Source organism: Sphingobium sp. DEHP117, from assembly GCF_030867385.1.
In the GTDB taxonomy this organism is placed as follows: domain Bacteria; phylum Pseudomonadota; class Alphaproteobacteria; order Sphingomonadales; family Sphingomonadaceae; genus Sphingobium.
In genome coordinates, this window is sequence record NZ_JAPFBJ010000002.1 from 673,138 (window position 1) to 730,808 (window position 57,671).

A 57,671-nucleotide genomic window follows, 5' to 3' on the forward strand; every position below is an offset into this window, starting at 1 on the left:
CGCACTGGCAGGTTCTGGATCGCGACATCGTGCACGATCTGGTCATAGGCGCGTTGCAGGAAGGTGGAGTAGATCGCGCAGAACGGGCGCATGCCCTCTGCCGCCAGCCCCGCCGCGAAGGTGACGGCGTGCTGCTCCGCTATGCCGACATCGAAGCAGCGGTCGGGATAGGCATCGGCAAACTTGTCCAGCCCCGTGCCAGACGGCATGGCGGCGGTGATGGCGCAGACCTTGTCGTCGCGCGCGGCCTCGGCGATCAGCGCCTTGGCGAAGACGGAGGTGTAGCTCGGCGGGCCGGGCGGGGCCTTCACCTGCGCTCCGGTGACGACATCGAACTTCTGCACGCCGTGATATTTGTCGTCCGCCGCCTCGGCGGGGGCATAGCCCTTGCCCTTCTGCGTGACGACATGGACGAGGCACGGCCCATCCGCCATATCGCGCACATTTTCGAGCACGGGGATCAGCTGGTCGAGATTATGCCCGTCGATCGGGCCGACATAGTAGAAGCCCAGCTCCTCGAACAAGGTGCCGCCCATCGCCATACCGCGCGCAAATTCGTCCGTCTTCTTCGCGGCGTTGTGCAGCCTGCGCGGCAGGTGCCGAACGACCTTTTTCGCGAGATCGCGCAGGCTCATGAACTCGCGGGAGGAAACGAGCCGCGCGAGATAGGCGGAAAGCCCGCCCACCGGCGGCGCGATCGACATGTCGTTGTCGTTGAGGATCACGACGAGGCGGTTGCCCGCATCGCGCGCGTTGTTCATCGCCTCATAGGCCATGCCGGCGGACATAGCGCCGTCGCCGATCACCGCGATGCCCTTGCCGGGCCGATCCTGCATCTTGTTGGCGATCGCAAAGCCCAAAGCCGCGCTGATGCTGGTGGAGCTGTGCGCCGCGCCAAACGGATCATATTCGCTCTCAGCGCGCTTGGTGAAGCCGGAAAGGCCGCCGCCCTGCCTCAGCGTGCGGATGCGGTCTCGCCTGCCGGTCAGTATCTTGTGCGGATAGCATTGATGGCCGACATCCCAGATCAGCTTGTCACGCGGGGTATCGAACACATAGTGGATCGCCGTCGTCAGCTCCACCACGCCAAGGCCGGAGCCCAGATGGCCGCCGGTCACGCCGACCGCGCTGATCGTCTCCGCGCGCAGTTCGTCGGCCAGCTGACGGAGTTGCTCGGGCTTCAGCGCGCGCAGCTCGGCGGGATCGTTAACCTGATCGAGCAGCGGAGTAGAGGGGCGATCATTCATATGAAAACGGACACTCCATGCCCAAGCATAGACCTTGCCATGCGGACTGTCGAACCCATTGCGTCAGATTGAAACATGTATCAAGGGGCAGTTTCGCACGCCTCGCACCGCCCCTGCACCTCGATCACGGCGCGCTTGGGCGAAAAACTCTGGCGCTCCGCCTGTGTGCGCAGATGGGCGGTGAGGCTATCGTCATCGACATGAATTGCCTTGCCGCATTCGGTGCAGACCAGGAAAATGCAGTCATGCTGGCAACCGGGATGCGCGTTGACCAGATAGGCGTTGGCGCTTTCCACCCGCATTGCGAGGTTGGAGGCTACGAACAGGTCGAGGATGCGATAGATGCTGTTGGGCGCGACCCGCTTGCCGCGCGCGGTGCTCACCGCGTCGGCAATATCATAGGCAGAACGCGGGCGGGGCTGGCTGGCGAGCGTGTCGAAGATTGTCTCGCGCATCGCCGTCCATTGCTCGCCCTGAGCTTCCAGCGCGGCGCGCGCGGCAGAGCGCAGGCGCTCTCCCTCCAGATTGTGATGATGCTGATGCCCTGCCATTTGCCCCAATTTAGGCGGGCTTGGCGGCTGAGACAAGAGCAGGCTTCAGAAGCTCTCTTCCGCATAGACGCGGGAAAGATCCCCTGCCCAGGCACCGTTAAACCGCGCGAGCAGCGATTCGGCGGGCGTCTCTCCCCGGGCCACCACGTCATGCAGCGTAGCGAGATAGCCGGTCTCGTTGTTGCCGCTCGCGTCCAGCCGCGCGCGCGCCGCCAGCCCCGCCTGCGCGATGTCGAGCACATGCCCGGCAATATCCTGCAAGGTTCGCCCGCCCGGCACTGGTGCCTTGAGGCCCAGGCGCGGCACCGCGTCGCGCAGCGTCTGGCGCGCGTCCATGCTCCAGTCCTTCACCAGATCCCATGCGGCGTCGAGCGCGCCTTGATCATAGAGCAGGCCCACCCACAAGGCGGGGAGGGCGCAGATGCGGCCCCACGGCCCGCCGTCCGCCCCGCGCATCTCGAGGAAGCTCTTGAGGCGGACTTCGGGGAAGGCGGTGGAAAGATGGTCGTTCCAGTCCGCAATCGTCGGCTTTTCGCCCGGCAAGGCTGGCAGGCGGCCGTCGAGAAAATCGCGGAAACTCTGGCCCGCCGCATCGATATATTTGCCGTCGCGATAGACGAAATACATCGGCACATCGAGCGCATAGTCGGCATAGCGCTCATAGCCGAAGCCGTCATCGAACACAAAGGGCAACATGCCGGTGCGCGCTGGATCGGTGTCGGACCAGATATGGCTGCGGTAGGACAGCATGCCGTTGGGCTTGCCTTCAGTGAAGGGCGAGTTGGCGAACAATGCGGTGGCGAGCGGCTGCAGCGCCAGCGACGTGCGGAATTTTTTCACCATATCTGCTTCGGACTGATAATCCAGATTGACCTGTATGGTGCAGGTACGCAGCATCATGTCGAGGCCCATCGTGCCCACGCGCGGCATATGGCGCAGCATGATGGCATAGCGGCCCTTGGGCATTACCGGCAGTTCGGCGCGTGTCTTGTCCGGCCACATGCCGAGGCCCAGAAAACCGAGGCCGAGCCTGTCTCCCACTGCCTTCACCTGGGTCAGATGTCGCCCGGTCTCGGCGCAGGTCTGATGCAGGGTCTCCAGCGGCGCCCCCGAAAGTTCGAGCTGTCCCGCAGGCTCAAGACTGATGGTGCCGTCGCTTCCGGACAGGGCGATGACATGCTCGCCCTCAATCACCGGCTCCCAGTCATAATCCGCCGCCAATCCGGCCAGCAGATCGCGGATGCCGCCCGGTTCGTCATAGGATGGCGCGCGATGATCGGCGGTGCGATAGACGAATTTCTCGTGCTCGGTGCCGATGCGCCAGCGCTCCGGCGGCTTTTCGCCGCGCGCGAATACAGAGATCAGCTGATCCCGCGTTTCGATGACGGGATCGTCCGCCGCTGTCTCCGTTCTGGTGCTCATTCGGTCAACCTGCCCCTGTTGTGTCGGGCAGATAGGGACTTGCGCTGCCGCAATCAATCGGGGGAGACGAGAAAGACTATTCCAGCAGCGCAATAATTCCGCTTCAGCTGCGCCATGATTTAGCCCGACCAGTCGCCATTCAGGCTCATCCAGCAGGCAGCAGCGGCAATGGCGGCGGTCTCGGCGCGCAAGATCCGTGGGCCGAGGGACAGGGGGACGGCCGCCGGATGGGCGCGGATCGCGTCGCGCTCCTGTGTCGTGAACCCGCCCTCCGGGCCGATGAGCAACGCACCGGGGCCGGGGTGCGCGGTATAGGCGTCGCGCATCGCTGCGCCACCCAGTTCATCTGCGAAGAACAAGGTCCGCCCTTGCGGCCAGTCGCGCAGCAGCGCCTCGAGCTTCACCATCTCTGCCAGCTCGGGCACCGCCGTGCGGCCGCATTGCTCCGCCGCCTCGATCATTTGCGCCCCAAGGCGATCCGCGTTGAGCTTGTCCACCACGCAGCGCGCCGTCAGCACCGGCAGGATCCGCGCCACGCCAAGCTCGGTCGCCTTCTCCATCACCAGGTCGATGCGCCCCTTCTTGATCGGTGCCGCGCACAGCCAGAAATCGGGCACGGTCTCCAGCGGCTTGGTCTGCTCCACGCATTCGAGCACAAGGTCGCGTTTGCGGATGCTCCCGGCCCGCGCCGCCCATTCGCCATCCCGCCCGTTGAACAACAGTACCGCGTCACCCTCGCCAATCCGCATGACCGACAGCAGATAGTGCGCGGCATTGCCCTCGACTGGCACATGAGCGCCCGCACCCAGATCCGCCTCGACATAAAGGCGCGGGGCACTGCGCGGTGGCCATGCGGGGGTTGCGGGCATGCGGGACTTCCTCCAAAGAAACGGCACCATGTCTCAAGACGCGCAAAAGGCCAATATGCAAGCCGTGATAGTGCCGGATAGCGAAGCGCGCGGCCTGATGGGCCTGCTGCCGCCGCGCCTGCGTGATCTTGCCTCGATGGCGCGGCTGGACCGGCCGATCGGCTGGTGGCTACTCTTCTGGCCGGGCGCGTGGGCGATCGCGCTGGCGGGCAACGGGCTGGCGAACTGGCGCATGATGCTCTGGTTCCTGTTGGGCAGCATCGCCATGCGCGGCGCAGGCTGCGTATGGAACGACATTGTCGACCGCGATCTAGACGCTCAGGTCGCGCGTACCGCCTCGCGCCCGGTGGCGAGCGGGCGGGTGAGCGTGATGCTGGCGGGGCTCTGGATGGGCGCGCTGTGTCTCGTCGGTCTTGTCGTGCTGCTGCAACTGCGCTGGCAGGCACAGCTCGTCGCGCTGTCCAGCCTCGCGCTCGTCGCCGCTTACCCGTTCATGAAGCGCATCACCTGGTGGCCGCAGGCCTGGCTCGGGCTGGTGTTCAGCTGGGCGGCGCTCGTCGGCTGGGTGGAGATGACAGCCAGCTTCAGCGTTGCGGGCGCGCTGCTCTATGCGGGCAGCATCTGCTGGGTGGTGGGCTATGACAGTATCTACGCGCTGCAGGACCGGGAAGATGACGCGCTCGTCGGCATCCGGTCCAGCGCGCTCGCCATGGGGCGGCATGTGCGGGCGGGGGTGGGCGGATTCTACACGGCGGCGGTGGCGTTGTGGGCGGCCGCTGTCTGGTGCGCCCGGCCCGATCCTCTGGCGCTCATCGCGCTGGTGCCGGTGGCGCTGCATCTGCTCTGGCAGGTCTCGACGCTGAAGGAAGACGGCGCCGATCCGTTGCAGAAATTCCGCTCCAACCGCTTCGCCGGGCTGCTGATGTTCGCCGCCTGCGTGGTGGTTGGCGCGAGTTAAATCCCCAGAACTTTCCGCAGCTCCGCGTTGATGCGGCTCTGCCAGCCCTTGCCGGTGGCGCGGAACTTCTCCACCACATCGGCATCAAGCCGCAAGGTCACCTGCCGCTTGGGATGCTCAAGACGCGGCCGCCCCGGCTTGGTGAGCGTGCCGCTCGCCGGGCGGATCAGCTTGTCGCCATGCCATATGGCGGCGTGACGAAAGAAATATTCGTCAAGCTCCGGCGCATCGTCCGGATCAATCCAGGGTTCTTTGGTAGTGGGCTCTCTCTCTGTCATTGGCGTATCTCACTGAAATAAGGCGCTTGCTGGATTCCCTATCCGTCCAGACCAGAATGACCGCACGACCATGCAGATATCCGAATGTGATCTAGCGATCCTCACCATAATCCCTTCTGTTGTCCGGGCCGGTAATTGTGATGCCGTCGAAAACCTTATCCGCGTCGCGAAAATCCAGCCCACGTTCCTTGAGTGTCTTCAGCCGCTTGGCTTCGTCGTAACTGATCCGCACTGACACCCCCACCCCGCACCAAGATAGCCTTGTGTTGCTGGGCAGCGTTTGTCCAGCCGTGCGCCGGGAGATGTCTCCGACATGGATTTATATACCTACAGAAACCCCGACGGTCAACAATTTTTGCATCTACAAAAATTACTCCGCCGCGAGCAGTTCCTCGGCGGCGCCGAGATCCACCGATACCAGCCGGGAGACGCCCTTCTCGATCATCGTCACGCCGAACAGGCGGTGCATGCGCGCCATGGTGACAGCGTTGTGGGTGACGATGAGATAGCGTGTGCGGGTGTCGCGCACCATCTGGTCGAGCAGGTCGCAAAATCGCTCGACATTCGCATCGTCGAGCGGCGCGTCGACCTCGTCGAGCACGCAGATGGGTGCCGGATTGGTCAGGAACAGCGCAAAAATGAGTGCAACCGCGGTCAATGCCTGCTCACCGCCAGACAAAAGCGTCAGCGTAGACAGCTTTTTACCCGGAGGCTGAGCAAGAATCTCCAGCCCCGCCTCCAGCGGATCGTCGCTGTCGATCAGCTCGAGCCGCGCCTGCCCGCCGTTAAACAAGGCAGTGAACAGGCGGCGGAAATGCTCGTCCACCGCCTCGAACGCTGCCGTGAGGCGGGCGCGCCCCTCACGATTGAGGCTGCCGATCGATCCGCGCAGCTGGTGGATGGCCTGGGCGATCTCCGCGCTTTCGACGCGGCTGGTTTCCTGTGCCGCTTCCAGCTCCTCCAGCTCCTGCGCCGCGATGAGGTTGACCGGGCCGATGCGCTCCCGCTCCTGGGTAAACCGTTCCAGCTCGCCTTGCTCGGCCTGAGCGGTGCGCACCTCCGCGCTCGCGAAGCCCGCACGCTCGGGCAGTACAGGCGGCGGGCATTCAAAGCGTTCGCCGCACAGCCGGTTGGTTTCCACGCGCTGGGCGACTGCCGCCTCCGCCCGCGCCACAGCGCCCGCCCGCGCCTCCCGCGCGTTCGCCAGTGCCTCACCCGCCTGGGCGAGCACGCCCTCGGCAGTACGCAAGGCAGCCTCGGCGGTGCGCTCCTCCGCCTGCGCAGCGCCTGCCTGCGCCGTCAGCCCAGCGCTCTCTTGCGTCAGCGCCGCCGCTTGCGCCCCGAGCAGCGCGGGCGCTCCCTCAAGCGCGGCGCGTTCCCCGGCAATCTCCTGCTCGCGCGCAGTCATGTCGGCCAGGCGCTTGCCCGCTTCGCCAGAGCGGCTCTTCCACCGCCTAATCTCCCCTTCCGCATCGGCCATGCGCGCCCGGTCCGCCGAGAGTGCGCGTTCGGCCAGTGCGCTGTCGGCCTGAAGTTGACTCACCTGACCATGCGCCGCCTCGCTGGCGCGCGACAGGCTGGCGACCAGCGCCCGCGTTTCCGCGCCGTCCGGCATGTCGGCCATCGCACCTTGAGCGGACTGATGCTCGGCAAGGGTGGCGGCCAGCTCCGCCTCCGCCTCGGCCGAGCGGGTGGAAATATCCTCGCGCCGTGCGGCCAACCGCTCGATCTGCGCGGCGGCGTCATCGCGGGCGCGCACCGTATCGGATAGTGTGCGCTCGGTCTGCGCCAGCTCGGCGCGCAGGCGGGTGATCGCGCCCTCGGCGGCAGAGGCGGCTTCCACCGCCTGCTTCAACGCGGCCTGTGCCTCGTTCACGGCGGCGGACGCATCGGGCATCAGCGCGGCGAGCGCCTCCAGCCGGTTCACGCGGATCAGCCGCTGCGCGGTGGCGGCACCCGCTGCGTCCTCACCCCCGCGCGCGACAAAGCCGTCCCAGCGGCGCAGCGCGCCATCTTTCGTCACAAGCCGCTGTCCGACGGCAAGCGCCTCGCCGCCATCCACCTCCACCACTGCGATCTGCGCGAGGCGGCGGGCCAACGCGGCGGGTGCGGTGACATAGGAGGAGAGCGGCTGCGTTCCTGCGGGCAGCGCGGGGTCGTCCGCGCGCGCCTCCGCCCCGCCCCAGCGGCGCGGCGCGGCATCGTCCAGCCCGACCTCCAGCTCATCTCCCAACGCAGCCGCCAGCGCATGCTCATAGCCCGGCGCCGCCTTCAGCATGTCGAGCAAACGGTCCTTGCTCGCGCCGCCGGAACCCAATGCGCGGGTGAGCGCTTGGTGCTCGCCTTCCAGCGCGGCGAGCGCAGCCTTGGCGGAAGACAGCGCCGACTCCGCCTGCGCCCGCGCCTGTGCCGCTTCGTCGCGCTCAGTGGCTGCGGTGGCCAGCGCACTCTCCAGCTCAGCCTCGCGCGCCTGCGCGCTCGCAAGGCTCAGTTCCGCCGCATCCCGTCGCTCGGCGAGCGGCCCGGCATCGGGCAGCGCCGCCAGCTCGCCCGCCAGCCGCCGCGCGTCGCGCTCTGCCCGTTCCAGCCGCCCCTGCGCGGCAACGAGCGCCGCCTGCGCCACCTTGAGCTCAGCCTGCTCGCCTGCCTGACGCGCCATCGCCTTAGCGAGGTCCAGCTCGGCGTCGCGCGCCTGCTCCTGCGCGGCGGCGATGCGGGCGGCAAAACCGGGCATTGCGCTTTCAGCCGTGGCGACGCGCTGCTTCAGGTCCGCCACCTCCTCGCCCAGCCGCGCGATCGCGTCCGCCGCATCATGCGCCAGCGCATCCTCGCGCGCGCGGTCCTCGGCCAAGCGGCGGGCCTGCGCGTCGAGATCGGCAAGGCGGCGCTCGGCCTCCTCCTGCCGCGCCTTGATCGCGGAAAGGCGGTGGCCGGCATCGTTCGCCGCATCGCGCGCCGCCTGCGCCGTGCTGCGCGCTTTTGCGAGCGCATCCGTCGCGGCGGTGGCATGGGCGGCGGCGGCGGCATGCGCCTCCTGGGCACCGCGTACCGCATCCTCGCGCACCGTCGCTTCGGATTGCGCGGCAGCAGCAGCAGCGTCCGCCTCCCTCCACCGCGCATAGAGCGCGCGTGCCTCGGCCAGCTTGATCTGCTCGGAGAGGCGGGTATAGCGCTCCGCCGCCTTCGCCTGCCGCCGTAACGCGTGCGCCCGCACGTCCATATCGGCGAGGATCTCATCGAGCCGGGCGAGATTGGCTTCGGCCGCGCGCAACTTCTGCTCGGCATCCTTGCGGCGCACATGCAGGCCCGCAATGCCCGCCGCTTCCTCCAGCATCGCCCGCCTCTCCTGCGGACGCGCGGCGATGACGGCGGCAATCTTGCCCTGGGAGACGAGCGCAGGGCTATGCGCCCCCGTCGCCGCATCGGCGAACAGCAGTGCCACGTCCTTGGCCCGCACATCCTTGCCGTTGGCGCGATAGGCGCTGCCCGCGCCCCGCTCGATCCGCCGCACGACCTCCAGCTCGCCATCGGCGCCCACATCGATCGCGGGGATCGCCTCGCCCGGCGCGACGCCCGCCATCAGCAGCACTTCGGCAAAATCGCGCTGCGGGCGGGTGGCGGTGCCTGCGAAGATCACGTCTTCCATGCCGCCGCCGCGCATCGAGCGGGCGGACGCCTCGCCCATCACCCAGCGGATCGCTTCGAGCAGGTTTGACTTGCCGCAGCCATTGGGGCCGACGATGCCGGTCAGCCCCGGTTCGATGCGCAGTTCGGTCGGTTCGACGAAGCTCTTGAAGCCGGAGAGTTTGAGGCGGCGGATTTCCATCGGCGCGTCAGTCCCGCGCCGAAAAAGTCAGGAGAGAGTGGCCCCCCGGCCGGATCAGAGACCCGCCTCCGTCAGTTTCGTGCGCAGCAGCTCCCAGCTTGCCGTGTCCTCCACCACCTTGCCGTTCAATACGAAGGTCGGCGTGCCGCTGATCTCGAACTGCTTGGCTCCCTCCTGCGCCTTGGCGACGAGGCCGTCTGCCATCTTGGAGTCGGCCAGGCACTGTTTCGCCTGCGCCTCGGGTATGCCGCGCTGCTTCACGAAATCGACGAGGCCGGTCATCCCCGCGAGCGTGACGAAACGCTGGTTCGGCGCCTGTTTGAGCGCGGCTTCGGCGGCCTTGGGGTCTAGCGCCTGCGCCTTGGTGAAGAAATTCTCCTGATTAGCGAACAACTGCTCGGTAAGCGGGAAGAATGGCTCCGCGCCGCCGCACTTCGCCAGCAGCGCCATTGTCAGGTCATAGGGATCGCGCAGGAACGAGCGGAATTCATAGCTCAGCCGCCCGCTGTTCACCATCTTGCGCAGCGGCTCGGCCGCCTGCGCGGTGAAATCGCGGCAGTGCGGGCATGTATATGAGGCATATTCCACCAGCTTGGCCGGAGCATTGGGGTTGCCCATCACCACGCCCATCTCCGGCGTGTCGGCAACGACATCGCTCCACTGCTTGCCCGCAGGCGGCGGAACGTCCTGCCCGGCGGCGATCTTTTCTCCTTCAGCGGCGGCGTCCTTCTTGTCGCCGCAAGCGGAGAGGCTGAGCGAGAGCAGGAGGGCGGCGCCAAGGGCGGCGAGAGGCTTGGTCACGGTCATGCTCCTATGCCTAGATCACTTTGCCAGCGTCGGCAACAAGGGGCGCAGGCCGGCCCAGTCATGCACCTCCGTCAGCTTGCCGTTGAGCAGGAAGGAGGGGGTGCCGGTGACCTGATCGTCCTGCGTCGCGCGGCTGGTCATTGCCAACACAGTCTGCATGGCTTTCCCGTCGGCGAGGCACACGCGGCTGCGCGCAGGCGGAACTCCGCGCTTTTCCATCAGGCCGATCAGGCCGATGCGGCGCGCGATATCCGTCATCATCGCCCCCTGGCTCATGTCGGGCGCGTAGGCGGGCGGGTCGCTTTCCAGCGCCATGGCCTTGGCCATCCAGTCCTGCTGCGCTGCAAACAGCGCCTCATGATGGCCGGGAAATGCCACGGGGCCGCCACAGCGGGCGAGCAGCGCGGCGAGCAGATCATAGCGATCGCGCACCAGATTGCGCACCTCGACCGCGACCAGCCCCTTGCTCACCCATCCGGCCTTGAGCGGCGCGGTTCCCTCCGCCACGAAATGCGCGCAGTGCGGGCAGGTATAGCTCACATATTCCACCAGCCGCGTTTTCGCGGCCGGATTACCGATGACGTGCGCACCCTCCCTGGTGAGCGTAACGGTGCGGGACCAGTCCTTCGCCGGCGCGGCCTGAGCGGCAACCGGGAAGAGCGAGAGAGCGAGAGCAAGCAACAGCGCGCGAATCAGGTGCACAACAGGGATCCCGACAAAGAAAACTCAGCTGATCTTGCCGATCGGCGGCCCGTTGCCAAGCCCCTGTGCCATAGCTTCCAGCACGGCGCGCAGCTCCGGGTCGCCGATGTCGCGCAGCGAATCGCCGAGGTCGGCAGGGATCGGGCGCAGATTGGCGGGCGGCGGGCGGCGTTCCGGCTCGCGGGCCTTCACCTCGCCTGGGCGGATCGCGACCTTCGCCACCGCCTCATAGCCGAAGAAGCGGTTCACCCGTTCGATGATGTCGGGCAGGATATGCTGGATGATCGGCTGGTGTCCGTTGGCGACGGTCAGCGCCAGGGTGCCGCCCGATTTCTTGCCCGTGGGAAAGCGGATCGATTCGGGTTCGCTGATCCGCGCGGTGCGCTCGCCCACGATTTCGGCCCAGCGCGTCACCACGCTCGATTGCACGAAGCCGAACCGGCGGAAGGCCGCGCCGCCGATGCGCGGCATCAGGTCCGCGATCGCGCGCGGCGCGCCGATGCGCTCGGGCGGCTCTGCGGCGGGCTTGCGCAGCTTTTTTGGTGGGTCAGGTTTCACCGGTTCCGTCATTAAGCGCACCATGCCATAGCGGGTGCATGCCCGTCGAGCACAACATCGGAGAAGAGGTCGCGCAGGCGTTGCTCGCTCATTATGATCGCCATGCGCGCAGCCTGCCGTGGCGCACACCGCCGGGCAGCCGCAATCTACCCGATCCCTATCGCGTCTGGCTGTCGGAGATCATGCTGCAACAGACGACGGTGGCGGCGGTGATCCCCTATTTCGACAGGTTCACCGCGCGCTGGCCCACGGTGCAGGCACTGGCTGCGGCGGACGAGGCCGAGGTGATGGCCGCATGGGCGGGGCTCGGCTATTATGCGCGGGCGCGCAACCTCATCGCCTGCGCGCGCGCCGTCACTGAGCAATATGGCGGCCGCTTTCCCGATACAGAGGAAGGCTTGCGCGCGCTGCCCGGCGTCGGCGCCTATACGGCGGCGGCGATCGCGGCGATCGCATTTCAAAGGCGCGCGGTGGTGGTCGATGCCAATGTCGAGCGGGTCGTCTCCCGCCTGTTCGCCATCGAAACGCCGCTGCCCGCCTCCCGCCCGCTGATCCGCGCGGCGGCTGACGCCATCACGCCTGAAACGCGCGCGGGCGATTTTGCGCAAGCAATGATGGATCTGGGATCGAGCCTGTGCGTGCCCCGCAATCCGCAGTGCCTGCTCTGCCCGCTGCGCTCCTCCTGCGCCGCGCATCGTGAAGGGCGGGCCGAAACCTATCCGGTCAAGGCGCCTAAGAAGGAAAAGCCGCACCGCCTCGGGCTGGTCTGGTGGCTGGAGCGGGCGGACGGCCATGTGTGGATAGAGCGGCGGGAGGACAAGCGGATGTTGGGCGGCATGGCCGGCCTGCCCGATAGCGGCTGGGACAAGGCGATCGAACGGGGCGTCCCTCCGGCGGCTGGCGGGTGGATAACACTCAACCGCCCCGTCGAACACGTCTTCACCCATTTCCGCCTGACGCTGACGGTGCAGCGCAAGCGGGTGCCCACCGACACCGCGCCGCCCGGCCCCGGCCAGTGGTGGCCGCTCGACCGGATCGGCGAGGCGGGCCTACCCACCCTCTTTGCAAAGGTCGCGCGGGCTGTCATGAAGGCGGGCAATGACTGATCTTCCCGCTGACGCGCTTCCCGGCTTTTCCTCCTTCACTCTTGACCGCTGCGATGATCTGCGCGCCGATCCTGACGCTCTGGCTGCGTTGATCGCCAGCCCGGAAGCGCGGCTGATCCTGATGCGCGGGCTGGACCCGGTGGCGGATGACGCGCGGCTGGCGCGGGTGCCCCTGCCCCATGATGCGCGGATCGAGGAGCATATCCTGCTCGGCAAGGACGCATCCGGCACGCCGCTGTTCGCTGCGTTGGCGCAGGGCGCGCTGCCGCATGGCGCGCAGTTCGCGCCACGGGTCTGGGATCTGGCAGCCTCGCTATCGCCAGAGGAGCTGAGCCTTTACGGCGCAGCGCGTTCCCTGGTGGACTGGCACGCCCGCCACGGCTTTTGTGCGGTGTGCGGCGGGCCGACCGTGGCGCAGCGCGCAGGCTGGGGCAGGCGCTGCGGCCAATGCGATGCCGAGCATTTCCCGCGCGTCGACCCCGTCGTCATCATGCTGGCCGAGCATCAGGGCCGCGTGCTGCTCGGCCGACAGCCGCGCTTTCCCGCGCGCCGCTATTCCGCGCTCGCGGGGTTTGTCGAGCCGGGTGAAACGATCGAGGGCGCGGTGACACGTGAACTGTTTGAGGAGGCGGGCGTGTGCGTGCGCAATGTCCGCTATGTCATGAGCCAGCCCTGGCCGTTTCCGTCCTCGCTGATGATCGCCTGCACGGCGGAAGCGGAGGATGACGCGATCCGGCTTGACGAGAAGGAGCTGGAGCACGCCTTCTGGGCCAGCGCGGACGACGTGCGCGCCGCCTTTGCCGGGGATGACACCGCCCCCTTCATCGCCCCGCCCGCCATGGCGGTGGCGCATCATCTCCTGCGGCACTGGCTCGAATCGCAGGGATAGCGTTGCGCGCGGCCATAGCGCCGGTTATGGCCACTGGCTTACTCTCACAGGATTTCGCCTTTCATGCTTACCCTCGCCCAGGCCCAGGATCGTGCCCAGTCTCTTGTCGATGCCGCGCGCAAGGCGGGGGCGGATGCGGCGGACGCGCTCTATGTCTGCAACGCATCCACTGGCGTCTCGGTGCGGCTCGGCGCGATGGAGGATGTCGAGCAGTCGGAAGGCGAAGAGATCGGCCTGCGCATTTTCGTGGGCCAGCGGTCCGCCACCGTATCCGCTTCCGATCTGGAGAAAGACTCGCTCACCGCTTTGGTGGACCGCTGCCACGCCATGGCGCGCGAGGCGCCCGAGGATCCCTATGCCACGCTCGCCCCGCAGGAGCTGCTGATGCGCGCGCAGCCGCCTGCGCTCGACATATTGGATGAGGCTCAGCCCGATCCTGCCGCGCTGAAAGAGCGTGCGCTCGCCGTGGAGGATGCCGCCCGGTCCATCCCCGGCATCACCAACAGCGAGGGCGGCGGTGCCAGCATGGGGTGCAGCCAGATCGCGCTTGCCACGTCTCACGGCTTTGCGGGCAGCTATGCCGCCTCCAACCACGGCACATGGGCGAGCGTGCTGGCGGGCGAGGGCGCGGAAATGCAGCGCGATCATGCCAGCCATAGCGCGCGCCACCTTGCCGATCTCGAAGCCGCCGGAGAGATAGGCCGCCGCGCAGGCGAAAGGGCGGTGGCCCGTCTCGGCGCGGAAAAGATCAAGGGCGGGCCGATGCCGGTCATCTTCGATCCGCGCGTCTCGGGCAGCCTTATCGGCCATCTCATCGGCGCGATCGCCGGTTCGGCCATCACCCGCCGGTCGAGCTTCCTGCTCGATGATATGGGCAGGCAATTGTTCGACAGCGCCGTGTCGATCATCGACGATCCGCTGGTAACGCGCGGCCTGCGCTCCCGCCCGTTCGATGGCGAGGGGCTGCCCACCCACAGGACCGCGCTGATCGACAACGGCGTGCTGACCGGCTGGCTGCTTGACAGCGCCTCGGCCAGGCAGCTTGGCTTGCAGCCCACCGGCCATGCCAGCCGGGGGACGAGCGGAGCGCCCGGCGTTTCAGCCACCAATGTGCATATGGCGGCGGGCGGCAGCAGCCCGGCGGAGCTGATGCAGGGCATAAAGCGCGGTGTCTATGTCACCGAGCTGATCGGCATGGGCGTCAATCCCGTGACCGGCGACTACAGCCGGGGCGCGTCGGGCTTTCTGATCGAGGATGGTGCGGTCACCCGCGCCGTGACGGAAATCACGATTGCAGGCACCCTCAAGGAGATGTTCGCAGCGCTCGTCCCCGCCAACGATCTCGAATTCCGCTATGCCATCAATGCGCCGACGCTGCGGATCGACGGGATGACGGTCGCTGGGGGGTAAGCGGCCCAATATCATCCACCGTCATCCCCGCGAAAGCGGGGATCCAGAGTCCGGGGCGCAGTCTCCATCTGGATTCCCGCTTGCGCGGGAATGACGGAGCTAAAAAGCGTGGGCTTGGACTAGGGGCTGTGGGGATTTCAGTTCAGATGGAGCCGGGGCCGCAGGCGACCGCAGGGCAAAAGGGGGATTTTCGAGCATCGGAGCGCAGCGTACTTAAAGGTACGTGAGCACCGAAGCGCAGAAAATAGCGCTTTGCAGGCCTATATGGACTGAAATCCCCACAGCCCCTAGCCGCCTCTAAGCAAAAACACCGCGTGCTCAGCCCACAAATTGGCATTCGCCGGGCGGGTGGGGCGGCCACGGTTCAAAAACCACTGCCCCTCGATCGTCCAGCCCTGTTCCTTCACCAGCGCGCGGAAATCGTCGATGGTGAGGTGGTGGATGTTGGGCGTGTCGTACCAGCGCTCGGGCAACAGCTTCGTCACCGGCATCCTCCCGCCGAACGCCAGCGAGGCGCGCACGCGCCAGTGCGCGAAGTTGGGGAAGCTGACGAAGCCATGCGCCGCGATGCGCAGCAGTTCACCCAGCGCCAGGTCCGGCCTGCGTGTGGTCTGCAGCGTCTGGCTGAGGATCGCATAGTCGAAGCTCTTGTCCGGGTAATAGCCGAGATCCGTGTCGGCATCGCCCTGAATGACCGAGAGCCCGCGCGCCACGCAATGCGCGACATTGGCGGGGTCGATCTCCAGCCCGCGCGCATCGCAGCCGCGCTCCGCCTCCAGCGCGGCCAGCAGCGTGCCGTCGCCGCAGCCGATGTCGAGCACGCGCGCGCCGGGCCGCACATGCCCCGCGATCAGCGCCAGGTCAGGCCGCAGGCTGGCGAGCGTCGCGCCGTTCATCCGACGAACCCCGCGATCACGCGGTCCAGCTCCGGCACGTCGAGCAGAAAGCTGTCATGGCCATAAGGCGCGGAGAGTTCGACAAAGCTCACCGGCGCTCCGGCCGCGTTCAAAGCATGCGCGATCTTCCGCGATTCGCGCGTGGGATAGAGCCAATCGCTGTCGAAACTGACCAGACAGAAGCGTGATTTCGTGCCTGCGAACACATCCGCGAGGCGGCCGCCATGCTCTTCCGTCAGGTCGAAATAACTCATCGCCTTGGTGATGTAGAGATAGCTGTTGGCGTCGAACCGCCCGGTAAAGCTCGCCCCCTGATGCCGCAAATAGCTTTCCACCTGAAAGTCGGCATCGAAGCCGAAGGTCTTGGAGGCCCTGTCCTGCAATCGCCGCCCGAACTTCTCGTGCATGCTCTCTTCGGAGAGATAGGTGATATGCGCCGCCATCCGCGCCACGGCCAGCCCGGCGTCAGGCGCAGCTCCGGTGCCGTAATAATTGCCGCCCTGCCAGTTGGGATCGGCCATGATCGCCTGCCGTCCAACTTCCTGAAAGGCGATGTTTTGCGCGGGCATCGCGGCGGTGGCAGCGATGACCATGACCCGGTCCACCCTGCCGGGCCAGAACGCCGCGAGGCTCAGCGCCTGCATCCCGCCCATCGAACCGCCGACAACAGCGTGCAGCCGCTCTATCCCCAGCAGATCGAGCAGGCCCATCTGCGCCCGCACCATGTCGCGAATGGTGATGACCGGAAAACGCAGCGCATAGGGCTGGCTATCGCTTGCGAGGCTCGCCGGGCCGGTCGTGCCCATGCAACTCCCGAGCACATTCGCGCAGACGACGAAGTGCCTGTCGGTGTCAATCGGCTTGCCCGGGCCGACCGAGCGGCTCCACCAGCCCGGCTTGCCGGTGATCGGGTGGCGGCTGGCGACGAACTGGTCGCCGCTGGTGGCATGGCAGACCAGCACCGCGTTGCTGCGGTCGGCGTTGAGCGTGCCATATGTCTCGTAGGCGATCTCGACCTGATCCAGCACCGTTCCGCCATCCAGCATCAACGGCTCGGGGAGGATGGTACGCCGGTTAAGGCCAAACAGGCCGTCGTTGGTCGGAGCGGAGGCTTCCATGACAGCAGGCGCTATGCCGCTTGGTGCCTCGTTGTCAACCGGAGGTCATGCCAATGCTATTCCTCGCGCGGATGACGCTCCAGCCAGTGGGCCAGCTCGGAAAAACCCATCGGCATATCAAAATGCAGGCCGATCATGCCTTCGCGCACCCAGCGCACGGTGGCGCTGCGCGGCGGCAGGCCTTCCACGCGCGCGATCATGTGATCGTCCACCCGCGCGTCGTCGACGGTCTCCATGCACATGCCGTGCAATGAAATATTGACCAGCTCGCCGCTCAGCGTCGCGCCCTTGTCGTGCTGAAGGTGCACGTGCGCCCGCGCCAGAAAACGGGGCGAGCGCGGCAGCTTGCGCAGCACGCTGCGCTGTGGGCGGCCCTGCAGCATGTCCGCGACATCGACAGGGTCGTCAAACTCGATACCGGCCGCATGATCGCCAACCCAGCGCACGGTGCCGGTGACGACCTTGTCCGAGCGTAGCTCGATCGTGATCTTCTGACCCTGCTCGACCTCGTGATAGATGTCGAGCTTGGCGCCCTCGCGTGACATGTTGCGCACGAGGCACAACTGGTCGTGCCCTTCCACCACAGCGCGCCCTACCTTGAGCACGGTAACGAAGCGTTGCGAGCCATGGCGGCGATCCTCGGCGGGTGTTCCGTCGACATTTGCCTCGGTGGCTTCCTCCTGGCTTATCTTTTGATGTAGCATACAAGTTCCTGAAAGGGGACAGAACGCAGTGCCCGACTGTTGCCTATCATCATAAGCGGTAAGTTTGATGGGCGCGTTTCCGGAGTTGCCTAATCCCGTGTTAGGGACGATTCACGCGCGCGGCCCAACAAGGCTTGGCCGCGGCGCACGATCCCGCTAAAGCCGCGCCATGACCCATGTTGGCGCACAAGGCGGGCCGCAGCCCAAGGAATGGATTTCGGCGATAGCGCCCTATGTACCGGGTAAAGCGGCGGATGCATCGGGCAGGCCCGTCGCCAAGCTTTCGGCGAACGAGAACCCGCTTGGCACAGGGGAAGCCGCGCGCGCGGCCTTCGCGCGGGCCAGCGCGGACCTCGCCACCTATCCCGATCCGGGCGCGGCGCTGTTGCGGCAGGCGATCGCCGCGCAATATGGTCTTGAACCCGCCCGCGTGATCTATGGCACAGGGTCTGACGAGCTGCTCCATATCGCGGCCAGTGCCTATGCCGGTCCGGGCGACGAAATCATCCACGTGCGCTATGGTTTTTCGGTTTACGAGATCGCGGCGCGGCGGGTTGGGGCTGTCCCTGTCGTCGCGGCGGACAAGGACTATGGCACCGATGTCGATGCCATCCTTGCCTGCGTGACCGACAAGACCCGCGTGGTGTTCGTCGCCAATCCCAACAATCCGACCGGCACCTTTTCTCCCCGCGCAGAAATAGCGCGGCTTCATGCGGCCTTGCGGCCCGACATCCTGCTGGTTATCGATCAGGCCTATGCCGAATATCTGGAGCCGGAGGAGGACGATGGCGCACTCGCGCTGGCGGAAAGCGAGCCGAACGTGCTCGTCACCCGCACTTTCTCGAAGATCCATGGCCTCGCGGCAGAGCGGATCGGCTGGGGCTATGCCTCCGCGCAGATCGTCGAGGCGCTGCACCGCATCCGTGCGCCCTTCAACATCACCAGTGCAGGGCAGGCGGCGGCTGCGGCGGCAATTGCCGACACCGCGTGGGTGGAGGCCAGCCGAGCGCACAACCGCATCTGGCGGGATTACCTGTGCAACGAGGTGACGGCACTCGGCAATTGCGGCCTGAGCCATGTTCCGAGCAGCGCCAATTTCGTGCTGGTGCGCTTTGCGGGCGCATTAAGCGCGCAGACCGCGTTTGAGGGTCTGATGGAGGCAGGCTATGCCACGCGCTGGCTGCCGGGGCAGGGGCTGCCCGATGCGCTGCGGATCACCATCGGCACCGAGGAACAGATGCGCGATGTCGCCCGGCTCTTGCGCGAAATGGCCACGCGCGCCTGAGGCCATACAAAAATGGTGCGCCTGAGCGGAGCGAAGTCGAACCATAACAGGCGAGCAGGTAGGGTTGGTGTGGCGGCTGCCTGCGAGCCTGCAACTAGGGCGGATCGACATTCAGATGATGACGTGACGAAAATGTCGGTTTTCCGTGACCCGGAGCGCAGCGTACTTAAAAGTACGTGAGCACCGGAAGCGCGGGGAACCGATATTTGCAGGCCGTCAGGGCTGAATGTCGATCCGCCCTAAAATGGTGCGGCTAGAGGGACTCGAACCCCCACGGTTGCCCAATGGTACCTAAAACCATCGCGTCTACCAATTTCGCCATAGCCGCACGCCGCCCCATCTAGGGCCGCCGTGGTATGCAGGCAAGGGGCGTTTGCGTCGAACCTTAAGCGCTCATATTTCTTCTGTTAACTTCGTCCCTTTACAAATGAAGCACGGCAAGGAAAAAGCCTGCGCAATGGGGGCGGGGTGAGGCAAATGATGCAGGATCGGAAAACTATCAGGACCGCATCGGTGGCCTTGCTGGCGGCTTGCGTGCCTGCCCAAGCTTGGGCGGGCGGCTATATGCTTCAGGAGCAGTCCCAACTCGAGATAGGCCGCGCCTTTTCCGGGGGTGCGGCGGCGGCGGACGATCCATCGACCCTGTATTATAACCCGGCTGGCATGACGGAACTGCCGGGCATTCAGGTTTCTACAGGTGCGACGGCCCTGTTCATCGCCTCGCATCAGCGGGATCTGGGATCGACTATCAGCCGCCCGGCCGTGGGCCCGCTTGCCGGGAGCGCAGTCGTTACGCCGATAAGCGGCGGCAATGGCGGCAATCCGTTCGCGCCAGTCGCTCCCGTGCCGACGACCTACGCCACGGCGCAGATCGGCCAAAGCGGCATTTGGCTCGGCTTCGGCCTCAGCGCGCCCTTCGGCCTCAAGCTGCGATATGCCCCGGATTTTGTCGGGCGCTATAACTCGACTTATTCCAACCTGCTGACGCTGGATGCGCAACCGAGCGTCGCGTGGCGGGTGAGCGACAGCCTGTCGATCGGGGGCGGAATGGATGTGCAATACGCCGATGTGACGCTGGAAGGTGCGATGCCCTCGGTTGCGGCGGGGGGCACCGACACTATGGCCAAACTTTCGGGCGATGACATTGCGCTCGGGTGGAACGTCGGGGCGCTGCTCAAGCTGAGACACTGCTTGCGCATCGGGCTGCATTATCGCTCTCAGGTAAAGCATGCCCTCAAGGGCCAAAGCGAGCTGAGCGGTTTTACCGGTACGCTCTCGGCGCTCAACGGCAGCACGCCGATCCGCGCGCCGCTCACATTGCCGGGCAGTGTCACCGTCAGCATAAGCTTCCCGCTTGATGGCAAGACCCGCTTCATGGCAACGGGCCGCCATTATAACTGGTCGGTGTTCGATCAGCTCCGCGTGGTGTTCCCTGATGGCACAATCTCCGCAAAGGATTATCGCTATCGCGACAGCTGGAGTCTTTCGGCGGGTTTTGAGAGTGTTCGTTCTGAACGAATCACGCTGAGGGCAGGCGCGATGTTTGACAGCACGCCGACAAACCCCGCATTTCTGAGCACGCGCGTACCCGATGGCGACAGGAGCTGGCTCAGCGCGGGGATGAGCTATCGCATCAGTCCGCACCTCACATTGAATGCGTCCTATGCCCATGTGTTCATCGAAAGGCAGACGCTGGTGCGCACTGACACATTTGTCGGTTCCACGGTCGACAACCGCCTGCGGTCCTCCGGCAATGTCGATATGCTGGCAACATCGGTGACGGCGCGCTTCTAACCTGTTGCGCAACGGGGTATAGGGGGGCGATTCATACGGAGCGTCCCTTCATGTCCGACCACAATCCCGGCCTGCGCCCCTGGCGCGACATTGCGCGGCGCCGTTCACGCCAGATCATGGTGGGCAATGTGCCGGTGGGGGGCGACGCGCCGATCACGGTGCAGACCATGACGAACACGCCCACGTCAGATGCTCGCGCGACGATCGACCAGATCCGCCGCTGCGAGGAGGCGGGGGCGGATCTGATCCGCGTTTCCTGCCCGGATGAGGAGAGCACCGCAGCGCTGAAACAGATCGTGCGCGCGGCGCGCGTGCCGATCATCGCGGATATTCACTTTCACTACAAGCGCGCTCTGGAGGCGGCGGACGCGGGCGCGGCCTGCCTGCGCATCAACCCCGGCAATATCGGCAGCGAAGCGCGCGTGAAGGAGGTGGTTGACGCCGCCAAGGCCAATGGCTGCGCCATCCGCATCGGCGTGAATGCCGGGAGCCTCGAAAAGGATCTGCTCGAAAAATACGGCGAGCCGTGTCCGGATGCACTGGTCGAAAGCGCGCTCGATCATATCAAGCTGCTGCAGGATCAGGATTTCCACGAATATAAGGTCGCCGTGAAGGCGTCTGACGCGTTTCTGGCGGTGGCGGCCTATATGCAGCTTGCCGATGTGGTTGATTGCCCGCTGCACCTTGGCATTACCGAGGCAGGGGGGCTTCGCTCCGGCACCGTGAAGAGCGCGATCGGCATCGGCAATCTGCTGTGGGCAGGCATCGGCGACACGATCCGCGTCTCCCTCTCTGCCGAGCCGGAAGAGGAAGTGCGCGTCGGCTACGAAATCCTGAAATCGCTTGGCCTGCGCACGCGTGGGGTGCGCGTGGTTTCGTGCCCGTCATGCGCGCGGCAGGGCTTCGATGTGATCCGCACTGTGCAGGCCTTGGAAGACCGGCTCCAGCACATCCGCACACCGCTGTCGCTCTCGGTGCTGGGTTGCGTCGTCAACGGCCCCGGCGAGGCGCGCGAGACGGACATCGGCATCACCGGCGGCGGCAACGGCAAGCATATGGTCTATCTGTCAGGCGTGACCGACCATCATGTTCAGGATGAAGCGATGGTCGACCATATCGTGCGACTGGTCGAGGCGAAGGCGGCGGAGATCGAAGCCGCTTCGGCGGAGCAGGCCGCCTAACTCATTCCGGCAGCAAAGGCGACCTTCAGCGTTTCCGACAGGGAATTCGTGCCCAGCTTGTCCATCAGGTGCGCGCGGTAGATTTCGACCGTGCGCGGGCTGATGCCGAGATCGAGTGCGATCATCTTGTTCGATTTGCCGTGAAGCAACCCGTTCAGCACGTCGCGCTCCCGCGCGGTAAGCCGCTCGATCTGGCTACGCGCCTGTGCGCCGGCGGCGCTCTCGGCACGGACCATACGCACCAAAGCGAGTGCGTCCTCCACAACGCCGAGGAGATCGGACGTCGCATAGGGGCTGAGCAGGCAATCGACCGCGCCGGCCTTCATCGCATCGATCGCTAGGCGCATCTGCTGCGGATCCGCGAGCATCACGCAGGCGAACCGCTTGCTCTCGCGTGAACTGCGGATGAAAGCGAGCAAAGCTGCCGCGCCGGCAAGCTGGCCCCGGCCATCCAGTTCCTCGTCCGCCTCTTCGCCGGAGACGATGACGCACCCATCATCGAGATGCTCTGCCGCCGCCAGGAATGCGGCGCGCGAGCGATAGGCGCGCACCACCATATTGGGCTTGCCGCTCAACAACTTGTGGATGGCGCCACGGCGCTCGTCGTCCGCGTCGATGAGATAGGCGTGGACCAGGCCTGCGCTCGGCGGCGCCTCGATCGGGTCGGGGAATTGAACGGCTCTGACGGTTGCTCTCGCTGGCGCCATTGGCTGCGAGGGCGCGGCGTGCATCACCAATCCCCGGCCGTCTTGTTCTGCGGCGATCAGCGCTTCCGGCGTCATAAACATGCCAGCAGCGCTGTTGGTGACAAGTATCGAATCGATCTGTGTCTTGACCATTACGTTTAGCCCTCCCGCATACGCCTGGTCTGCGTTAACAACATTATAGGATGATTACGGGCTGGGAATCCTGTTAATGGTCCATTTTGGTTCAATGTTTTCCGTAGCTTACGTCGATGCGTGGGGCACTTGACCCCCGTCGCCTCGCCAAAACGGATCAGTCGATCATATAACGGAGAGCTTGGCGGTCTGCGTAGTGTGCCCGGCGTCGCTATAGAAGAAATAATCGTTGCCGACTTGTGAGTAAAAGGCGCCGCCGCTGATCGCCAGGCTGTCGTTGCCATCAAGGTCGATGGTAAGGACCGAGCTGTTGCCCGCGCCGACGAGCGTCTGGATCACGCTGGCATCCATCGTCAGCGAGCCGACGACATTGCTGGCGCTGAAGTCGATGGTTTCGACATGGCTGAGGATGCCTGTCAGGCTCGCCTGATTGAGCGCGCCGCTGTTGGCCGCAATCGAGACTGTGTCCGTCCCCGAGCCGCCATCGACACTCCACCCGCTGGAGAGGCCCAGCGTGAAGCTGTCGTCGCCAGAGCTGCCCGTAACGGCCTCGATCCCGGTGAGGGTGTCACCGGTCGCGTCGCCGCTGCTCCCCGTGCCGGTGGCGGTAGAGAGGTTGAGCGTCACCGCGCTGGCCGAGGCGCTGTAATCCGCGGTGTCGGTGCCGCTGCCGCCCGTCAGCGTGTCCGCCCCGCCGCCGCCGGCGAGCCTGTCATTGCCTGCGCCGCCGTCGATGCTGTTGGCGCTGCTGTCGCCTGTCAGATTGTCGTTGAAACCGCTGCCGGTCAGGTTTTCGATGCTCACATAGCTGTCGCCGCCCGCATCCCCGGTGTTGAGCGCGGCATTGCCAAGGTTTGCGGTGACCGCCGAAGTCGCGCTGGCATAGCTTGCCGTATCGGTGCCTGCGCCGCCATCCAGCACATCCGCGCCGCCGCCGCCGATCAGTGTATCGTTGCCGCCCTGTCCATAGACGGTTTCGGCGGAAGCGGAACCGGTGATGCTGTCTGCCTGCCCGGAGCCGTAGACCACCTCGAAGCCGGTCACGATATCACCCGCCGCATCGCCGCCGCTTGAGGTGGTGCCGTTGAGATCCAGCGTGATGCCCGATGAAGACGCCGAATAATCGAGCGTATCCGTTCCCGCGCCGCCGATGAGGGTATCCGCGCCCGCGCTGCCATAAACAAGGTCATTGCCTGCGCCGCCGTCCATGCTCTCCGCGCCGCTGCCGCCGGTGAAGCTATCCGCAAAGGCGGTGCCGATCACACCCTCGATCGAGACGAACACGTCTCCGGTCGCGTCGCCGCCACCGCCGCTCACCACCAGCGATCCGCTGGCGAAGCTGGCGCTGATCGCGACCGTGGCGGTGATGTAGGAGACGCTGTCCGTGCCGGTACCGCCGTCAAGCGTGTCCGCGCCCGCGCCGCCGATCAGTATATCGTTGCCCGCGCCGCCGAAGAGGCTCTCCGCCGCCGTATAGCCATACAGAGTATCGTTGAGGCTGGAGCCGGTCAGCGTTTCGATGCCGGTGACGATATCGCCCAGCGCATCGCCCCCGCTACCCATCGTCACGCCGTCCAGATAGACGGTCACGCCTGCGGTGGAGGCGGCATAGCTCAGTGAGTCGGTGCCGGTGCCGCCGTCGATGTTGTCCGCGCCTGTGCCGCCGGTGATCGTGTCGTTGCCCGCGCCGCCGGTGATGATGTCATCGCCCGCATTGCCGTTGATGATGTCGTTGCCGTTGCCGCCCGACAGAGTCTCGCCGCCGGTCGAGCCGTTGATCGTGTCGTCATAGTCCGAACCGATCACGCCCTCGACCGCAAGGACGATGTCGCCCTGCGCATAGCCGCCCGCCGAGGCGCTGCCATCGAGATTGATGGTGACGGCTGCGGTCGAGTCCGAATAGTCGACCGTGTCGGTGCCTGCGCCGCCGTTGATGGTATCCGCCCCCGCACCGCCGCGGATGAAGTCGTTGCCCGCATTGCCGTTGATGACGTTGGCATTGGCATCGCCATAGATGAAGTCGTTGCCACCACTGCCGTTGACATTTTCGATGCTGATGTAAGTGTCGCCTGCTGCGTCGTTGCCGCTGCCGGTGCCGGTCAGCAGGTTGACGGTAACGGCGTTGTTCGTGAGGCTATAGTCGACCGTATCGCTGCCGGTGCCGCCGTCGAGCGTGTCCGCTCCGGCGTCGCCGCGCAACACATCCGCGCCTTCCATGCCATAGAGCGTATCTGCGCCGGTGCTGCCCCACAGGGTATCGTCGTTCGCGGAGCCTTGCAGGATCTCGATGTTGGTCAGGACGTCACCCGCCGCCTCGCCTCCGGTACCTGCCGCGCCGGATAGGCCTATGGAGACTGCCGCGCTGCCATAATAGGATGCGGTGTCTGTGCCGCCGCCGCCGTTGATGGTGTCCGCGCCGCCGAGGCCACGGAACCACTCGTTCGCGGCGGTGCCGGTGACGCTGTCGGCGAGGTTGGTGAGGTAGACGTTCTGGAAGTTGCTGTATTTGTCACCGGCTGCATCCCAGCCGATACCAGCCGTCACGCCATCGAGGTTGATGGTGATGCCCGCCGAGGCGGAAACGGAGGCAAGGTTGCCGAAGTTGGTGCCGAAGAACAGCGTGTTGGTGCCCGCGCCGCCGTCCAGGATGTCCGCGCCTGCACCACCTGTGATGGTGTCGTTGCCTGCGCCGCCCTGGATCGTGTCGTTGCCGGCCAGACCGGAGAGATCGTCGTTGCCATTTCCGCCGTCGATCACGTTGGCGTTGCCATCGCCGGTCAGCGAGTCGCCGTTGGCCGAGCCGGTGATATTCTCGATGGTGTTGTATGTGTCGCCCTGCGCATCGCCGCCGCTACCGGTGCCGCTAGTGAGACTGACAGTTACAGCCGAGGCGCTCAGCGAATAGTTGATCGTGTCGGTGCCCGCATCGCCCCGGTTGGCGTCGTTACCCGCCCCACCCATGATGATGTCGTTGCCATTGCCACCCCAGAGCGTGTCGTTGCCCGCGCCGCCGTCCAGCGTGTCGTCGCCGGCATTGCCCTGGATTAGGTTGCCTCTGACATCGCCCGTCAGGCTGTCATTCTGGCCAGAACCTGTCAGGCTGACGAAGTTAGAGAAAATGTCGCCCGCCGCGTCGCCGCCGCTAGCGGTGCTGGTGCCGAGGTTTACGGTGACGCCGCTTGTCGAATTGGCATAGGTGAGGGTATTGGTGCCCAGGCCGCCGTCTATCGTGTCTGCGCCTGCGCCGCCCTCAACCGTGTCGTCGCCATCCTCGCCATAGAGGAAGTCGTCGCCCGCGCCGCCGTTGATGACGTCTGACCCGATGCCGCCCCAAATGGTGTTGATGCCGGCACTACCGGTCAGCGTATCGCCATAGACAGAGCCGCGCAGATTCTCGAAATTCGCGAGTGTGTCGCCATTGGCGTCGCCCGCCGTGCCGGTGCCGCTCGTCAGGCTTACCGTGACGGCTGCTCCAGCGTTGGCATAGCTGGCGGTATCGGTGCCCGCGCCGCCATCCATCACGTCCGCGCCTGCGCCGCCCTCGATGCTGTCGTTGCCCGCGCCGCCCTGAAGATTATTGACGCCGGTGGACCCGATGATCGTATCGTCATTGGCCGAACCGATGGCGTTCTCGATCGTGCCGCCGACGAAAATGTCGCCCTGCGCATCGCCGCCGGTGTTGCCTCTGCCGGTGCCGAGATTGATGCTGATCGCCGCCGAGGAGGCGCTGTAATCCACCACGTCGGTGCCCGCACCGCCGTCGATGCTGTCCGCGCCCGCGCCGCCGATCAGCGTATCGTTGCCCGCGCCGCCCTGCAGGGTGTCGTCGCCGTCGCCCGCGTTGATCGTGTCGTTGCCCGCGCCAGCCTGAATGGTCTGCGCATTGGCGTCGCCGGTGAAGCTGTCGTTGAGGCCGGAGAGGATGAACGTCTCGATCGAGGTGTAGGTGTCACCCTGCGCGAGGCCGGTGGAGAGCGCCGCGTTGGTGAGGTTCACCGTGAGCGCGCTGCCCGAGGAGGAATAGTCGACCGTGTCGTTGCCATTGCCGCCATCCAATGTATCCGCGCCCAGATCCGGCCGGAAGATGTCGTCGCCGTCTCCGCCGACGATCGTATCCGCAGCCGTGGAACCGATGATGATGTCCGCCAGCGAAGAACCGATCACCTGCTCGATGCTGATCAGCACGTCGCCATTGGCCTCGCCCGCAGTGCCTGCAAGCCCGTCCATGCGCACGACGATGCCGCCCGCGCTGCTGTAGTCCGCCGTGTCGAAGCCTGCGCCGCCATCCAGCACATCCGCGCCCGCGCCGCCGACCAGCGTGTCGTTGCCGGCCATGCCCTCCAGCGTCTCGTTGACGCCGGTGCCATAAATAGTGTCGCCCTGGCCCGAGCCGATGACATGCTCTACGTTGAGGATCGTATCGCCCGCCGCATCGCCGCCGGACGACGCCGTGCCATCGAGCCGCACGGTCACGCCCGAAAGCGAGCCGGAATAGTCGAGGGTGTCGGTGCCGGTGCCGCCGTCGATGCTGTCCGCCTGGCCATAGCTTACGAAGCTGTCGTTGCCGCCCCAGCCCCAGAGCACGCTGGCGCCGGATGTGCCACCGCGCAGCACGTCGTCATAATTCTGCGAGCCTTCGATGCGCTCTATGCCGGAAAGCACGTCGCCCTGCGCCCAGCCGCCTACGCCCGCCGTGCCGTCATTGGCGATGGTGACGCCAGCGGTGGAGAGCTTGTAGTCCGCCGTATCGGTGCCGGAGCCGCCGATTATCGTGTCCGCGCCGAGGCCCGAGGATATGGTGTCGTCGTTCGCGCCGCCATCCAAGGTGTCCGCGCCGTCGCCGCCGTGGAGGATGTCGTTGCCAGCGCCCGCCTGGATGGTCGATCCGGTCGCGTCCGCCGTGATCTCGTCACCCTGCGCGGAGCCGATGACGATCTCGACGTTGAACAGCCGGTCGCCCGCAGCATCGCCGCCGGTGCCGAAGCTGCCGTCCATATAGATCTTCATGCCGTTGGAGGCGGAGGTGGAATAGTCGACCGTGTCTGTGCCCGCGTCGCCGCGATAGATGTCTGCCCCGCCGCTGACGATGAAGCTGTCATTGCCCGCGCCGCCGGTGAAATCCTCGTCCGCCGATGAACCTTCGAACTGGTCGTTATAGGCCGAGCCGATGACTGCCTCGATGCCGGAGAGCACGTCGCCCGCCGCGTCGCCGCCGCTCGATGTGCCTGCGGTGCGGATCGTCACCGCGCTGGCCGAGGCGCTATAGTCGGCGGTGTCGGTGCCCGCGCCGCCGATGATGCTGTCCGCCCCCGCGCCGCCTTCGATGAAGTCATTGCCGATGCCGCCCGCAAGCGTGTCGTCGCCTGCGCCGCCGCGCAGCGTGTCGTCGCCGTCGAAACCGTCGAAATTGTCGGCGCCGGTGCCGCCGATCAGCGTATCGCCGAGGCGCGAGCCGACGAACTGCTCGACATTCGTAAAGGTGTCGCCGGTCGCATCGCCACCCGTGGCGGTGCCTGCCGAAAGGTCGATCGTCACCGCCGCGCTGGATGCGGAATAGCTGACCGTGTCGGTGCCTGCGCCGCCATCCATCACGTCCGCGCCGCCGCCGCCCTGTAGCGTGTCGTTGCCCGCCTCGCCATAGAGCGTGTCGCTGCCGGTGCCGCCGAGCAGCGTGTCGTCGCCGCCGCGCCCATAGAGCGTGTCGTTGGAGAAAGTGCCGGTGATCGTGTCGGCAAAGCCCGAGCCGATGACGGCTTCCACGCCGGAGAGCGTATCGCCCGCCGCGATGTCGCCGCTGCCTGCCGAGCCATCGAGGTTGACGGTAACGCCCGCCGCCGCGCCGCTGTAGTCCGCCGTATCGAACCCAGCGCCGCCGATGAGCACATCCGCGCCCGCACTCGCCACCAGCGTATCGTTGCCCGCGCCGCCGTCCAGCGTCTCCGCGCCCGTTCCGCCGGAGAGCGTATCGTCAAAGGCCGAGCCGGTCAGCCCTTCGATGCCCGTGAACGTATCGCCATTGGCGTCTCCGCCTGTGCCGCTGTTGGTGGCGAGACTTGCGGTTACGCCTGCGGTTGCGTTCGCATAGGATGCCGTGTCTGTGCCCGCGCCGCCGTCAATCACGTCGGCCCCTGCGCCGCCTTCGATCACGTCGTTGCCCGCGCCTGCCTGCAACGTCTCATTGCCGGCCGTGCCATAAAGCACGTCGCCAAAGGCCGAGCCGATCACCCGCTCGATATTGCTCAGTACGTCGCCGGTGGCGGTGCCGCCCTGGCCCTGGTTTACGCCGTCGATATAGACGGTGACGCCGGTGGTGGAGGCGGAATAGTCCGCCGTGTCGGTGCCTGCGCCGCCATCGATGATGTCGCTGCCCGATCCGCCGACGAGGGTATCGTTGCCTGCGCCGCCGAGGATGGTATCTGCACCCGCACCGCCGTCGATCGTGTCATCGCCTGCGCCGCCTTCCAGCGTGTCGGCATTGGCGCTGCCGATGATGGTATCAGCCAATCCAGAGCCGACGATCCGCTCGACGCTGTTATATGTGTCGCCCGCCGCATCACCCGCAGAGCCGGTGCCCGCATTGAGGTCTACCGCTACGGCGGAGGCGGACGCGCTATAGTCCACCGTGTCCACTCCCGTGCCGCCGATGAGCGCATCGGCCCCGGCGCTACCCATCAGCGTATCGACGCCGCCCTGGCCATCCTGCGTATCCGCGCCGGTGGAGCCATAGAGCGTATCGGCATAGGCCGAACCCTTGACCGTCTCGATATTCGCGAGCGTGTCGCCTGCGGCATCGCCGCCGCTGCCCGCCGTGCCGTCGAGATAGACGGTGACTGCGCTGGTGGAGGCGGAATAGTCCGCAATATCGGTGCCGGTGCCGCCATCGAGTGCGTCGGCGCCCGCGCCGCCGGTCAACGTGTCGTTGCCCGCGCCTCCCTGGAGGGTGTCGTCGCCCGCCTTGCCGTCGATTATGTCGTCGCCCGCGCCACCCTGGATCGTGTCCGCGCCAAAGCTGCCGTCGATGGTGTCGGCGAAGCCGGAGCCGATCACCGTCTCGATGCTGGTCAGCACATCGCCCAGCGCCTCGCCGCCCGATCCGCCGACGCCATCCATGCGCACGGCTATGCCTGTGGCCGCGCCGGAATAATCGGCGGTGTCGGTGCCCGCGCCGCCATCCAGCGTGTCGGAGCCGGTTCCACCGATCAGCGTATCATTGCCGTTGCCACCCAGCAGCGTGTCGTTGCCTGCGCCGCCGGAGAGTGTGTCGTTGCCGTCATTGCCGAGGATCGTATCGGCATTGGCGGAGCCGGTGATGCTGTCGTTCAGGGTGGTGCCGATCACCTCCTCGATCTCGCTCAGCACATCGCCCTGCGCAAAGCCGCCGGACGACGCAACGCCATCCATGCGCACCGTCACGGCCACCGCGTTGTTGGAATAGTCGACGATGTCAAAGCCGGTGCCGCCGGTCAGCACGTCCGCGCCATTGCTCGAATAGAGAATGTCATCGCCCGCGCCCGCGCTCATCGTGTCTGCGCCGGTGGAGCCATAGAGCATGTCCGCGAAGGCGGAACCGATCAGCGTTTCGATGCTGACGAGCACGTCGCCGTCCGCATCGCCGCCCACCGATATGGTGCCGTCCAGATACACGGTCACGCCCGCGAGCGAGCTGGAATAGCTGGCGGTGTCGGTACCCGCGCCACCATCGATCAGGTCTGCGCCCAGGCCGCCGGTCAGCGTGTCGTTGCCTGCCTCGCCATAAAGCGAATCATCGCCATTCGCGCCGAAGATAATGTCGTTGCCAGCGCCGCCACGGATCGTCTCGGTCGCGTTGCCGCCGGTCAGCCGGTCGTCAAAGCCGGAGCCGAGCAACTGCTCGATGTTGGTGAGAACGTCGCCCGCCGCGTCGCTGCCCGAACCTGTCGTGCCGTCGAGATAGACGGTGACGGCAGCAAGTGCGCCGGAATAGTCCGCCGTATCAAAGCCCGATCCGCCGTCGAGCGTGTCCGCGCCCGCGCCGCCCACCAGCGTATCGTTGCCTGCCTCGCCGGATAGCGCATCATTGCCCGCGCCGCCGGAGATGGTGTCATTGCCCGCGCCGCCTAGGATCGTATCGTCGCCGGTCGATCCGCCCAGCGTATCGTTGAAGCCGGACCCGATGAGGCGCTCGACATTGGCGATAGTGTCGCCCGCCGCCTCCGCGCCGCTGCCTGCCGAGCCATCGAGCGCGATGGTGACGGCAGCGGTGGCGGAGGAATAATCCGCCGTATCGGTGCCGGTGCCGCCGTCGAGCAGGTCCGCGCCTGCGCCGCCGATGAGGGTATCCGCGCCACCATTGCCGTAGAGCTGCTCGTCCGCCGTGCCGCCGGTGATGATGTCGCCCTGCGCCGAGCCCTGCACGATCTCGATGTTCGAGAGCATGTCGCCCGCCGCGTCGCCGCCGGAAGAGGCGAGGCCGTTCAGGTTCACCACGACGGCAGCGACCGAGGCGGTATAGTTCGCGGTATCCGTGCCCGCGCCGCCGTCTAGCACATCCGCGCCCGCGCCGCCGGTCAGGCTGTCGTTGCCAGTGCCGCCAGACAGCGTGTCGTCCCCATTGCCGCCGGAGAGTATATCGTCGCCCGTGCCGCCGCTCAGCGTGTCGTCGCCATTCGCGCCGGACAGCGTATCGGCAAAGGCCGAACCGATAATGCCCTCGATATTGGAGAGCGTGTCGCCCGCCGCATAGCCGCCGGTCCCTGCCGAGCCATTGAGGCTGATGCTCACCGCCGAGGTGGAGGAAGAATAATCGACCGTGTCGGTGCCCGCGCCGCCATCGAGCGCGTCCGCGCCGAGGCTGCCCATCAGCGTATCGGTGCCCAGCCCGCCGATCAGTGTTTCCGCGCCGGTGCCGCCGCGCAGCGTGTCGTTATAGTCCGAGCCTTCAAGCGTCTCGACATTGATAATGGTATCGCCCGCCGCATCGCCGCCGGTCTGCGCCGCGCCATCCAGCCCGGCATTGACCGCGCTGGCGGACGATGCATAGCTGACCTTGTCCGTACCCGCGCCACCGTCCAGGCTGTCCGCGCCCGCACCGCCGATCAGCAGGTCATTCCCAGCGCCGCCGAGCAGCGTGTCATTGCCGAGGTCACCCGTCAGCGTATCGTTGCCGCCGTTGCCCTCCAGCGTATCGGCATTGCCGGTGCCATAGAGCGCGTCATTGCCAGCTGAGCCGAGCACCCGCTCGATGCTGGAGAGCGTATCGCCCGCCGCGTCGCCGCCGACGGAGACCGAGCCATCGAGATAGACCGTGACCGCGCTGGCCGAGGCGGAATAGTCCGCCGTGTCGGTGCCCGCGCCGCCGTCGAGCACGTCCGCGCCGGTGCTGCCGGTCAGGGTGTCGTTGCCGCCGCCGCCGAGCAGCGTGTCCGCGCTCGCGCGCCCACCCAGCGTATCGGCAAAGGCAGAGCCTTCCAGAATCTCGGCGTTGCTGATCGTGTCGCCCGCCGCGTCGCCGCCGGTCCCTGCGCCGCCAGAGAGCGATATGGTGACGCCCGCACCCGAGGTGGCATAGCTGATGGTGTCGATGCCGGTGCCGCCGTCGATGGCGTCAGCGCCTGCGCCGCCTGAAAGTGTGTCGTCGCCCGATCCGCCGTCGATCGTGTCGTTGCCCGCGCCGCCGTCGATCACGTCGTCATTGCCCTGGCCGAGCAATATGTCCGCGTTTGCACTGCCGGTAAGCGTATCGCTGTTGCCCGAACCCAGCACGCGCTCGATGTTGGCGAGCGTATCGCCCTGCGCATCGCCGCCGGAGCCTGTGCCGGTGGCAAGGTTGATGGTTACGCCCAGCACCGACGCGCTGTAATCCGCCGTATCGGTGCCCGCGCCACCGTCGAGCGCATCCGCGCCTGCGCCGCCTGCCAGCGTGTCGTTGCCCGCTCCGCCCAGCAGCGTATCGCCGCCGCCATTGCCGGTGAGGATGTCGTTACCTGCGCCGCCTTCCAGCGTTTCACCCGCCGAGCCACCGGCAATGTCGTCGTTGAAGGCAGAACCGATCACCCGCTCGATGCCGGTGAGGGTGTCGCCCGCCGCGTCCCCCCCGGACGCGCTCGATCCGTCGAGCACGAGCTGGATGGCAGCGGCAGAGGCGGAGTAATCCGCCGTGTCAAAGCCCGCGCCGCCGATGAGAGTATCGGCACCCGCGCCGCCTGTCAGCAGGTCATCCCCTGCGCCACCGTCGAGCGTGTCCGCCCCGGCACCGCCGGACAGCGTATCGTCGCCCAGCCCGCCCTCGAGGATTTCGTCCGCGTTGCCGCCGGTCAGGCTGTCCGCATAGTCGGAGCCGGTGATGCGCTCGACATTGGCGAATGTATCACCCGCCGCGTCGCCGCCCGCACCGGTGCCCGCCGAAAGATCAACGGTGACGCCCGCCGTGGCGGCTGCAAAGCTCACCGTGTCGATCCCGGCGCCGCCGTCATAGGCGTCCGCGCCCGCGCTGCTGATCAGCATGTCGTCGCCCGCGCCGCCAGAGAGCGCGTCGTTGCCCGTGGAACCGCCGAGCGTATCGGCAAAGGCCGAGCCGGTGATCCGCTCGATGCCGGCGAGGGTATCGCCCGCCGCGTCGCCGCTGGAACCGAAGGTGCCGTCCAGCGCCACCGTCACGCCAGCCGAGGAGGCGCTATAGTCCGCCGTGTCCGTCCCCGCGCCGCCGATCAGCGTATCCGCGCCGAGGCTGCCCTTCAGCGTATCATTGCCCGCGCCGCCGTCCAGCGTTTCGATGCCGATCCCGCCGGACAGCGTATCGGCCAGCGCCGAGCCGACGATCCGCTCGATGCCGGAGAGCGTATCACCCGTCGCGTCTCCGCCGCTGCCGACCGAGCCGTCCACGCCCACGGTGACGCCCGCCGCAGAGGTGGAATAGTCCGCCGTATCGAAATCATTGCCGCCGACAAGGGCATCCGCGCCCGCGCCGCCGATGAGGGTATCGTCGCCATCGCCGCCCTGCAGCGTGTTGGCATTGGCGTCGCCGATCAAAGTATCGGCATAGATCGAGCCTTGCAGCGTCTCTACATGGCTCAGCGCATCGCCCAGCGCGGTGCCGCCGCTGCCAGCAACCCCGTCGAGCCGCGCGGTGACGCCGCTGGTCGAGTCGTCATAGCTGACTGTGTCGGTGCCCGCCCCGCCGTCGATGCTGTCTGCTCCGTCGCCGCCGTGGATCAGGTCGTTGCCTGCGCCGCCCAGCAGTGTGTCGTCGCCACCCGCGCCGTCAATCTGGTCGTCGCCCGCGCCGCCGTCGATCCTGTCATCGGTGAAGTTGCCGATGAGCGTGTCGTTGAAGCCGGAGCCGGTGAGCTGTTCGATATTGGCGTAAGTGTCACCTGACGCATCGCCGCCAGAGCCCGCGCGCCCATCGAGATAGGCGGTGACGCCCGCGCCGGAAACCGCATAGCTGACGGTATCGACGCCCGCGCCGCCGTCGAGCACGTCGGCGCCCGCACTGCCCAGCAAGGTGTCGTCGCCCGCGCCGGCGGAGATCGTTTCGCTGCCCGCGCCGCCGCCGAGCGTGTCGGCATAGTCGGAACCGATCAGGTTCTCGATGTTGATCAGCGTATCGCCCAGCGCGTCGCCGCCGGTGCCCGTCGCGCCGCCAAGCGAGACCGCAACGCCCGCCGTCGCGTTGGCATAGCTTGCGGTGTCATTGCCCGCGCCGCCATCCAGCGCATCCGCGCCCGCGCCACCTTCCAATATGTCGTCGCCCGATCCGCCGAGCAGGCTGTCGTCGCCCGCGCCGCCGGAGATCTGGTCATTGCCACTCGCGCCATCGAGCACATCGTTGGAGGTGCCGCCGAACAGCAGGTCGTCATTGGCCGAGCCGATCACGCCTTCGATGCCGGACAGGCTGTCACCCGCCGCATCACCGCCGGAGGAGGGGGTGCCATCCAGCCGCACCGTCACGGCGCTGGCCGAGCCGGAATAATCCACGGTGTCAAAGCCCGCGCCGCCGATCAGCACGTCCGCGCCCGCCCCGCCATTCAGCAGATCATTGCCCGCGCCGCCATCCAGCGTGTCGGACCCGCCGCCGCCATAAAGCGCGTCATTGCCACCCGCGCCTTCCAGCACCTCGTTTGCCGCCGTGCCGGTGAGGGTATCGTCAAAGCCGGAGCCGATCACCCGCTCGATGCTGGAGAGCGTATCGCCCGCTGCATCGCCGCCCGCAGACAGCGAGCCATCGAGGTTGATCGCCACTGCGGAGGTCGATGAGGTATAATCCGCCGCGTCCAACCCTGCGCCGCCGACCAGCTGGTCCGCGCCCGCGCCGCCGCGCAGCACATCGTCGCCGGTGCCGCCGGTGAGGATATCCGCGCCCGCGCCGCCGTCGATAAAGTCATCACCGGCATTGCCGCGCAGGTCGTCCGCGCCCGCGCCGCCGGTGATCGAGTCGGCAAAGCCAGATCCTTCGACAATCTCGATGTTGGTGAAGCTGTCGCCCGTCGCCTCGCCGCCGGTGCCGCCGGTGGTGAGGTTGAGCGTCACGCCAGCCGTGGCGAGCCGATAGTCCGCCGTGTCCACACCCGTACCGCCGTCAAACAGGTCCGCGCCCGCGCCGCCGCGCAGCAGGTCATCGCCAGCACCGCCATGGAGCTGGTCATCGCCCGCGCCGCCGGTCAGCGTATCGTCATAGGTTGAACCGATGACCGACTCGACGTTGGTCAGGATGTCGCCCTGCGCATCGCCGCCCGAGCTTGCCACACCATCCAGGCGCACCTGCACCGCGACGCCGGATGCCGAATAGTCGGCGGTGTCCGTGCCCGCGCCGCCGTCGATCTGGTCCGCGCCCGACCCGCCGACGAGGCTGTCGTTCCCCGCCCCGCCGAGCAGGATATCGTCGCCCGATCCGGCGTCGATCATGTCATTGCCCGCGCCGCCTTCCAGCGTATCGACGGCGGTGGAGCCGGTGATGCTGTCGTCAAAGGCGGAGCCGACAATGCGCTCGATGCTGGAGAGCGTATCGCCCGCCGCATCGCCGAGGCTGCCGCTGTTGCTGGCGAGGCTCACGGCGATGGCGGAGGTGGCGTCCGAATAGTCCGCCGTGTCAAAGCCCGATCCGCCGAGCAGTACGTCCGCGCCGCCGCGCCCGCCGAGCACGTCATTGCCCGCGCCGCCGGTGATGGTGTCCGCCGCCGCCGTGCCGAGCAGCACGTCGTCATAGGCCGAACCGATGAGGTTTTCGATGTTGAGCAGCTGGTCTCCCTGCGCCGCGCCGCCGGTGGAGGCCGAGCCGTCGACCGAAACGTTGACGCCCGAGGTGGAAGACGAATAATCGACCGTATCGACGCCTGCGCCACCGTCGATCAGGTCCGCGCCCGCGCCGCCGTCGATCTGGTCGTTGCCCGCACCGCCGAGCAGCGTGTCGTCTCCGCCGCCGCCGGTGATGACGTCATTGCCCGCACCGCCGTCGATCACGTCCGCCGCCGCGCCGCCGTTCAGATGGTCGTCCAGCGTCGATCCGGTCACACCTTCGATGCTGGTATACTGGTCGCCCGCCGCGTCGCCGCCGATGCCGGTCGAGCCATCGAGCGTCACCGTCACCGCGCTGGCCGACGCGGTGTAATCCACGATGTCCTGCCCCGCGCCGCCATCGAGCACGTCCGCGCCCTGGCTGCCGAGCAGGCGGTCGTTGCCCGCGCCACCGCGAATATTTTCCGTGCCCGTGCCGCCGCCCAGCGTATCGGCAAAGGCGGAGCCTTCGAGATTTTCGATGCCGGAGAGGGTGTCTCCCAGCGCCTCGCCGCCGGTGCCCGCCGTGCCATCGAGCGAGACCGCAACGCCTGCCGAAGCATTGGCATAGCTGGCGGTATCGTTGCCGTTGCCGCCGATCAGCGCATCCGCGCCGAGGCCGCCCTCCAATATGTCATCGCCGCCCTCGCCATACAGCGTGTCGTCGCCCGCGCCGCCCGAAACCACGTCGTCGCCCGCGCCCGCGCGGATCACCTCGTTGCCCGCCGCGCCGGTGATCGTGTCGTCAAAGCTTGTGGCGGTCAGGTTTTCGATGTTGGTGAGCTGGTCGCCGGTGGCGTCGCCGCCGCTGCTGACCGTGCCATCAAGGTGGATCGTCACCGCGACGGTGGAGCTGGAATAATCGACCGTATCGACGCCCGCGCCGCCGTCGATCACATCCGCGCCCGCGCCGCCCGCGAGCGTATCGTCGCCCGCGCCGCCGAGCAGCGTATCGTTGCCGAGGCCGCCCGCAATGCTGTCATTGCCCGCGCCGCCTTCAAGCTGGTCGTTGAGCACGCCGCCGGTCAGCGTGTCGTTGAAGCCGGAGCCGACGAGCCGCTCGATGCTCGTCATCACATCGCCCTGCGCGTCGCCGCCGATGCCGACCGAGCCATCGAGGCCTACGGCAACCGCGACGGTGGAGCTGGAATAATCGACGGTGTCAAAGCCCGCGCCGCCATCGAGGCTGTCCGCGCCCGCGCCGCCATCAAGGATGTCGTTGCCCGCGCCGCCGATCAGCGTGTCCGCGCCCGCACGGCCGACGAGCGTGTCATCGCCCGCGCCGCCGTCGATCACATCGTCCGTCGCCGCGCCCAGCAGCGTATCCGCGCCCGATGAACCAAGCAGGTTCTCGATGCCGACCAGCGTGTCCCCCTGCGCATCGCCGCCGCTGCCGGTGCCGCTGGCGAGATCGACCGTGACCGCCTGTGCAGAGCTGGAATAATCGGCGGTGTCGATGCCCGCGCCGCCATCGAGCAGGTCCGCGCCCGCCCGCCCTTCGAGCACGTCGTCGCCGCCCGCGCCGTAAAGCTCCTCGTCGGCCGCCGCGCCGATGATATGGTCCGCCGCGCCGGTGCCGATCACGCGCTCGATATTGAGCAGCGTATCGCCGGTCGCATGGCCGCCAAGGCCCGCCGAGCCATCCAGCGAGACGGTCACGCCGCTTGCCGAGGCGCTATAGTCCGCCGTGTCGATGCCGGTGCCGCCGTCGATCAGGTCTCCGCCCGCGCCGCCCTCTATGCTGTCATTGCCCGATCCGCCGAGCAGCGTATCCGCCCCCGCGCCGCCGATGATCACGTCATCGCCCGCGCCTCCCTCGATCTGGTCGGCAAGGTTACCGCCGGTGAGGGTATCGGCAAAGCCGGAGCCGCGCAGCGCCTCGATATTGGTGAGCTGGTCGCCCTGCGCATCGCCTCCGATGCCTGCCGAGCCATCCAGCCCGATCGTCACGCCTGCAGCGGAGCCGGTATAATCCGCGATATCGACGCCCGATCCGCCATCGATGATGTCTGCGCCCGCGCCGCCTTCCAATATGTCGTCGCCGCTGCCACCCTGAAGCGTGTCAACGCCCGCGCCGCCTGAAAGCCGGTCGTTGCCCGCGCCGCCAGTGAGGATGTCGTCGCCGCCATTGCCGGAGACCACGTCGTCCCCGCCGCCGCCCTCAATAAACTCATTAGCGCCGACGCCGGTGATGCTGTCGTCATAGGTCGAGCCGATGATATGCTCGACGTTCAGCACCTGGTCGCCCGCCGCATCGCCGCCGATGCCGAGGCTGCCGTCGAGCGTCAGCGATATGCCGGTGGCGGACGCGGTATAGTCCGCTGTGTCGAATCCTGCGCCGCCGTCGAGCACGTCCGCGCCCAGGCGGCCGGCGAGCACATCGTCGCCCGTGCCGCCTTCCAGCACATCGTCGGTCGCGCCGCCGGTCAGGCTGTCGTCAAAGGCCGAGCCGATGACCCGCTCGATGCCGGAAAGGATATCCCCAGCCGCATCGCCGCCCGCCGCGCTGCCGGTGGAAAGGTCGACGGTGACGGCGCTGGCCGACGCGGAATAATCGGCGGTGTCGAAGCCGGTGCCGCCCTCCATCGCGTCAGCGCCCGCAGAGCCGACCAACGTGTCGTTGCCGCCCTGGCCGCGCAAGATGTCGTCGGCGGCGGAGCCATAGAGCGTGTCGGCAAAGGCGGAGCCGGACAGCCCCTCGATATTGGCGTAGGTGTCGCCCGCAGCGTCGCCGCCGGTGTTGGCGCGGCCATCCAGCCCCGCGACGATGCCGCTGGCGGAGTTGCTGTAATCCGCAATGTCGGTGCCCGCGCCGCCATCCAGCGCATCCGCGCCGCCGCGCCCTTCGAGCGTATCGTTGCCCAGCCCACCATCGAGCGTGTCGGCGCCCGCGCCGCCGCTGATCCGGTCATCAAAGCCCGAACCGATGATGCGCTCTATGCCCGACAATGTGTCGCCCTGCGCGTCTCCGCCCAGCCCGACGCTGCCGTCGTTTGCGAGGATGACGGCGGTGGCGGATTGCGAATAGTCCGCCGTGTCGAAACCCGCGCCGCCGATGAGCTGGTCCGACCCCAGTCCGCCGCGCAGCACATCGTCGCCTGCGCCGCCGTCAAGCCGGTTGGCGAGGTCATTGCCGGTCAGCGTGTCGTCGAACGCAGAGCCCGTCAGCCCCTCGATGTTGACGAGCACATCGCCCTGCGCATCGCCGCCCTGGCCCGCCGAGCCATCGAGCGCGACCTGCACGGCGCTGGCCGAGGTGGAATAATCCGCAACGTCCGCGCCAACGCCGCCGTCGAGCAAGTCCGCGCCCGCGCCGCCCGAGAGCGTGTCGTCGCCCGCGCCGCCCGACAGCGTGTTGACGCCCGCATCGCCGGTCAGCACGTCGCCATAGTTGGAGCCGGATAGGTTTTCGATGCCGGTCAGCGTGTCGCCCTGCGCGCTGCCGCCGGTGCCCGTGCCGCTCAAGAGGCTGACGGTGACGCCTTGCACCGCGTCGGAATAGTCCGCCGTGTCCGCGCCTGCGCCGCCGATCAGGCTGTCCGCGCCGAGGCCGCCGCGCAACGTGTCGTCACCCGCGCCGCCGTCGAGCACATTGTCCGCCGAATCGCCCAGCAGCGTATCGGCATAAGCGCCACCGATCACCCGCTCGATGCCCGAGAGCCTGTCGCCCTCGGCCACGTCGCCCGTCGAGGCATTGCCATTCAGGCGCACGGTGACCGCGCCTTGCGCCGCCGAATAATCGGCGGTGTCGAAGCCCGCCTCGCCCATCAGCGTGTCCGCGCCCAGCGCGCCGACGAGCGTGTCGTCGCCATCACTGCCGCGCAGGATATTGTCCTGATCGTCGCCGGTCAGGCTATCGTCGAAGGCCGATCCGACCAGCCGCTCGATCCCCGAAAGCTGATCGCCTGCCGCATCGCCGCCGATGCCCAGCGAGCCATCGAGCGCGACTGTGACGGCCGAGAGCGAGCCTGAATAGTCCGCCGTGTCGAGGCCGGTGCCGCCGTGGAGGATATCCGCGCCCGCGCCACCAATCAGCGTATCGTCGCCCGCGCGGCCTTCCAGCCATTCGTCGCCCGCGCCGCCGACGAGGGTGTCGTCCTGCGCCGAGGCGATGACATGCTCGATGCTGACCAGCGTGTCGCCCTGTGCATCGCCGCCGATGCCGGTGCGCCCGTCAAGATAGACCGTAACGCCGAACAGCGAGGCGGAGAGATCGACCGTGTCGAAGCCCGCGCCGCCGTCTAGAAAATCCCCGCCACCAAGGAAGCTGTTGCCGCCAAGGCCTACAAGGGTGTCGTCGCCGTCATTGCCGAGCAGCGTGTCGTTGCCCGCCGTGCCGATCAGCACGTCGTCAAACAGCGAGCCTTCCAGCCCTTCGATATTGATGAACACGTCGCCAACCGGGTCGCCGCCGCCCAGTTGCGAGCCATCCAGCGCCACGATCACGCCGTTTGCCGCGCCCGCATAGCTGGCGATGTCGAACCCGTCGCCGCCGTCGAGCGTGTCCGCGCCCGCGCCGCCTTCGACAAAGTCGTTGCCGAGGCCGCCGCGCAATGTCTGCGATCCAACAGCTCCAACAAGCCGGTCGGCAAAGGCGGAACCGATCAACGTTTCCACGTTGAAATAGGTGTCTCCCTGCGCATCCCCGCCGATGCCCGCGCGCCCGTCGAGATAGACAGTTACGCCGACGCCGGAGCTGGTGAAATCGACCGTGTCGTTGCCCGCGCCACCATCCACCCGGTCCGCGCCCGCGCCGCCGACGATGAGGTTGTCATTGGCGTCGCCGGTCAGCGTGTCGTCATGCGCGGAGCCGATCAGGTCCTCGATATTGCTGAGCACGTCGCCCTGCGCATCGCCGCCGCTGCCCGCCGTGCCATCTAGCGAAACCGTGACGCCGCTGGCCGAGCCGGAATAGTCCGCAACATCGCGCCCCGCTCCACCATCGAGCGTATCCGCGCCAGCGCTGCCGAACAGCTGGTCGTTGCCCGCGCCGCCCTGCAGTGTTTCGTTGCCCGCGCCGCCATGCAGCCTGTCGTCGCGGCTCGTGCCGATCACGATCTCGATGTTGCTGAGGACATCGCCCTCGGCCTGCCCACCGTGGGAGGTGGTGCCGTCGAGGAAGATCTCCACGCCCTGCGTGCCGGAGGTGGCTGGGTCGATGGCGTTGCTATAGTCGGCACTGTCGGTCCCCGCGCCGCCGTCGATCCGGTCAGCGCCCGCGCCGCCGTCAAAGCTGTTGTCGTTGGCGTCGCCCGTGAGCGTATCGTCATGGGCGGAGCCGATCAGCCCTTCGACACTCGTATAGCGGTCTCCCTCCGCCGTGCCGCCCAGGCCGACCCCGGTGCCAAGGTTGGCATCCACGCCACGTACCGAGGTCTGATAGCTGACGACATCATGGCCGTTGCCCCCGTCAATGTCGTCCGCGCCGATGCCCGCAACGATCGTGTCGTCGCCATCCCCCGCATTGATGATATTGCCCGGCGGGTTGGAGAACAGCACATAGACCGGCTCGCCCGTCACCGGGTTCGTCACGGTCATGTCCGCGTCGGATGTGACGATCTTGATACCGAAGGCGGTCGAGACTTCCACGGCATTGACGGTCGGTCCGCCATTGGAGGAGAGGCCAAGCTGCGCAGGCAGGAAGAACTGGTCCTGAAAACCGCCCGCGCTCGGCGTCGAAGGATCGGGCACGGTGTAGATCAGTTGCAGGTCGAAGGTGAAATGCGACTGGTTGGCAGGATAAGCTACCGTCTGGCCGGTATTGGGGTCGACATGGCTGGTGACCTTCTGAATGTCTCCCGCCGCAATATCGACAACCCAGCCTTTGGCTGTCAGCGTGGCGTTGGCAATGGAATAGCCAGCGGGCAGCGACGGGATCGTGATCTCGTTGAGCTGCAGGTTCTTGGCAGGCACCATCGCCTCGACATGCAGCGTGCGCAGCGTCGCGCCGCCGGGCGCCTGCGCCGGATTGTCGGCATAGATCACATCGTGCGCGGCCGTGCCGGTGATCGTTTCCTTGGCAGACTGCGCGGCGAACTTTGCATTGGTGGAGCTCGATGGACCGCCGGTCGATCCCTTGACGGTGGTGACGCCGTTCTCGATGCCGGTGCTCACGCCCTCCTTGTTATAGAGGGTGAAGGTGAGCTTGGGCACCAGCTTGCCGATACCTGCCGGGCCGATTGCGTCGTCCGGGCTGGGTTCCACCGCGCGGGCGGAGATGATGCCGGGAGGGGCGCTTGCCGATGCCAGAGTGTTGCTGATCTTTTCGTTGAGGCGCGCGCTCTGCTCATCATAGCGGCGCTGCTGCTCCGCCTCGGAAGCCTGATGAGCTTGGGAACTGGCCGAATCGGCGGGTTGGACTCCGCCCGCATCTTCGGGTTTGTCGCCGTCCTTGTGCGCCTTGCTGTCTTCGTCGGAATTGGCAGAGGAGAGCGCGAGCTTGATCGGCGCTGCCTGTTCCTTGATTTCGCCGACGGTGGAGACGGCCTGATCCGCGCTGATCTCCTTGTCGGTGAACAGCAACATCGGCTTGCGACCGGAAAAGGCGGCGAGCGCCATGCCGGGAATGATGATTTTGCTGCCGTCAGCGAAGACGAGCACTACGTCGATGTCGACGATTTCGGTCTTGAAGGGGGAGAAGGGGATGCCAAGCTCCGCCTTGTCGTCCGCGCTGAGTGTGACGACCTTTGCCGCGCCGTAATTCGCGGTGCCTACCGATATGACGGCCGCGCCGCCGGGCGCATCGACGACGCCATCGGGCGCAGCCGGAGCTGCCGCATGCGCCTTCTGCTCAGCGCCCGCAGCTGCCTTCGCCTTACCTGATCCGCCGGTGCCTTTGATCTTGGCCATTGAAGCTTCCCACTGTCGACCCGGGCAGTATCGCGGTTTAGTCTTACCTTATGGTAAACGCCGCCTTTACCATGCGGCGCAAGGCGGCGTTTACGATGCAGGATCGGAGTACGAGCGCCGGTCTCAGTTGCTGCCCGGGGCGGGCATCACGATGCGGGGCAGGGGTTGCCCCTCGCTCACAAGATCGAACAGGCCGCCAAGCTGCTGAAGCACGCGGAATTCGGCCAGCGTCTTTTCGGTATTGTTGGTGAGGCGCCGCGCCTTGGCGTCGAACAGGATCTGCTGGCTGTCGAGCAGATCGAACACCGAGCGGCGGCCTTCGCGGAACTGCTGTTTGTAGAGGTCCGCCACCTTCTCGGTCGCGGCGATCTCGTTTTCGATCGTCGAGATCTTCTGGCGCGCTGCCTCCAGGGCGTTGAAGTCTATGCGAATGTCCTGCTCCACCTCGCGGCGGCGGCGGTCCAGCTCATAGTCGGCCTCGCGCAGCCGCGCCGACAGGCGGTTGCGGGTGGCGATGTCGCGTCCGCCGTTGAAGAAGCTGTAGCTCACCGTCACCATCGCGCGCGCGTCGCGGTTGCGACCGGTGTCGCCCTGCACGTCGTCCTTCCAGTTGCCCTGGGCGACGAGGCCAACGCGCGGGAAGAAGGTGCCGGTCTGGCTCGCGCGCTGTTTTTCGAGCGAGCGGCGGTCCTGCACCGCCTGCGCCATGCGCGGGTTGTGATCGTCGATCATCGCCACCGCCGCGCCGGCTGAGGTGGGCAGTGCCTTGTCGGCCGGCGGCAGGTCCACCGTCATGCCGGGCAGGCGGCGGGTGAGGCGGCGATAGGCTTCGCGTGCCTGTTGCAGCGCACTTTTGCGGTCGAGCACTTTGGCTTTCACATTGTCGAGCCGCGCCTTGGCGCGGCTGACGTCTGCGGGGGTGGTGAGGCCCAGATCCTGCTGGATCGAGACCATGTTGAGAATTTTTTCCGTCGCCGCGATTTCCTGTTCGGCCAGCTCGACCAGCTTCTGCCGCTCAAGCACATTGAGATAGGCTTCGCTGATGTCGTAGGAGATCGCCTCGATCCGCTCGCGCGTGCTCCACTGCGCACTACGATAGCTGGCGCGGGCGCGGGCAATGTCGTTCGCTGTGGTGCCGAAGTCCCAGATGTTCTGGTTGACCGTTACCACGCCCTCGGTGCGGCGCAGGGTGGTGGTGTTGCCGATTGCTGGCTCGTTATATTCCTTGCCCATCGCTACCGTCATGTCGACATGCGGCAGATAACCGGACCAGGCTTCATGAACGCCATAGCGCGCATCATCCTGCCGGGCGAGCGCGATCTGGATTTCCGGGTTTTCCTTAAGCGACTGAACAATTGAACTGCGCAGGGATTCGACCGTGCCGGGGGGCGGCTCTGCCGTGGCTTCATCCTGCGAGGCGGGGAGGGCGGGGTTCTGATCCTGATCCGCGATCACGGCGGCGACCAGCGGCGCTTCACCAGTGTTGGCGGTGGCATTTGCATAGGGGTCGTGCAGTGGCGTTGCCGAGCCGCCCCACCCCGCCACAACGCTGCCATCGGGCATCGGCCCGGCCACTCTCCTGGGCGCGACGTCGTCGTCCGCAGCGTGGAGGCTCGACATCGGCAGCATCGACAGGGCGATGATGAGCAGCGAGGCGCTGTGTCGCATCCTCACGTCCACCCTTGGTGAGCGAAAATCCTGTGCCAACGCTGGTCTCCCTGGCCTGTCCTCATTGGTTCAGCGCCCGAAAATGACCAAACATGGTTAAAAACAGGTAAATACCGTCCCGGAATGAGACAGGTCGCCGCAGCCCTCGCGCCTCAGTCGACGAAAAACTCGATTTCGTCGCTTTCCTTGCGGGTGCGATCGTTGGCGAGCAACGCCAGCAGCTGCTCTTCCTCAAGCGGTTCATCAAACCGGATGCCAAAGCCGTCGGGCGTAGTGCGCATGATGCGGCCGAACATTTCGGTGCCGCCTACGGTCAGGGCCACGGGTATGTCGCGCCGGTCCATCAGATAAGCGAGCTTGGGTCGGAACATCGCTCCGCCGGCGGAAAAATTGACGACGCGGCCCTGATAGCCGAGCATGCGGTCTATCATCACCAGCGTGCCGTCGATCTGGCAGCCGAAGCGCTGCGCCACGCGTGTGAAATCGCGCTTGGGCTTGCGGAAGCGGGTGAGCGGGTTGAGGTTCATGGGCGTGCTCCGTTCCGTCTCAGTCCAGATTGCCGTTGGTGCCGGTGGCGCGCGCGCCGCCGTCCTGTGGCTCCGGGGCAGAGCGCACGGCTTCCTCGGTTTCCTGCAGCGCATCGAGCCGATGCTTCAGCACCTCCATCTCCAGCCGCGCGCCGTGCATGCCGGGCAACAGATGTGAGGCACCGCCCTCGGTGGCTTCGTCCTCGATCCGCAGGCGCTCCATCAGCACGGCCAGGCGCGCATTATTCGCCTCGGCCTGCGCAGACAGTCGCGCGATCAGCGCCGCATCCTGCTTGTGCGCGCGCTCGATCCGGCCCAAAGACCCGCCGAAGGTGCGCTCCACCTTGCGCACGAGGCGCCGCTGGCCCGCCAGCATCCGGCGCACTTCGCCACGCAGGCGTCGCCGTTCGCGCGCCGCGTCGATCGAGGCCTCGCCGCGCACCAAAACCCCCGCGAGCCGCGACAACAAGCCGCCGCCTTCGCCCTCGCGCCGGTAATAGGAAACGCCTTGGCCCGTCCCATCTTTCGCCAGCAGTTCCGCCTGCAGCGTGGTCATCCGGTCCATCTGCGCGTGAAGCCGCGTGCCGGAGAGCGCGTTGTTCTGTTCCACCATCTGCCGCATCTCGGCAAGCGCGTGGGTGATAGTCTCCCGGTCGCGCTGCGCTTCGTTGATGAGGCCATTGAACTGCGCCACCATCAAGGTCTGGTTCCTCGCCAGCTCCGCCACGCAATCCGATATCGGCTGGAGGAGCGGAGAAGGATCGGTCAGTCTTTCGGTTGATCGGCCGAGGCTCGCCACCGCGCCGGTCATCTCGGTGACCGCGGCCCGCGTCTCTTGCTGCGCCAGGGCGCTGTCGAGCACGGTTTCGCGCAGGTCGCGCAGATGCTTGCCGCCCAGCTCCAGCGCGCGGATGACATTGCCCAGTTCCACCGTCTCGCGCTGTGCGCTCTCGCTCTGCGGCGCTTCGAGGGCGGAGACGTTGGCGAGCCAGTGCTCGAACTCGTTGCGCAGCGTCTTCATCGCGCTGGTCATGAACCGTTCGAGCGCGCCCAGCACCATCGATGTCATCAGGCCGAACAGCGAGGATGAGAAGCCGACAGACATGCCGTTCAGCGGCGCCTTCATGCCTTCGATCATCTTGCCGAAGGCGTCTGTGCCGCCCTTGCCGCTCATGTCCATGCTGCCGATGAGGTCGCTTACCGAATGCACGGTTTTCATCAGGCCCATGAACGCGCCCAAAAGGCCCAGGAAAACCATCAGGCCAGAGAAGTACATGAGGGTCGATTTGCGGTCGTTGATGCGCATGTCGACATCGTGCAGGATCATCTGCACCGTGGCGTTGGAGATCTGGAAATTCTCCTGCTTGCTCATTTCCTCGGCGATGAGATTATAGCCGTGGCCGAGCAGCTCCGGCTCCTGAAAAATGATTGCCGGATGCTTGTAGGGGTCGAGCGGGCGGCGTTCGCGCGCGCCGAAGTCCACCTGCAACGCCTTGAGCGCCACCACTTCGTTCTTGAGCGCGAGGACATGGCGGAAAGCGATCGATGCGGCGATGCCGAACAGGCCGAATATGGTGAGGTTGAGCGCGGCCTTCGCCATGATGCCGGCGATCACGAACTCATGCGCATAGATGCCGAGACCCGCGAGAATCACCATGATCGCGGTCATCTTGAGCAGATCGGAACGGATTTTCTTTTCCATGGCTTATGGCTTCAATACCACGCGCACATTGTGCCCGTCTTTGGATCCAGGGTCGGTGACGCGGATCTGGGTTGAAATGTTTGCAGGGCTTATGCCTGCGCGGATGAGGATGTTGCGGGTCATTGCCGCGCGATAGAAGCCGATACGTTGTGCTTCGGAAATCGAATTGTCCTGCGGGGCGAGTGACCAGATCTCGTATTTCATCCCGGGTTTGACGCGGGCGCTCAGGAAGGCGACCACGGCTTTCTCATTGTCGTCGGAATAGCGCACGGCCAGCGGCTCGAAATCGACCCGCAGCAGCATATCGGCGGTCTTGAGCTCTACGCCCTTGGTCTCGTCCGCGTTCTCCAGCGCCTTGACCTTCAGCTTCATCGTGTCCGGCGTGGCGCGGGTACGGACGGTGAGCTTGTCCGTGCTGTCGACGATCGTCTCGGACTTGAGGATCGAACCGAGCTCGGCGATAGACGTGCCGGTTTCCGCATCGCGCGGAGAGTGGATGGGGTTCAGCTGCTGCCCCGGTGCGCCGCCTGCCTTCTGGGATTTCGCGTTGGCTTCTTCGTCAGCCAGCTGGTGCTGCGCCGCATAGGCCTTTTTGAACTGCTCCATCGCGCGCTGCGAGAGCACCATCACGGCCGAGCTCATGATGACAAGCAGAAAGGTCACGACCATTATGACGGTCGTGAGCACGTCCACGAACGCCGGCCAATGGTTGACTTCGCCGTCGGAAGATGCGCCGGCCACCTGCTCTGACTCCTGTACTCATGGCCGTGCGGACGGCCATCTGCCCATCTTGGTGAACCCGGCTTAAACCAATTCCCCTAACCAACTCCTAACGGGGCCGGGAATGCGCCGGTTTTAGGCCGCCTTCTGCTGTTGCTGCCCGCGCAGCAGCGCCAGCACCTCGTGCTTGGGCTTGTCGGCAAAGATCCGCCCTTCCTCCAGCCAGAGCACGCGGTCGACCAGATCGAGCAGGGCCATGCGGTGGGTGGCGACGATAACGGTCTTGTCCGCGGCCGCGTGGCGCAGGCCGTTGATCACCGCCTGCTCGGAGTCGATGTCCATATTGGCGGTCGGCTCGTCGAACAGCAGCACGGCGGGGTCGCGTACCATCGCGCGGGCAATCAGCACCGATTGCCGCTGCCCGCCGGAAAGATGCGCGCCGCGCGGGCCAACCTTGCGGGTATAGCCCTCGACACTGCGGTCGATGAACTTGTCCAGCCCGGCCGCGCGGATCGCCCGTTCCACCACCTCCGGGTCCGGCTCCTCCATGCCCAGCAGGATATTGTCCCAGATCGAGCTGTTGAACAGCACGGCGTCCTGCCCGGAATAGGCGATGCTCTTGCGCAGATGCGCGGCGGCGAACTGGTCCATCGCGTGGCCATCCACGCTGATCGCGCCTTCGCTGGGGCTCAACATGCCCGAAAGGATCTGGAGCAGGGTAGACTTGCCCGAGCCGGAGCGGCCGATGAGCGCGATCTTCTCGCCCGGCTGGATGTCGAGCGAGACACCGCGCAGACTCTGCTCGGCCGCACCCTCATAGGTATAGCTCACCTGGCGCAGGCGGATGTCTCCACCGATCTCGCTACGGCGGATCGAAGGGTCAGACACATCGCGCTCCGGCTCCATTGCCAGCAGGTCCGCCAGCCCGGCGAATTGCGAGAGGCTCTGATAGCCCTTTGAAATGATGGCGATCGCGCTGGAAACCGGCACCATCGCCCGTCCGGCCAGCATCGTTGCTGCCACCAGCGCACCGGTCGTCATCACTCCGGCCTTGATCTGGAACACGCCGATGATGACCACCATCACGGTCACGAGCTGCACCAGGAAGGTGGAAACCGCGCCGGGCAGGTCGTTCCACTTGCGCGCATTGCGCCCGGCCATGCCGATATGGTCGGAAACGATATCCCACTGTCGCAGGAAACGCCCTTCGGCCTGATTGGCCTTGATCGTGGTCAGCCCCTCGGCGACATCGACGACCAGATTGTTGCGCGCCTGCATCAGCTTGGTCGCGCGCTTGGCCGACAGCTTGCTGGCATAGGCCGCGACCGCGCCGACGAACAGCATCGCTGCCGCGCCGATGAGCGGGGCCGAGGCCGTCAGCCCGGCGATCATGCCGATCAGCACCACGAAGGCGAAGAAGAAGGGCACATCGACGAGGAACGTCACCAGCATCTGCGGCACCAGCATCGCCAGCCCCTCGACATCGCGCAGCGCGGTCATCAGGCTGCCGACATTGTTGTCGCGCTTGCCCAGCCGCCCGTGCAAAAAGCTCGTCATCGCGCGATGCTGCACCGCCTGGCCCACGCGCACCGCGACCGAGTCGACGAAGGCCGAGCGGGCATGACGAAACAGGAATTCGAACACCAGCACCATCGCTATGCCTGCGGAAAGCGCCCAGAGCGATTCGATGGCGAGGTTGGGCACCACGCGGTCATAGATCGCACGCATATAGAGCGGGATTGCCAGCGCCGTGAGGTTCATGAAGGCGGCGGCGGCGAGCATCTGTACCAGTCGCTTGCGCTCGGACAGGAAAACACCCAGCGCCCACAACCGAGGGTTGCGGCGCACGAAATCGCGTTCCTCGTCAAAGCCCAGTCCGTTTTCCGGGTCGACATGGCCGCACACGAGAATGTCGCCAAAGGCGAGGGCGCCCAATGCCGCGCGCGGCACCTGCTTTTCCCCTTCGGCATCGAGCACCAGCGCCGTCTTGCGATCGGGCAGCGCCAGCACGATCACCGCGCCGCCGTCGATCAGCGGCATCAGGCAGGGAAGGTCGGCGCCGGAGAGGCGGCCGAGCGGGACCCGTTCCCACCGCGCTTCCAGCCCGGCGCGGGCGAGCGCGATCTGCGCGAATCGGGGGTCCATGTCGCCATCGCCCGTCGGCAGGGCGGCGGTGAGCAGATCCTTGTCGGTCGGCTTGCCGCACTGGCGACTGAGGACTTCGAGCGCGGCCACCGTCGACAACGGAGAGAGCAATCCTGCCCATTCCGAATGCTCGTCCTTCCCGTTTTTCAGGGCTTTGCGTGCCACCTTGCCGGCCAGCCGTTGCGTCAGGCTGGGCCGGTCGATGATGTATAACTGCTCGATGTCCATGCGGACTCCCGTGGAATTTGGTAAACGGATTAAACATTTTTAAGGATAATGATTGGTAAACGCGGATCAGATTTCTTTGAGGGACTGACCGGACATGCGCTTTGCCGCCATGAGAGACCGCCTGATTCGCGCACTGGGGGGTGCCAGCCTGTTCGAGGGCGTATCAAGCCAGGAAATGGCCGCCGCTTTTGCCGGCAAGGTGAAGCTGGAAACCACCTCGATCGCGGGCATTACCCCCTGGAGCGCACGCATGCGCACGGACGGGCAGGCCAGCATGCTCAAACTGTTCGGCGGCGTGCTGCTGCTGTTCCTCCTCTGGGCCAGCGTTTTCCATGTCGACAAGGTGACGCGCGGCATGGGCCGGGTGCTGCCCTCGGTGCAGAATCAGGTGGTCCAGCATCTCGAAGGCGGCATCGTCTCGCGCCTGATGGTTCAGGAGGGCGAGCGCGTGCGCAAAGGGCAGGTGCTGATGCAGATCAGCAATCAGTTCACGTCCGCAGAGTTCGAGAATGCCCGTACCGATGTGGTGGCAAAACGCATCGCGCTCGCCCGCATGGACGCCGAAGTGGCGGGTGCGCGCAGTTTCGCCACACCGCCGGAGCTGGCGAAGATCGCGCCGGATATCGCGGCGTCGGAAGAGGCCTTGTTCTATTCGCGCATCGCCCAGCGTGGTCAGGAATCGGGCATCGTCAGCGAGCAGGCGAGCGCCAAGCGCGCAGAGCTGGTTTCGCTCAACGCCCGGCTCGGCAATTTGCGGGACGAGGAACGGCTGATGATGGTCCAGCTCGACAAGCTGGAGCGCGCCTATCAGGCAGAGGCGATTTCCGAGCGCGAGGTGCTGGACAAGCGCTCGTCGCTGCTCGCGCTGCGTACCCGCATCGCCGATGTGCAGAACCAGATCCCCGCAACCCGCGCGCAGCTGGCCGAAACAAATGCCCGCCATGGCGAGCTGTGGACCAAGACCGTGCAGGACACCAAGGAGCGTGCGGCGCAGCTGCGCCTTGAACTCTCCAAGGCGGGCGAGGCGCTGGGCGCCTATCGAGACAAGGCCAGCCGCGAGGAAATTCGCGCGCCGATGGATGGCGTCGTCAACAAGCTCTATATCCAGACCGTCGGCGGCGTCATCAAGGGCGGTGATCCGCTGGTGGAGATCGTGCCCGTAGACAAGGTCGTGATGGTCGAGGCACGCGTTGCGCCCAAGGATCGCGGCAACATCTATCCCGGCCTGCCCGCACGCATCAAGATCTCGGCCTATGACTCAGCCGTTTATGGCGGGCTGGACGGCACTGTCGTCGATGTGTCGCCGGACGTGATCCAGGATCAGAAGGGCGAGGTATATTACCGGGTGCGCCTGCGCGCGGATACGACCAACTTCGGCAAGGGCAAGCCGGTGATGCCGGGCATGACGGCCGAGGCCGACATCCGTTCGGGCAGCCAGACGATCCTCGACTATATCCTCGGCCCGTTCATCCGCATCCGCGACAGCGCGCTGCGCGAATAATCGCGCTAAAAGCCTAGCCGCCCGAAAGCGCGGCGACCAGGGCCTTGACCTTCTTTTGCCGCCACTGCGGCGCCGGAGCGACAAGCCAATATCCGCGCTCGCTCTCCCGCGCTTCGCCGAACTGACGCACAGCGCCCGCCGCTATCGCCGGTTGCGCCAGCAGCATCGGCACGCAAGCGCGCCCCAGCCCGCTCGCCGCAGCTTCGATTGCGAGCCCGGCATCCGCCACCCGGATCACGGCGCCTTCATCCGGTCCACAGCCCTGCCAGTCAATGACCGCATCCGCGCCGCCCCCGTCCGCCGCCTCCACCGTCACGAAGCGTGCATCGTCCAGCGATATGCCCTCATGCTCGCCTGGCCCTTCCGCCAGCACCAGCGCGATATCGAGATTGGCTTCGGCGAAATCGGGCGGCGTATCGGCGGCGATCAGTGTGAAATGAATCTCCGGATTTTCCCGCCGATAGCGCGCGAGGCGCGGCAGCAGCCAGGCGGCGCTGATGTCGCGCGGGGCGGCAATGGCAAGCGCGCTGGACGATTGCCCCGCCTGCATCGCGTGCACCGCCTCCTCGAACATCAGGAAGCCGCCGCGCAGCGCATCGAGCGCGCCTTCGGTCTCCGGCGTCAGCTCCAAGCCTTTGGGCGTGCGGCGAAACAGCACGACGCCCAGCATGTCCTCCAGCGCGCGGATCTGTTGCCCGACGGCGGCGGGCGTTACGGCCAGCTCGTCCGCCGCGCGGGTGAAGCTCAGGTGCCGCGCCGCTGCATCGAGCACGCGCAGGCCGTTGAGGGGGAGGTGCGTGCGCTTCATGCGCCGCTCACTCTGCTTCGGCCGGGGCGACCAGCGCGAACCGCGGGATCGCCACGCGCAGCATCCGCCCGTCTGCCGCAACCATCGTGTAATGCCCCTCCATCACGCCCGTGGAGGTGTTGAGCGGGCAGCCCGACACATAATCATACGACCCGTCCGGGTGGATCACCGGCTGTTCGCCGACCACGCCCTCGCCCTCGACATGATGGATTGCCCCTCGCCCATCGGTGATCGACCAGCGGCGGGTGAGGAGCTGCACCGGCGCATCGCCCTCGTTCTCGATGCGCACATGATAGGCCCAGAACCAGCGTCCACGCCCCGGTTCGGACTGCTCCGGCAGGAAGCTGACGGATACGCGCACGATGATGTCGTCCGTTGCGGCATAATAAGGGAAAAAGGCCTTCATGCCGCGGGAGACTCCCCTAAAGCCCCGCCTTCGTCAATGCCTGATCCAGGTCTTCGATCAAATCCTGCGGGTCTTCCAGGCCGACATTGATGCGCACCATGCCCTCGGTCACGCCCATGTCCGCGCGCACCTCGGGCGTCAGGCTGCTGTGCGTGGTGCTGGCCGGGTGGGTCATCAGTGATTTCGCATCGCCAATGTTGTTCGAGATGTCGATCAGCTCCAGCGCATTGAGGACAGCCATGGCCTTCTCGCGCCCGCCCTCGACCTCGAACGAAAAGATCGGCCCGGCATAGCGCATCTGGCTCATCGTCAGATCATGCTGCGGGTGGCTGGGCAGGCCGGGGAACAGCACATGCGGCACGCGCTGTTCCAGAAACCGCCCGACCTCAAGCGCGTTTTCGGACTGCTTCACGGCGCGCAGCTCCAGCGTCTCCAGACCTTTCAGCACCACCCAGGCGCTGAACGGAGAGAGGGTCGGCCCGGTGTTGCGCTGATAGGGCAGCAGCTTGTTGTTGATGAAATCGGCCGAGCCGCAAACCGCGCCGGCGAGCACGCGGCCTTGCCCGTCCATCAGCTTGGTGGCGGCATAGGCGACGACATCCGCCCCCAGCTCCAGCGGGCGTTGCAGCGCGCTCGATGCAAAGGCGTTGTCCACCACGCTCAATATGCCGTGCGCCTTGGCCAGCGCACACACGGCGCGAATGTCCACGATGTCCATCGTCGGGTTGGCGGGCGTTTCAAAGAAGAACATCTTGGTGTTGGGCTTGATCGCCCGCTCCCAGGCATCATTGTCCCGCCCGTCTATCGTCGTCACCTCGATGCCGAAGCGCGGCAGCAGATTGTCCGTCACCCAGCGTGTCGGCCCGAAGGCGGCGCGCGCGATGACCATATGATCGCCCGCCGACAGGTAACAGAGCATCGCGGCGGACATGGCGGCCATGCCGCTCGCCTGCACGCGGCAGGCCTCGGCGCCCTCCATCAGGGCAATCCGCTCCTCCAGCATCTGCACCGTCGGGTTCTGGGTGCGGGAATAGGTCATCCCCGGTTCCTCGCCCGCAAAGCGCGCGGCGACACTCTGTGCGTCGTCATAGCTATAGCCGGAGGTGACGAAGATCGCCTCTGACGTCTCGCCCTGCGCGCTGCGCCATGTGCCGCCGCGCACCGCCTGGGTGGCGGGCCGCCATTTGGAGGTGATCGCCCGATTCTGCCCTGTGTCTCGTTTCATTTTTGCCTCTTTGTTCCTCAGAGGATTGCGGCTCCGGCCCGCTCCCCCACCCGACCTCCCATAAGATACCCTGTTTGGGAGGTCGGGTGGGGGAGCGGGCTGGTGCGGTAAACTATAGCACAGCCAGCACGGCGTCTCCCATTTGCTGCGTCGTCATCGTGCCACCAAGATCGGCGCTGCGCGCGCCGCCTTCAAGTGCCTTGGCCACAGCCGCCTCGATCCGGTCGGCCGCTTGCGGAATGCCCAGCGAATAGCGCAGCATCATCGCGGCGGAGAGGATGGTCGCGAGCGGGTTGGCCAGCGCCTTGCCGGCAATATCGGGCGCGGAGCCGTGGATCGGCTCATACAGCCCCTTGCCGTTCGCATCCAAAGACGCTGATGCCAGCATGCCGATCGAGCCGACGCACATGCTCGCCTGATCGGAAAGGATGTCGCCAAACAGGTTGCCGGTGACGATCACGTCGAACTGGCCCGGATTGCGTACCAGCTGCATCGCGGCATTGTCGACATACATGTGGCTGAGCTGCACATCGGGATAGTCTGCGGAAACCTCGATCACCACGTCGCGCCAGAGCTGGCTGGTCTCCAGCACATTGGCCTTGTCGACCGAGCAGAGCTTGCCGCGCCGCACCTGCGCCGCCTTGAACGCGCTGTGGGCGATGCGCCGCACCTCGGCCTCGTTGTACGACATCACGTCATAGCCCTCGCGCAGGCCTTCTGCCGTCTTGCGCATGCCCTTTTCGCCGAAATAGACGTCGCCGTTAAGCTCGCGCACGATCAGCAGGTCGATCGCCGAAGCGACCTCTTCCTTGAGCGCCGACGCGCCGGCAAGCTGGGGAAAGACCTTGGCCGGGCGCAGGTTGGAGAACAGCGTCAGTTCCTTGCGCAGGCCGAGAATCGCCTGCTCGGGGCGCAGGTGCCTTTCCAGATTGTCGCAGTCGAAATCCCCCACCGCGCCGAAAAGGATAGCGTCGGCACGACGGGCGACATCGAGCGTCTCGGGCGGCAGCGGATGGCCCACCGCCTTGTAGGCCGCGCCGCCCACCAGCCCTTCCTCAAACCGCAGGCCCAGGTCGAGCGCGTCCAGCACCCGGCGCGCCTGCGCCATGATCTCCGGCCCGATGCCATCGCCCGCAAAAACCGCTACCAGCATGTGTGAATCTCCCTTGTCGCGCGCACGCATATGGGCGCGGGGGCTATCACGCAACCGCTCTTTTGAGCCGGTCCACCAGCCGGTCCCGCCCGCTCAACACATCCGCGCGCCGCTCTGTCAGCACGGATTGTTCGAGGAAGTGGCGGGTAAGGGCAAGGCCGGAGAATATTGCGGCCCAATCCGCTTCTCCGCCGCCATCGCGGAGAAAGGCGGGGAGGGGGAGCAGCTTGGCCTCATAGCTCTGGCCGCCTTCGGCCGATACGCCCGCGCCGGTGCGGGGCGAGACATAGCGCAGGCTCTCCGGCCCAGCCCCGGTCGCCACGCAGCCGGAGAGGTCCAGCCCGAAGCCGAGGTGGGCGAGCAGCAGCAGCTCATAACGCACCAGCGCCACCGCCCATCCGCGCGCGGCAGGCGCCGCCTCGATCGCGTCCAGCACCGCGCCCAGCGCGTCATAGAGCGCGGGATAGCCGCTCTCCTCGGGCAGCGTCACGGCGGTGAGCGCACACACCCACTCTATCGCTGCGGCGGGCAGCGGCTCGGCCAATATCGGCGCGAGGCTGTGGGAAAGTTCGACCATCAGCGACGCGAGCTGCTCTGCCGTGCGTACACGAAATTCCGCCTGCACCCTGTTCCCGGGTATCAGCACCGGCCGCATCGCGCGGGATCGGCCACCCCGCACATATCCCGCCATCAGGCCGTTGCCCGGCGTCAGCGCGCGGACCACCGCCCCATGTTCGCCATGCGCCCGCACGGCACAGATTATGGCAGGCGTGGTCAGTTGCGCCACGCCTCAACCGTCTCCGTGGAAATAATCATAGACCGTGCGCGCCACCTTGTCGGATACGCCCGGCGCGCGCTGCAGATCTTCGAGGCGCGCATCCTTCACCGCGCGTGCCGTGCCGAAATGCATCAGCAGCGCCTTCTTGCGCGCGGGGCCGATGCCCGGCACTTCATCGAGAGAGGACGTGGTGATCGCCTTGCTGCGCTTGCCGCGGTGCGCGCCGATGACGAAGCGGTGCGCCTCGTCGCGCAGGCGCTGGATGTAGAACAGCAGCGGGTCGTTGACCGGCAGGCTGATCTCGCGCCCGTCCGGCAGGTGGAATATCTCGCGCCCGTCGCGCCCATGGAACGGCCCCTTGGAGACGCCGACGAGCGGTACGTCCTCCACGCCGGCCTCTTCCAGCATCGCGCGCGCTGCGGAGAGCTGCCCCTTGCCGCCGTCGATCAGTACGAGGTCGGGCCACTCGCCCTCTTCGCGGTCGGGGTCTTCCGCCTGCGCGCGGGCAAAGCGCCGGGCGAACACCTCGCGCATCATGCCAAAGTCGTCGCCCGGCCGGGTCTCGGGGTTCTTGATGTTGAACTTGCGGTACTGGTTCTTGCGGAACCCCTCCGGCCCCGCCACCACCATCGCGCCGAGCGCATGGCTGCCCTGGATATGGCTGTTGTCATATATCTCGATGCGCTGCGGCGGTTCGGGCAGGCCAAACAATTCCGCCAGATCGCGCAGCAGCTTGCTCTGGCTGGCGCTTTCCGCCTGCCGCCGCTGCAGCGCTTCGGCGGCGTTGCGGCGCGCCTGCTCGATCAGCTTGGCTTTGGGGCCACGCTGCGGCGTGTCGATCCGCACCTTGCGCCCGGCCCTGACGCACAGCGCTTCGGCGATCAACTCCGCCTCCTCAAGCTGTCGATCCAGCAACAGCACCGGCGGGGGCGGGGCATCCTCGTAAAACTGGGCGAGGAAGCTCGTCATCACCTCGCCCTCGTCCACATCCGCCGTATGGATGGGGAAGAGCGAATGGCTGCCGCAATTCTGCCCGCCACGAATGAAAAAGGCCTGGATGCACATTGCGCCGCCCTGCGCCGCGAGCGCGAATACGTCCGCATCCTCCAGTCCCTCGCCGTTGATCGCCTGCGCGGTCTGAACGAAGGTCAGCGCCTTCAGCCGATCGCGCAGCACTGCGGCCAGCTCATAGTCCATCGCCTCGGCCGCCTGCTGCATCGCGCCCGCGAGCTTGGCCTGCACGCCGCTCGCCCTGCCAGAGAGGAACGCCTCGGCATCCGCTACCAGCTCGGCATAGCCTGCTTGCGTAATCCGCTGCACACACGGCGCGGAACAGCGGCGGATCTGGTAAAGCAGGCAGGGGCGGGATCGGTTGGCAAAGAAACTGTCGGTGCAGCTGCGCAGCAGGAACAGCTTCTGCATCGCGTTCAGCGTGCGGTTGACGGCGCCTCCGCTGGCATAAGGGCCGAAGTAACGCCCTGCCGCCTTGCGCGCGCCGCGATGTTTCTGGATACGCGGGAACGCATGATCCTGGCGCAGCAGGATGTAGGGAAAGCTCTTGTCATCCCTCAACAGCACATTGTACGGTGGCCGATACCGCTTGATCAGCTGCGCCTCCAGCAGCAGGGCCTCTGCCTCGGTGCTGGTGGTGACGATGGTCATGGAGCGGGTCTGCGCCACCATGCGTTGCAGGCGCTTCGGCAGCCGGCCGATCTGGGTATAGTTGGTGACGCGGTTCTTGAGGGCCTTTGCCTTGCCGACATAAAGCACGTCGCCGCGCGCGTCGCACATTCGGTACACGCCCGGCTGGAGGGTCAGTGTCCTCACCGTGTCGCGGATCGCGGCGACACCCACCTCGATATCCGGCTGTCCTAAGCCGCGCAGCGCAAACGCGGCCTTTTCCTCGCTGAAACGATCAGGGATTATGGGTGGCGGAGACGAAGGCATGGCCGATATGTAGGAGTGCCGTCTCCGTTTGCCCAGCCTGATCCGACAGTGGGAGAGGTGATCCCTTCGATATCAGGTCAGCGCCGTCCTGAACAAGGCGAGCATCCGGCTCCACGCCTTTTCGGCCTGCTCCTTGTCATAGACCGGTGCGTCGATGGTGCACCAGCCATGCTGTGCGGGATAGACCTCGATCTCCGCCGTGCGCCCTGCCGCCTTTGCCGCTTCACGCAGCGCATCCTTGGTGGCGGGTTCGCGCGCGTCGTCGTTCTGCGCGATGGCGATCAGCAGCGCGGCCTTCATCTTCGGCAGCAGCAGGTGCGGGC

The 57,671-nt window shown here is 66.4% G+C and carries 35 protein-coding genes and 1 tRNA gene (2 of these 36 only partly in view); 8 read left to right on the forward strand and 28 right to left on the reverse strand.

Translation table 11 applies throughout. From position 1 onward, the window contains the following. The 4 genes from dxs to OOT33_RS10445 form a co-directional block, all read right to left on the reverse strand. Window positions 1–1,247, reverse strand: the 5' portion of a protein-coding gene (gene dxs, locus OOT33_RS10430; protein ID WP_307749960.1) for a 1-deoxy-D-xylulose-5-phosphate synthase. 676 nt of this gene lie to the left of the window's left edge; 1,247 of the gene's 1,923 nt are visible here — the first part of the coding sequence; its start codon is at window positions 1,245–1,247; its stop codon lies off the left edge, out of view. A gap of 80 nt (window positions 1,248–1,327) precedes the next feature. Beyond that, window positions 1,328–1,798 carry a transcriptional repressor gene (locus OOT33_RS10435; protein ID WP_307749962.1) on the reverse strand — a complete coding sequence of 157 codons (471 nt, stop codon included), beginning with the start codon at window positions 1,796–1,798 and terminating at the stop codon, window positions 1,328–1,330. Window positions 1,799–1,843: 45 nt separating this feature from the next. Next, window positions 1,844–3,220, reverse strand: a complete 1,377-nt coding sequence (locus OOT33_RS10440) for a glutamate--cysteine ligase (RefSeq protein WP_307749963.1) — start codon at window positions 3,218–3,220, stop codon at window positions 1,844–1,846. Between the two features lie 119 nt (window positions 3,221–3,339). Continuing rightward, the gene (locus tag OOT33_RS10445) at window positions 3,340–4,089 is read right to left on the reverse strand and encodes a 16S rRNA (uracil(1498)-N(3))-methyltransferase (protein WP_307749964.1); all 750 of its coding nucleotides are present in this window, start codon (window positions 4,087–4,089) and stop codon (window positions 3,340–3,342) included. 55 nt (window positions 4,090–4,144) lie between these two features. Between OOT33_RS10445 and ubiA the strand changes: the two genes are divergently transcribed. Next, window positions 4,145–5,047 carry a 4-hydroxybenzoate octaprenyltransferase gene (gene ubiA / locus OOT33_RS10450; RefSeq protein ID WP_307750362.1) on the forward strand — a complete coding sequence of 301 codons (903 nt, stop codon included), beginning with the start codon at window positions 4,145–4,147 and terminating at the stop codon, window positions 5,045–5,047. On the opposite strand, the gene OOT33_RS10455 is transcribed toward ubiA, so the two are convergent. The 6 genes from OOT33_RS10455 to OOT33_RS10480 form a co-directional block, all read right to left on the reverse strand. Then, window positions 5,044–5,325 carry a BrnA antitoxin family protein gene (locus OOT33_RS10455; protein ID WP_307749965.1) on the reverse strand — a complete coding sequence of 94 codons (282 nt, stop codon included), beginning with the start codon at window positions 5,323–5,325 and terminating at the stop codon, window positions 5,044–5,046. The two genes, ubiA and OOT33_RS10455, sit on opposite strands and share 4 nt — an antisense overlap. Window positions 5,326–5,416: 91 nt before the next feature. Beyond that, the gene (locus OOT33_RS10460) at window positions 5,417–5,557 is read right to left on the reverse strand and encodes a BrnT family toxin (RefSeq protein WP_307749966.1); all 141 of its coding nucleotides are present in this window, start codon (window positions 5,555–5,557) and stop codon (window positions 5,417–5,419) included. Window positions 5,558–5,695: 138 nt separating this feature from the next. After that, the gene (smc, locus tag OOT33_RS10465; RefSeq protein ID WP_307749967.1) at window positions 5,696–9,151 is read right to left on the reverse strand and encodes a chromosome segregation protein SMC; all 3,456 of its coding nucleotides are present in this window, start codon (window positions 9,149–9,151) and stop codon (window positions 5,696–5,698) included. Between the two features lie 54 nt (window positions 9,152–9,205). Next, a complete protein-coding gene (locus OOT33_RS10470; protein WP_307749968.1) occupies window positions 9,206–9,958 on the reverse strand; it encodes a thioredoxin domain-containing protein in 753 nt (250 codons plus the stop codon). 15 nt (window positions 9,959–9,973) lie between these two features. Further along, on the reverse strand, window positions 9,974–10,660 hold the full coding sequence (locus OOT33_RS10475; protein WP_307749969.1) for a thioredoxin domain-containing protein: 687 nt from the start codon (window positions 10,658–10,660) through the stop codon (window positions 9,974–9,976). Between the two features lie 24 nt (window positions 10,661–10,684). Continuing rightward, complete coding sequence (locus OOT33_RS10480; RefSeq protein WP_307749970.1) at window positions 10,685–11,230, reverse strand: DciA family protein; 546 nt, start codon at window positions 11,228–11,230, stop codon at window positions 10,685–10,687. A gap of 26 nt (window positions 11,231–11,256) precedes the next feature. On the opposite strand from OOT33_RS10480, the gene mutY reads away from it, so the two are divergent. The 3 genes from mutY to OOT33_RS10495 all read left to right on the forward strand — a co-directional run bounded on the left by mutY (window position 11,257) and on the right by OOT33_RS10495 (window position 14,623). Then, window positions 11,257–12,324 carry an A/G-specific adenine glycosylase gene (gene mutY / locus OOT33_RS10485; protein WP_307749971.1) on the forward strand — a complete coding sequence of 356 codons (1,068 nt, stop codon included), beginning with the start codon at window positions 11,257–11,259 and terminating at the stop codon, window positions 12,322–12,324. Beyond that, window positions 12,317–13,213, forward strand: a complete 897-nt coding sequence (gene nudC / locus OOT33_RS10490) for an NAD(+) diphosphatase (protein WP_307749973.1) — start codon at window positions 12,317–12,319, stop codon at window positions 13,211–13,213. The genes mutY and nudC overlap by 8 nt, the downstream gene beginning before the upstream one ends. Before the next feature lie 63 nt (window positions 13,214–13,276). Beyond that, complete coding sequence (locus OOT33_RS10495; protein ID WP_307749974.1) at window positions 13,277–14,623, forward strand: metallopeptidase TldD-related protein; 1,347 nt, start codon at window positions 13,277–13,279, stop codon at window positions 14,621–14,623. Window positions 14,624–14,910: 287 nt separating this feature from the next. Here OOT33_RS10495 and metW read toward each other — a convergent pair whose 3' ends face one another. The 3 genes from metW to OOT33_RS10510 are packed head-to-tail and all read right to left on the reverse strand — an operon-like array spanning window position 14,911 to window position 17,341. After that, entirely contained in the window at window positions 14,911–15,519 is a 609-nt protein-coding gene (gene metW / locus OOT33_RS10500; protein WP_307749975.1) for a methionine biosynthesis protein MetW, read from the reverse strand. Beyond that, entirely contained in the window at window positions 15,516–16,637 is a 1,122-nt protein-coding gene (locus OOT33_RS10505) for a homoserine O-acetyltransferase (RefSeq protein WP_307749976.1), read from the reverse strand. The genes metW and OOT33_RS10505 overlap by 4 nt, the downstream gene beginning before the upstream one ends. A 56-nt stretch (window positions 16,638–16,693) precedes the next feature. Then, window positions 16,694–17,341, reverse strand: coding sequence for a PilZ domain-containing protein (locus OOT33_RS10510; RefSeq protein WP_307749977.1), 648 nt, complete (start codon window positions 17,339–17,341; stop codon window positions 16,694–16,696). A gap of 169 nt (window positions 17,342–17,510) precedes the next feature. On the opposite strand from OOT33_RS10510, the gene hisC reads away from it, so the two are divergent. After that, window positions 17,511–18,626 carry a histidinol-phosphate transaminase gene (hisC, locus tag OOT33_RS10515; protein ID WP_307749978.1) on the forward strand — a complete coding sequence of 372 codons (1,116 nt, stop codon included), beginning with the start codon at window positions 17,511–17,513 and terminating at the stop codon, window positions 18,624–18,626. 245 nt (window positions 18,627–18,871) lie between these two features. On the opposite strand, the gene OOT33_RS10520 is transcribed toward hisC, so the two are convergent. After that, window positions 18,872–18,954 (reverse strand) — tRNA-Leu (locus OOT33_RS10520). 206 nt (window positions 18,955–19,160) lie between these two features. Between OOT33_RS10520 and OOT33_RS10525 the strand changes: the two genes are divergently transcribed. Together OOT33_RS10525 and ispG are read left to right on the forward strand one after the other, a co-directional pair. After that, window positions 19,161–20,420, forward strand: a complete 1,260-nt coding sequence (locus OOT33_RS10525) for an outer membrane protein transport protein (protein WP_307749979.1) — start codon at window positions 19,161–19,163, stop codon at window positions 20,418–20,420. Between the two features lie 50 nt (window positions 20,421–20,470). After that, window positions 20,471–21,601: a flavodoxin-dependent (E)-4-hydroxy-3-methylbut-2-enyl-diphosphate synthase gene (ispG, locus tag OOT33_RS10530; protein WP_307749980.1), complete on the forward strand. Its 1,131-nt coding sequence runs from the start codon at window positions 20,471–20,473 to the stop codon at window positions 21,599–21,601. Here the strand turns inward: ispG and OOT33_RS10535 are convergent. The 7 genes from OOT33_RS10535 to OOT33_RS10565 form a co-directional block, all read right to left on the reverse strand. Next, complete coding sequence (locus OOT33_RS10535) at window positions 21,598–22,440, reverse strand: LuxR C-terminal-related transcriptional regulator (protein WP_307749981.1); 843 nt, start codon at window positions 22,438–22,440, stop codon at window positions 21,598–21,600. The two genes, ispG and OOT33_RS10535, sit on opposite strands and share 4 nt — an antisense overlap. A gap of 165 nt (window positions 22,441–22,605) precedes the next feature. Continuing rightward, window positions 22,606–42,540, reverse strand: a complete 19,935-nt coding sequence (locus OOT33_RS10540) for a hypothetical protein (RefSeq protein ID WP_307749982.1) — start codon at window positions 42,538–42,540, stop codon at window positions 22,606–22,608. 123 nt (window positions 42,541–42,663) lie between these two features. Next, window positions 42,664–44,247 (reverse strand): TolC family outer membrane protein, encoded by a 1,584-nt coding sequence (locus OOT33_RS10545; protein ID WP_307749983.1) that lies wholly within the window; start codon window positions 44,245–44,247, stop codon window positions 42,664–42,666. Between the two features lie 113 nt (window positions 44,248–44,360). Then, window positions 44,361–44,735, reverse strand: coding sequence for a PilZ domain-containing protein (locus OOT33_RS10550; protein WP_307749984.1), 375 nt, complete (start codon window positions 44,733–44,735; stop codon window positions 44,361–44,363). A 19-nt stretch (window positions 44,736–44,754) separates the two neighbouring features. Further along, window positions 44,755–46,437, reverse strand: coding sequence for a hypothetical protein (locus OOT33_RS10555; RefSeq protein WP_307749985.1), 1,683 nt, complete (start codon window positions 46,435–46,437; stop codon window positions 44,755–44,757). A 3-nt stretch (window positions 46,438–46,440) separates the two neighbouring features. Further along, the gene (locus tag OOT33_RS10560; protein WP_307749986.1) at window positions 46,441–47,178 is read right to left on the reverse strand and encodes a hypothetical protein; all 738 of its coding nucleotides are present in this window, start codon (window positions 47,176–47,178) and stop codon (window positions 46,441–46,443) included. 114 nt (window positions 47,179–47,292) lie between these two features. Continuing rightward, the gene (locus OOT33_RS10565; RefSeq protein WP_307749987.1) at window positions 47,293–49,530 is read right to left on the reverse strand and encodes an ATP-binding cassette domain-containing protein; all 2,238 of its coding nucleotides are present in this window, start codon (window positions 49,528–49,530) and stop codon (window positions 47,293–47,295) included. Between the two features lie 109 nt (window positions 49,531–49,639). On the opposite strand from OOT33_RS10565, the gene OOT33_RS10570 reads away from it, so the two are divergent. Then, complete coding sequence (locus OOT33_RS10570; RefSeq protein ID WP_307749988.1) at window positions 49,640–51,031, forward strand: HlyD family type I secretion periplasmic adaptor subunit; 1,392 nt, start codon at window positions 49,640–49,642, stop codon at window positions 51,029–51,031. A gap of 13 nt (window positions 51,032–51,044) precedes the next feature. Here OOT33_RS10570 and OOT33_RS10575 read toward each other — a convergent pair whose 3' ends face one another. The 7 genes from OOT33_RS10575 to OOT33_RS10605 form a co-directional block, all read right to left on the reverse strand. Continuing rightward, entirely contained in the window at window positions 51,045–51,839 is a 795-nt protein-coding gene (locus tag OOT33_RS10575) for a LysR family transcriptional regulator (RefSeq protein ID WP_307749989.1), read from the reverse strand. A gap of 7 nt (window positions 51,840–51,846) precedes the next feature. Next, window positions 51,847–52,245, reverse strand: coding sequence for a Co2+/Mg2+ efflux protein ApaG (gene apaG, locus OOT33_RS10580; protein WP_307749990.1), 399 nt, complete (start codon window positions 52,243–52,245; stop codon window positions 51,847–51,849). A 16-nt stretch (window positions 52,246–52,261) separates the two neighbouring features. Then, complete coding sequence (locus tag OOT33_RS10585) at window positions 52,262–53,470, reverse strand: aminotransferase class I/II-fold pyridoxal phosphate-dependent enzyme (protein ID WP_307749991.1); 1,209 nt, start codon at window positions 53,468–53,470, stop codon at window positions 52,262–52,264. 112 nt (window positions 53,471–53,582) lie between these two features. Further along, entirely contained in the window at window positions 53,583–54,623 is a 1,041-nt protein-coding gene (gene leuB / locus OOT33_RS10590; RefSeq protein ID WP_307749992.1) for a 3-isopropylmalate dehydrogenase, read from the reverse strand. A 46-nt stretch (window positions 54,624–54,669) separates the two neighbouring features. Continuing rightward, complete coding sequence (gene recO / locus OOT33_RS10595; RefSeq protein WP_307749993.1) at window positions 54,670–55,410, reverse strand: DNA repair protein RecO; 741 nt, start codon at window positions 55,408–55,410, stop codon at window positions 54,670–54,672. Window positions 55,411–55,413: 3 nt separating this feature from the next. Continuing rightward, window positions 55,414–57,348, reverse strand: coding sequence for an excinuclease ABC subunit UvrC (gene uvrC / locus OOT33_RS10600; RefSeq protein WP_307749994.1), 1,935 nt, complete (start codon window positions 57,346–57,348; stop codon window positions 55,414–55,416). 72 nt (window positions 57,349–57,420) lie between these two features. Beyond that, window positions 57,421–57,671, reverse strand: the 3' portion of a protein-coding gene (locus OOT33_RS10605) for a dienelactone hydrolase family protein (protein WP_307749995.1). It continues 640 nt past the right edge of the window; the window shows 251 of its 891 coding nt (coding positions 641–891); its start codon lies off the right edge, out of view; the stop codon is at window positions 57,421–57,423.

Bases quoted from the DNA above. Each gene is read 5' to 3' on its own strand.
- OOT33_RS10455 (WP_307749965.1), bottom strand. From the start codon at position 5,325: ATGACAGAGAGAGAGCCCACTACCAAAGAACCCTGGATTGATCCGGAC.
- uvrC (WP_307749994.1), bottom strand. From the start codon at position 57,348: ATGCCTTCGTCTCCGCCACCCATAATCCCTGATCGTTTCAGCGAGGAA.
- OOT33_RS10540 (WP_307749982.1), bottom strand. From the start codon at position 42,540: ATGGCCAAGATCAAAGGCACCGGCGGATCAGGTAAGGCGAAGGCAGCT.
- smc (WP_307749967.1), bottom strand. From the start codon at position 9,151: ATGGAAATCCGCCGCCTCAAACTCTCCGGCTTCAAGAGCTTCGTCGAA.
- metW (WP_307749975.1), bottom strand. From the start codon at position 15,519: ATGAACGGCGCGACGCTCGCCAGCCTGCGGCCTGACCTGGCGCTGATC.
- leuB (WP_307749992.1), bottom strand. From the start codon at position 54,623: ATGCTGGTAGCGGTTTTTGCGGGCGATGGCATCGGGCCGGAGATCATG.
- OOT33_RS10550 (WP_307749984.1), bottom strand. From the start codon at position 44,735: ATGAACCTCAACCCGCTCACCCGCTTCCGCAAGCCCAAGCGCGATTTC.
- ubiA (WP_307750362.1), top strand. From the start codon at position 4,145: ATGCAAGCCGTGATAGTGCCGGATAGCGAAGCGCGCGGCCTGATGGGC.
- OOT33_RS10445 (WP_307749964.1), bottom strand. From the start codon at position 4,089: ATGCCCGCAACCCCCGCATGGCCACCGCGCAGTGCCCCGCGCCTTTAT.
- OOT33_RS10440 (WP_307749963.1), bottom strand. From the start codon at position 3,220: ATGAGCACCAGAACGGAGACAGCGGCGGACGATCCCGTCATCGAAACG.
- OOT33_RS10570 (WP_307749988.1), top strand. From the start codon at position 49,640: ATGAGAGACCGCCTGATTCGCGCACTGGGGGGTGCCAGCCTGTTCGAG.
- OOT33_RS10495 (WP_307749974.1), top strand. From the start codon at position 13,277: ATGCTTACCCTCGCCCAGGCCCAGGATCGTGCCCAGTCTCTTGTCGAT.
- OOT33_RS10555 (WP_307749985.1), bottom strand. From the start codon at position 46,437: ATGGAAAAGAAAATCCGTTCCGATCTGCTCAAGATGACCGCGATCATG.
- mutY (WP_307749971.1), top strand. From the start codon at position 11,257: ATGCCCGTCGAGCACAACATCGGAGAAGAGGTCGCGCAGGCGTTGCTC.
- OOT33_RS10505 (WP_307749976.1), bottom strand. From the start codon at position 16,637: ATGGAAGCCTCCGCTCCGACCAACGACGGCCTGTTTGGCCTTAACCGG.
- apaG (WP_307749990.1), bottom strand. From the start codon at position 52,245: ATGAAGGCCTTTTTCCCTTATTATGCCGCAACGGACGACATCATCGTG.
- OOT33_RS10565 (WP_307749987.1), bottom strand. From the start codon at position 49,530: ATGGACATCGAGCAGTTATACATCATCGACCGGCCCAGCCTGACGCAA.
- OOT33_RS10510 (WP_307749977.1), bottom strand. From the start codon at position 17,341: ATGCTACATCAAAAGATAAGCCAGGAGGAAGCCACCGAGGCAAATGTC.
- hisC (WP_307749978.1), top strand. From the start codon at position 17,511: ATGACCCATGTTGGCGCACAAGGCGGGCCGCAGCCCAAGGAATGGATT.
- OOT33_RS10585 (WP_307749991.1), bottom strand. From the start codon at position 53,470: ATGAAACGAGACACAGGGCAGAATCGGGCGATCACCTCCAAATGGCGG.
- OOT33_RS10470 (WP_307749968.1), bottom strand. From the start codon at position 9,958: ATGACCGTGACCAAGCCTCTCGCCGCCCTTGGCGCCGCCCTCCTGCTC.
- ispG (WP_307749980.1), top strand. From the start codon at position 20,471: ATGTCCGACCACAATCCCGGCCTGCGCCCCTGGCGCGACATTGCGCGG.
- OOT33_RS10535 (WP_307749981.1), bottom strand. From the start codon at position 22,440: ATGGTCAAGACACAGATCGATTCGATACTTGTCACCAACAGCGCTGCT.
- OOT33_RS10575 (WP_307749989.1), bottom strand. From the start codon at position 51,839: ATGAAGCGCACGCACCTCCCCCTCAACGGCCTGCGCGTGCTCGATGCA.
- OOT33_RS10435 (WP_307749962.1), bottom strand. From the start codon at position 1,798: ATGGCAGGGCATCAGCATCATCACAATCTGGAGGGAGAGCGCCTGCGC.
- nudC (WP_307749973.1), top strand. From the start codon at position 12,317: ATGACTGATCTTCCCGCTGACGCGCTTCCCGGCTTTTCCTCCTTCACT.
- OOT33_RS10480 (WP_307749970.1), bottom strand. From the start codon at position 11,230: ATGACGGAACCGGTGAAACCTGACCCACCAAAAAAGCTGCGCAAGCCC.